Raw genomic sequence first — 53,247 nt, forward strand, 5'->3', positions numbered from 1 at the left:
GACGACGGCAGAGCCTTTAGGACGCTCAACATCTTGGATGAACACAGCCGGGAATGCCTGGCTGTCCGGGTGAAGCGGAAGTTAAATACGACCGAAGCAATCGACGCTCTGACGGATCAATTCATCCTGCGAGGCGTGCCTGACTACATCAGGTCGGAGTTGCCCATTGAAGGCGCCATTGGTTCGAGCCCAATGGGCGACGGCCCAGAGTTCATCGCTGAGGCCGTCAGGGACTCAAGGACTGCCTGCATCGAGCCCGGGTCACCCAGGGAGAACTGATAATGTGAGAGCTTTAACGGGCGGATGCGCGACGAGTTGCTGAACGTTGAAATCTTCTACTCGCTACGTGAAGCCCAAATCATCATTGAAAGATGGAGGAACCATTACAACACCAAACGACCACATAGTGCTTTGGGCTAACGTACACCTGCGCAAGAGGTCATCGTTCCGATGGACCAAAGGTCAATCATGCACTAACTTTTAATTTGAACCACTCAAGTGGGGCTGCTCAAAGGCGGGCGTTCTCTATTCCCACATTCTTAAGCGGGCCGGACGTCAGGTCATCATTCTGATGGTGTTGAGCCCACTTGTTCAGTGTCGAAACACCAACCCCCAAATCGGAATCGATCTGAGGTCGCGTCAGCCCACGGCTTATTGCAATGCGAACCGCGTCACATCTGAACTCGTCGTTGTATCTTAGTACTAATTGTCGTCTCTTTCATTGGGAATATCGTTCGACGAGACTGGAACTCAGTCGGGACATGTACAAATTTTGGGAAGGCGATTCTTTGGTTCCCTAAACTCTGCCGACGGACACTCGACTTTTCCAAGTTGATGTGGCAAAAGCGCCCTAAAACAACAAATCCACTTCTCTCTAAATTATTGTAGAAAAGAAGAGTGGTAGTCACAGGATACTTGAAATGACCCTTCCAGACATTGCGTCACTATGGATTGGCGGCAATCTGAGCTGGCTGGAGCAAGTGTGCCTTAAATCCTTCGCCGATCACGGGCATCGCACCATTCTTTATACCTACGAGGGGGTGAGCAACGCGCCTGAGGGCGTCGAAGTAATGGATGCCAATTCTATTTTTCCCAATACCAATTTCATTCGACACAAGGAAAGTGGATCTCCGGCTGTGCATGCTGATGCGTTCCGCTACCGGATGATCCAATTGCAAAACGTTGTCTGGGTGGATGCCGACATTTTGTGCGTTCAGCCGTGGGACACTCAAAACGAATTTATCTTCGGCTGGGAAAAGAAAAACAGAGTCGTTTGCAATGCGGTGCTGGGCTTGCCCCGGTTTTCCCGTACACTTGAGCGGCTCAACGCCCTTTGTGCCGATGAATACCCTATCCCTCCATGGCTGACGGGACAGAGCAAGGAAGACCTTGAGAAAGCCGCGCGCGATGGCAAGCCGGTGCATGTTTCAGAACTGAAGTGGGGTGTTTGGGGGCCTTCGGCAGTCACTCATTTCCTCAATGAGACAGGCGAAATGGAACATGCGATGCCGCAGGAGGCATTCTATCCCGTCTCATTCAAAGACCGCCGCGATTTGGTGAAGCCGGGAGACGTGGTTGATAACATTATGACCGATGGTGTTTATGGCGTTCACCTTTGGAACCGCCGTCTGAGTCGCCGGATCGTGACCAACCATAATGGCATCGCTCCAGAAGACAGTTTTCTGGGACGGGCGCTGGTGCGCCACAACGTCGACCCTCTCCTTGCGCCAATCCCCGACAAACCTCCCCCGGGACACCCGACGCAGGAAGAATTGCGTCGGCAAAAGGCACAGACGACAGCGAAAGAACCCACTGTGAAACCGGCTGCTGCACCGGCAGTGGCCCCAGTGACGCAGGAGCCTGCCGTAGGCATCAAACGACAGCGACTTCTGCAATCGGAGCCCTACCAGAACGCGATTGATAATATGGAAGGCCGGACGGAGCAGATGTTTGGTCAGCTACCGCCTGTCGCCCCCCCAATATCACATGACAGGATTTTGGTGCTCACTTCCATGAAGAACGAAGCGCCATTCATTTTGGAGTGGGTCGCCTACAACAAGGCAATTGGTGTCACCCATTTCCTCGTTTACACGAACGATTGCAGCGACAACACGAACGAAATCCTTGATCGCCTGTCAGATCTTGGCCTTGTCACCCGGGTCGATAACCCTTGGAACCCCTACAAGACGAAAAAGAAGCCTCAGCACGTCGCGCTAGAAGACGCGATGGAACAGCCTGCCTACGAGGACGCCGACTGGGTCCTGACGATCGATGTAGACGAATTCGTCAATATCCATGTGGGCGATGGAACGTTTTTTGATCTCTTTAAGGCCTGCAATGATCCCAACGTTATTTCCTTCACATGGAAGTTCTTTGGGAACAGTCATGTGAATGAATATGAAGACCGCCCAATCATGGAGACTTTCACGGCCTGTGCGCCAGAATTTATTCCCAAACCGCGTTTGGGGTGGGGCTTCAAATCGATGGTGCATAAGTCTGCCCCCTACACCAAAATTGGCGTGCATCGTCCACTGAAGATTTCTGATGAAAGTAAGCTGGATCAGGTGCGTTGGGTCAATGGATCGGGCCGGATGATGCCCGAGATGCTTCTTACCAATAACGGTTGGCGCTCCACTAAGCGCTCGCTCGGTTACCGAATGGCGACGCTTAACCATTACATTTTGCGATCTGCCGAAAGCTTCCTCGTGAAGCGCGACCGAGGGCGGATCAACCATACCGAACAGGACCAGGGCATCGATTATTGGATGCGCCGAAACTACACCTCAGAAACCGACGACCGGATGCTTTCTCGGTTGCCGATGATGCAAAAAGAGCTGGACGGCCTCAAAGCCGACAAAAAACTTGCCGCGTTGCATGAAGAGGCCGTGCTTTGGCACAAAGATAAAATCGCCAAGCTCAAGGTGAACCCAGGTTACAACGAACTCTATCGCGACCTCACCGAGGTGCGACGGCCTGACGCGATCTACCTCACCAAGCCCGAAGCAGAGTCAAGCGACGCACAACCGGTCGAAGATCTCGGCCTGCTCATTCCGGAGCCCGAGCGCGAGGTGATGTCGGATCAAGCGGCCGCGAAGAAGCTCGCGTTGCTCACTCGCATGCTCAAGGGTGAAGTGAGCTCCAACGAAACAATAGCCGACCAGATGGCAGCGCCCGAGGTCAAACGCCATGATGCCTGGCTTCCAGAACCGCCGAACTCACCGATGGGGGGCGACCAGGAACCGCGGTTCGAGGAAATGCGCAGACAAGCGGCACAGTCCGGTGGTTTTTTTTGGGAAGGCCCTGATAACGCGCTCTTTTTTGAACCCGTAGGGCGCCGTCTTGTCGTGACCTTCGACAATGTGCACACCGCGCGCCTACAAGAGCAACGCTGGCCATGGGGCTACCCCCAGATAACCAAGCAGTTAGGCTGTTCGGTCCTCGGCATTATGTCGAAAAATCGGGGCTGGTTCCGCCACGACTTCGTACATGACTGTTTTGACCACCTGAAAGCTACCGGCTGGTTCAAGCAGTTTGATAAGGTCTTGTTCTACGGCGCCTCAATGGGCGGCTTCGGAGCGCTCACCTATGCCCGAGCTTGCCCGGGCGCAAATGTGCTCGCGCTTGAGCCGCAGACAACCCTAAATCCAGAGATCTTGCCGAATGACACCCGCTGGCCTTGGACCAGAAAACTGGATTGGACAGGCCGCTATTGCGATGCCAGAGAAGGCATTGGAGAGGCACGTAAGGTAGTTGTCGTCTCCGACCCTTATTTTGAACTGGACCGCGCACATGTGGCACGGCTGAAAGGCGATAACGTCCAAAAATTGAGGCTCCCGTTCTTTGGCCATAAGGCCGCGCCTGCGCTCCTGCAGATGGGTAATCTCAAGTCACTTCTGACCGATATGGCAGATGGCGAGGTCAACACAAACGAGTACTTCCGCCTACTGCGGAACCGTCGTGATCTTGCTCGCTTCCAACACACAATTATCAACCATGCTAAGGATCGGGGCCATCTCAAGCTCGCCTTGCAAGGTTGTGAATATACATTAAAAAAACGCAAAGCCCGCAACATCAGACTTATTAAGGAAGACATCGAAGAACAGCTCAAGGGTCATAGAAGTGGCTAAAAATCTTATTCTGACCTGCATGAAAAACGAAGGCCCGTTTATTCTTGAATGGGTTGCGCACCATCTGTGTATCGGGTTCGATCATTTTCTTGTTTACACTAATGATTGCGATGACGGCACTGTCGAACTTTTGGATGCTTTGGCCAATGCGGGTATCGTGACTCGGATCGATAACCCCTATCAGCTAATGGGCCAGCCCAAACCACAACGTGGTGCTCTCAAACATGCCGAGGGGCTTGATCTAGTGCGTAATGCAGACTGGGTACTTGTTTCCGACGTAGATGAATTCGTGAATATTCATGTGGGCGATGGCAGTCTCGACGCCTTGGTCAAGGCCGTTGGTTCGGCTGAGATCATTTCTATGCAGTGGCGACTTTTTGGCAGTAGCAATATCGACCACTACGAAGATCTTCCCATAGTGAAGCAGCATAGTTACTGTGCGCCCAAATTTTGCCCAAGGCCAGTGCAGGCCTGGGGCATCAAATCCATGTTCCGTCCTGGTCCGCTCCCGGCAGGTCAGTTTGCAAACATCGGTGTGCACCGCCCTACAGGCAAGAAGACCACAACACCCGTGACTTGGGTCAACGGCTCAGGGAAGCAACTCCCCAGAAAGTTCAATGAAAATGGCTGGCGGTTGGGGATTGGCACCTATGGCTATGATCTTGTGACGCTGAACCACTACTCGGTACGTAATGCTGAGAGCTACCTCGTAAAAAAAGATCGCGGTCGTGTCAATCACGTAAACCGAGATCAGGGCGAGGCCTATTGGTTGCGAATGAACTTCAACATGTCACACGACCTTTCGCTGCAAACGGCTCTCCCTGAGATCGAGAGAAGAATTGCGGAGTTAAAGACGCTACCCAATGTAGCCAGCTGCCATTTACATGCAGTAAAGACGCACAAAGAAAAAATCAAAGCGCTCATGACACGCGATGATATGATAGAGCTTTACCGAGAGATTACCTCGCCCCGATCAAAACTTCTGTCGCGGTTTCTCAACATGCTCACAAAAGAACACTTTGCCGATGGCCCACGCACGGTTCCCGATGATCTGGTTTCGAAACTGGAACAAGTGCCCTACTTTGGATGATGGTAGTGGTGAGGACGGCTGTCCGAAACTGTATTTTATTGGGTAAGACAAAAACAGGAATGTCAATATGAGCGATGAATGGAGACTCGTCAGTTTGTCGAATGACAAAACAATACTTACCGTTAAGCGTAAGGGCGGTTTTTTGGACCGCGAGACAGAAGAGGCCATGGAGAGTTTCTATAGGATATTGTCTCAATTGACTGAACGAATCAGTAAAGTTTCGAGCGAAGAAGATAAAACTGCCCTGCGCAATCATTTTCGAAAAGCAGTTTTCCAATTTGAAAAGTCTTTCTGAGAGAGGGCAGGGACGTTGATCAGAGATGTGGCCCCATAACAGTTTGATACCGCTCCTTTGAGAGTAATTATTCGGCAGCAAAGCGCTTTCTTCACAAGCCTGTCTCTCTTCTACCAGAGTAATTGGAATACTAGGATCGTAGATGCAGTTGAGACTGCGCTCAAAGCTTTTCTATCCGCATCGAAGGTATTTAGCACTGGAGTGGAAATCCCGTCATCTCCGAGCGAAAGGAGGCATAGGCAAGCACCAGGGCGGCATTGAAGCGGATTAGGTCCAAAGTGGACCACTTGGTATGAGGCAATGCGAGAATACGAACTGCCTCAGCAATGGGCTGTGACTGAGGAACCCCAGGAATCCGTCGACAAAAATGAGATCGCCCACGCTTGCGAATCAGGTAACGACATGTCTGCATAACATCTCCAACTGCTGAACGCCGTTTTAAGAATCTCGATGCAGTGTGTGGGCTGTGTGTGCCACATGCACCATGCAGACAGGAAGTGATCGGAGTCAAAACCTACTTCCATTTACTTCCAATCACTTATAGGGCGATTGGCTCCGGCGGTAGGGATCGAACCTACGACCAATTGATTAACAGTCTGGAGGTAGGGTGAATCCATCACTCCCTTAAACCCCCTTAAGCTCACGTAGATCGCCATTATGCCACTGCAAATAAAAGAAAAAACCTGAACACCATTTGACTGTTGCAACGCCAAGGGGCTTGCGTAGGTCTGGGACCCAATGGAATGAGGTCCTGAAGTGGGACCCACCTGGGACCCGACGTGAGAAACCATGAAGCCAAAGTCAAACTTGCCAGAATCCGGCCGTGCCACATTGAAAGACACGGTCGTCCCGGGGCTAGAACTCCGAGGGAACCAAAAGGGCGCGACTTGGACGCTCCGCCATCGAGTAGGAGGAAAGCGGATCAGGGATACAATTGGGCACTGGCCCGGACTTGCCGCTCCTGCTGCGAGGGAGGCGGCACGCGTTAAACTGTCCTCAGTGGCTGTGACCAGAGCCGCTGGAGGAGATGTTCTTGCTCAACGAGCTGAGCGGTACCGTCTCAAGAATGCGCGTTCGTTTGGAGATGCCCTGACTGTTTATGTTGCTCATCGGAGTGAGCTACGAACCATTGGGCATGCCGACAAACTGCTGAGGGACGTGTTTCGGAATTTGTTGACAGAAAAATTGCCCGCAGTTTCAAAACAGGACATTTTAGCCTGTGTTGACGCACGGCGAAAAACCGCACCTGCAGTGGCTGACTTGTCCATTCGCTATGTTCGACCATTTTTTAAGTGGGCCTACGATCGAGGTGAGATCGCTGCCGACCTATTGACCTTGCGTGTTGGGCAAACCGCCAAACGCGATCGTTTCCTGACGCGAGAGGAGCTTGGTAAAGTTTGGCTCGCGCTGGAACACCATGCCGACCATGTAGCGGCCCAAGCAGTCAAGATGATGATTGCAACAGCGCAGCGGCGGGACGAGGTTGCCGGAATGCGCTGGTCGGAGATTGAAGGTGATTTGTGGACTATTCCAGGTGAACGAACAAAAACCGGCAAGGACTACCTCGTTCCACTGAATACTGAAGCACAATTCGTTCTGGATCATGCTCGGAAACGGGATTGTGGTTCGGATCTGGTATTTGTCGGTGCGACAGGGAAAACTCCGTTCAGCGGGTGGTCGAGGTTTAAGACCAAGCTCGACAATGAGGCGGGCGTGAGCGGCTGGACGTTTCATGATTTCCGCAGAACCTTCGCAACACTCTCCGCTGACTCAGGAATTGATCCAATCATTGCAGACCGATGCCTGAACCATGTGGGAGCAAGTACATTGAACGACGTTGCTCTACGCTATCAGCATTCCACGATGCTGGATCAGAAGCGGGATGCCTTTGAACGCTGGGCGACAATTGTCCGGACCTGTGTGGATGCAGTAGAGGGCTCCAACATAGTAAAATTGGCGGGAGTGCAATAACTAGGTAAAAGGCCCTCTTGCACCTCATCTGGCGTGTTGGTAGTGGTCTGGTACTGCATCTGGACAACCGGGTCAGCGCACCGAGTTTATGAACTAAGAGCCTTAGGGCGACCCGGCTGAAATCCCGCCGGGGAGAAATGAACACATTGATTACGCGCGATGCTTCAACTTACACCCGCTTTCAGCGGGTATACTTGGAGTATGCCTGTGCCTTATGCACTAGAACGCCCGCCACTGCGGGCACCCGTTTCAGAACATGCCGAAACTGTCTCTTTGAACGCCTTTCGTGTTTCCCCACGAACAATGGAGCGTTGGGGCGTCGTGATGACTCACGTGCAGGGAAAACGCCAACCGCTTACGTCCGAAGTCTGGGCTGCGGTACTTGCCCGTTTGCCAGCTAGCGACCATGCAAAAATTCTTGGGAGTATGCCCCAAACTCTGTCCGATGAAGTGATGCTTTTCTTGCCCGCCGCTACCGAATTTTTTGGAGGAGCCGTGTAATGCTTGATATGAAGCAACATAAAGACAGCTGGGCCGTCGCGGACGAGTTTCTTGAAGTATTCTACGGGGCCGAGGCGACGGACGTGTGGGTGACGGGATTCAACGACATTACGACGGACGCAAGCTGGTTCGGGATGCAAGGGACAGCGGCCTTGCGTCGGCGCGTGTCCGACCCAGACAACGCGGACCTGTATTTCTGCACCGGGCAGCTACGCCGTGGTGCGAACAATCGGACCCTGGGCGAAGTCGTGGCGCAGCCGATGCTTTATGCGGACGACATTGGCACGAAGGTTGACCGCAAGCTGTGGGACGAAATGTTTGCAGCTGGGTTCCCGCAGCCGACGGCCAAGATTGAAACCTCCCCGGGTAACGAAACTTGGGTGTGGAAGCTCGAAGGCGATGCCACCACGCCGGAGCGTTGGCAGGAGTTGGCGTTGCTGCGTGCCTACATGATCGAACGCAAGCTGACGGACGCGCTGCACGATGCAACCCGCTACCTGCGCCTGCCTTGGGGCCACAACTCCAAGCCAGCCTACAAAGACAGCAAGAACCGTTCGCCCGCCGTGGGCTACATCGAGTGGAACCCCACGAACACTGCGACCGTGGATGCGATTGGTCTTGCCTTGATCGGTAACGCCGACTGGCGCAACGCTGACGTGCCTATGTCGGCTAAGACGTCCAAGGATTTGGCGGCTATGGGTGCTGGTGCGCGGCCACGCGACGCGTCGATGGACGACGCCGTGGTTCGTATGGCTGAGGTTGTTGGACTTGAACCACGAGAGCGGACACAGGGGGTTGTCGATGCTATGTGCCCCAACTGGCACGCGCACGGCGACCGTCCAGAAACTGGGTTCTCCTTTATCGGTTCGGACGGCTCCGCGTTCTGCAACCACGCGTCCTGCGATGCCCTGACCACCCCTGATTTCGTGGCTATGGTGCGGACGCAATACGAGGACCACGTTTCCGGGCTCATTGCTATGGGCCTGAACACCGAGAACCTGCCGGAAAGTTCGAGCATTTTTGAGGCGCGTATTTGGTTCGGAGCGTATCCGTTGACCCCAGCGGAAATGAAAACCAATGCATCCCGTCAAGCCAAGGCAGAGACAATGGCAGCGAAACAACCCAAGCGTGGAGATGCCGCGCATGAACGAGCAGCGGAAACGGTTCTTTCGGGTGACGCGCGGCTTTTTCAGGACGAAAAAGGCACGGTTTGGCTTTCCCGCGAGGGCCGGTTGTTTAATATTTCAGGGAAAGACCGTGGTCTTTTGCGCGTTGCTGCAAAGAATGGGCACAACCTTACGGGAACTGCAGCAAACAATCTGTTTGATCACTTGCTGAACCGTGTAGATGGGGACGCTCCAAAGGAAGTAGTTCATTTTCGCCAGGCTCAGCTAAAGGATGAGGCCGGACAACCCGCAATTTATGTAAACCGTATGGCAAACGGGCGGGTGGTGAAGATTCAGGCTTTCGGGTGGGAAGAGTTGCCTGTGTCGAAGGTGTCAATCCATATGACCGATCGCAAAGGTGGGCTTCCTCTCCCGGAAGCTGACACGTCGGCCGCTCCGGCTGATTTGTTTCCATTGCTTGGCAGGCATCTGCCTATCGTGTCTATGAAAGATCCAAACAGTGCTTCAGACCCGGGTGTGAGGCAACGTGCTGCCCTTCTTAGCTTCCTTGGTTCTGCGTTGTATCGTCCGGGGACGGTCCCGCACATGATGATTGCAGGGCAACAAGGATCAGGAAAAACGACAATGGCGCGTCGGCTGGTTGCCTTGACTGACCCAGATGCTGCCGCTGTTACGTCAACGCTTCCTAGCGAACCTGAAAAGCTATTTCCCGTCGTCAGCAACCGGCTCAACATGGTTGTTGACAACGCAAGCAGGATCACAAAGTCCACCTCCGATGTGCTTTGTGCTCTTGCCTCCGGGACCTCGTACGCTGCGCGAAAGCTCTATACGGACGGTGACCGCAGTATTACTCAAGCGCACGCCAGCGTGGTCTTTACCAGCGTTCTTTCGGGCATTGTCAATTATCCCGACCTTGCGCAGCGGACCTTGCGCATTGAGCCACCAAATATTGCTCGCACCCAACGCCGCAGTGAAAGTGCCTTGGATGAAGCCTGGAAGACGGATTATCCCAAAATTCTTGGCGCGCTTTACAGTGCAATGGCAGGTGGATTGACCAATTGGGATGCGGTCGAGACAGATTGTGAGCGAGGTGTGATGGACCCGCCCCGACTTTCTGATGCAGCAATCACCGCAGAGGCAATGGCGCAGGGATTGGGATGGCCTGCAGGGCTATGTATGACCGCGCTTAGCGACGGCGAGCAAAGCGAAGCTGGGCGCATTCTTGAGAACAACCCGGTGGCGTTGCGTCTCAAGGCCGTTCTGGAAGCACAGCCCGGCGGTATTTGGTGCGGTAGCTTTGCTGAACTGGAAATGGCCGTTGCAAATATTCCACTTCCCAATGGGCCGCCCTGGGATCGAAAGCTCATGCCGTTTAAGGGGCAATATGAGCGCCTGTGGCCGGGGCTTGAGGAGGTATGGGGCATTAAGCGGAAAAGGTTTGTGGCAAATAGGAGCCGTCAGGTCCGATTGATTCAAGTGTCCACGGCGGCAGCTGGAGCTGTCAGCCCACTCTCCAGCTGTCATTCGTAAGGCACTGAAACTACTTAGGAAAGCGAGCGGTGACAGCCGTGACAGCCAAGTGCGGGAAAATTTCTCGCTTTGCAGTCTGCCGCCGCTTTCCGTATGCGTCCGTGCCACTCCCTCTCTTTCTTTCTATTTAAAGAAGTAGAGAAACCGGCTGTCACGGCTGTCATGAGGTGGTTATACGTAGTAAAAACAGCTTGTTACACGTGACAGCTGATGGAGTTGCGGGTGTCACCTGCCGTCACCGGCTGTCACGCCCGGCAACAAACGAGCCTTTCGAAGCAAATGGCATTTGAGCCTATGAGTTGGTGCTACGAGGAAGTTAAGATCACTATAGAAATTGAAGAGCGCCTTCCCGAAGATGCGCGCTTGCCGAACGAGGACTGCCTTCGATCTCTTCCCATGGCTTCCAATGTCTACCGTACCTGAACTGCCTCAACCAATTCCAACCACCGCTTGCATGCCTCTACGTCGGCAGGACGTGCCAGGTAATCTCGCAGGGTACGTAGGACGGCCAACTGTTTGGCTTCACCTCGTGCTGCCGACATTATTTGTTCAAGCACCGCTGTGTTCTGTCGGTAAACCCTCATCAAATCATCAAATTCATTCTCATCGGCGGGTTGCGTCCGTGGGCGCCCGGGCCGCGTGTAGCCCTTTCCACGAACAATTTTGGGTGCGCGAGGGGTGTCTGGCAGTTCACGCCGGGATGAGCTGGTGGTGCCGGTTTCGCTCACGGCCCACGTCCGGGGCGCTGAAGCGAATTTGTGTTCACTGTAGTCAGTTCCAGTAGGGCGCGGCCCAGCGAGCTCTATGCGCCTCTGCAGGTCTTGTGTCAGCGCCTTGTACCAAGAAGCACTGTTCGGCCGATCTATCTGAGTCCGCCGGTAGCGCCAGCGTAACCAATCCACCACAGCAGGGGGCAGTGCATCCAACGCCAACCCACTTACCGCGTCCCTAAAATTCCTTTCCTGTTCGCCGAGATCAATGGTGCTGCCGGGGAGCCAAGGGTTTGTCTTCCATTGGTCTCCCAACCTATTTGCAGCGCGCCGTGCTTCTGCTCGGTTCCATTCTGCCGCACTGATCCGCCCGCCTTCGAAAGCCCGTTTCTTGCGTTCTCGAAAGGCATTTGCAGCCTTTGGTCCGGCGTGGCTCAGACACCGATTACTCCCTTCCTTGATTGGGATGTTTTGACATGCGGCGCCATTTCTGGTTCGTGCTCCACAAATTGCAGCCCCAGAAGCACCGCGTTGCGTTTTCTTGGCTCCTAAACTGAACGAAGCTTCGTGTTGTTTGGATTGGAATTGGAGGTGAATTGACATGAAGAACCTCGATGACGACCCCACTTCACATGGGATATGTTATTCTAATACATCGAGAGTCCTTGGCCTAGTTGGTTCTTGTGTTTGTCTGGGCAGACAAATGACGCCGTCGACAATATAAAAGCTATGGGCGGACGGCTGTCCTTCCGACGTTCAGGTGGCACTCTGGAGTTGGAAAATCCAACAGGGAGCATTTCCTCCAGGTCTCGACGGCAGTTATGCGCAGCTATTGACCTTTGCAAAGTTGGCCCCCAGGACGCGAAGACATGTCGCGAACGGCGCCTTCCGGACATTCATTACATCGTCAAATGCTGCGTTGCGGCTTCGCTAGAGCGGCCATTCGCCACGATTGAAAATTTGAGATCTTGGCGAACCCACACTAGGCGGACGAAGCGCCATTGTCTGCGGTCTGCTCGAGCGTCGCTTCTGGCTACCTAAAACCTTGGAGGCAAGAGAAAGACCGAAATTATATCAATCATTTGCAAGGCTATTGATATGAACAGCCGTCCGCTCAGTATCTAGAACCTATTCTGCCTTTCTGACTGACAGACTTAGCCTGGCGACCTAAACCGACTGAGTATTTGGCGCAGTTTTCTCATTGCCACTTCCTATGTGGGTGCGAAGAAAAAATTGACAGAGCGAATGTGAGCGTTTAAGAGCGTTTAGGAGCGATTGAGAGCGATTGAGATTGCTTTGGGATGAACTGCGATTTGGACAAGAAGCGAAGGCTCAAGCATGAACATGTCAGAAAATTTCGAATTGGCCGCTGTAAGACGTGGGAGAGTCGCTGACTTGGTGGCATCAAGAGGCGCTATGACTCTTCGAGAGCTCTGCGATCATTTTGGTGTGTCAATTGCGACAATGCGTCGAGACCTGCAGGCGCTAGATGAAGAAGGTCGTGTCGAACGCACCCATGGCGGTGCAATGCGAAAGGCCAGCGTTAATGGGGATCTACCCAATGACCAGCGTAAATCGGTCGGTGCTGAAGAAAAACGCAGGATCGGTTTGGCTGCGATTAGCCTCTTGGACGGTGATGAGGTCGTTTTCTTGGATGCTGGCACAACAGCACATGCTGTTGCCGTCGAGGCGATCCGGAAGCCCAAATGCACTTATGTGACGACCTCTTTGGGTATCGCGCGAAAGTTGCAGTCACACGGTCTGACGGACTTTTATCTTGTCGGCGGGAGTTACGAGCCGATCAACGACTCGTTCGCGGGCACCTTGGCGATCGAGGCGTTACGCGCCTTGTCCTTTGATGTCGCTTTTATCTGTTGCAGCGCGATCGATTTGAAAGCCCGCTCTATCAGCGTCGCAAGCGAAGCCTACAGTCAGGTCCAGAAAGAAGTCTTAGCAACGTCGCGGACGAAATTCGTCATCGCAGATAGCAGTAAGTTCAAACCGAGCGCTTTTATGCGAACAGCGACATTTTCCCAGATATCAGGTGTCATTACCAACAGCGAAGCAAGCAAGGACGACCTTGATGTGTTGCGTAAATCTAAGCTTGAACTGGTGCTGGCATGAGCGCGCCGGGCATTTCACTTGAGGTTCGCGGCTTACGCAAAAGTTGGGGTCCAATAAACGTGCTGAAGGGGGTCGATTTTGACATCCACGCCGGTGGATTCTTGACACTTCTTGGTCCGTCGGGATGCGGTAAGAGCACCGCGTTGAAATTGATTTCCGGCCTTGAGAGCGTCACGGCGGGTCAGATTTTGCTCAATGGTCAAGACGTGACTAGCAAGGCTGCCTCGGATCGAAATATTGGGATGGTGTTTCAGAACTATGCACTTTTCCCGCATATGAGCGTGGCCGAAAATATCACCTACGGTCTGAAGGTGCGTAAGGTTGCAAAGTCAACGCAGCAGGCTTCACTCAAACGCGTGGCCGAATTGATGGCCTTGAGCCCGCTGCTTGACCGCAAGCCCGCGCAATTGTCGGGTGGACAGCAGCAAAGAGTGGCATTGGCGCGCGTTCTGGTTTCTGAACGCCCGATTGTCCTGATGGATGAGCCTCTGTCCAATCTGGATGCAAAGCTGCGGGTCGAAATACGCAGTGAAATCCGAGCACTTAACAAACAGCTCGGCATCACTGTGCTCTACGTCACTCATGATCAAAGCGAGGCGCTATCGATGTCCGACACGGTAGTGCTGATGAACAAAGGACAGGTCGCACAGATTGGGGCGCCAAAGGATCTATATGATCGCCCCGCCAATACGTTCGCCGCAAGTTTCATCGGGACGCCACCAATGAATCTGCTGGCTGCCAAGGATGTGGTGCTGCCCGATTGGGTCGCGTCACGTGTCACTGGAGAGCAGGCCGATCTGTTAATCGGCGTGCGCCCCGAAAAAATGCACATCCTTGGCGACAACGACGACTTTTCGGCCACGTGCACGATCGCCAGCGTCGAATATGAAGGAAGTGTTTTCCTGGTGCATCTAAGGACGCATTCTGGTGCTGCCTTCATTCTTGCCCATCATGGGCCAGACGCACCAATTCCAGGCGATGAAATCGTAGTGGGTTGGAAGAACGAAGAAGCACATCTGTTTTCCAGTGGAACTGGTCTGCGCATTTCAAGCAATTCAAAATAAAGGCAAAAAAAGCCGTTCATCTTTACAATCTGGGAGGAGACCCAAAATGAAGACTTCGACATGCTTTCTAAACTCTTGCTGTGCTGCGGCCGTGATGGGGTTAAGTGCAACTAACCTTTCTGCAGCGGACCTGGAGTTCTACTTTCCTGTCGGTGTGAATGCGCCAGCGGTGGATACAATTCAGGCGCTCACGGATACATGGGCGGCGCAAAACCCTCAGCACACTGTGAAGGCCGTCTATGCCGGAAACTACGAAGAGACGACCACGAAGGCATTGACGGCCGCGAACGCTGGGCAGCCGCCACAGGTCGCCGTTTTGCTGTCTATCGACCTGTTTACCTTGATCGAAGAAGACGTCGTCGTGCCGATCTCGGATATTGCGAACACGCCGGAAGATAAGGAATGGATCGACGGCTTTTACGATGGATTCATGAAAGACGCCGAGTTCGAGGGAAAGACCTACGCCATCCCGTTCCAGCGTTCCACACCGGTTTACTACTACAACAAGGACGCGTTTCGCGCGGCCGGACTTGACCCCGAAGCACCTCCCACAACTTGGGATGAGATGATCGAAATGGGCAAGGCGCTGACAGTCAAGGATGGTAATGGCAATGTCAGTCAATGGGGCACGCGCATCCCGACCCTGGGGTTAGGTGGTGCTTGGCTCTTTGGTGGCCTGGTTGTGTCAAAAGGCGATGTCCTGACCACAGAGACAGGGATCGAGGCACGCATGGATACCCCAGCGACCGTAGCGTCTCTAGAGTTTCTTTTGGAGTTGTCAGAGCAAGGAGTGATGGCACCCGGCGGTATCTCATGGGGGGACACTCCCAAGGCTTTTCTTGAAGGGCAGACAGCCTCTATGTGGACATCAACTGGCAATCTTGCCTTTGTTGAAGAGAATGCGACTTTTGATTGGGGGGTTGGCTTTCTCCCGGGCGGCGATGGACCCGGCGCGCCGATCGGTGGCGGCAACTTTTACATCTTCTCGGATACAACCGACGAGGAGCGTGAAGCGGCGCTGGATTTCATCAAATTCATGACTTCACCCGAGAATGCAGCAACATGGAGCATCGCGACAGGCTATGTCGCACCGCGTGCCGATGCATGGGAAACACCTGAGATGAAGGCTTATTCAGAACGCCTTCCGCAAGCCTTGGTTGCCTTGGATCAGTTACAGTACGCTGAGCGCGAGTTTGCGACCTTCCAGCGGGCAAAGGTGACTCAGCATCTTGTGGATGCAATTGAGAGTGTTGTGACTGGAAATGCAGAACCAGCCGAAGCTCTGAGAGCCGCGCAAGAAGGTGCTGACGCCGTTTTGGACGATTACAAATAGAGCGTTAGTTACCTAAGGCCCTGCGCGTTTCCCTCCCTCGCGCGGGGCATATTATTAATACATATAGAGGCAGTAGGACATGAATAAGCGGTTACCTTTTGGATTGGCGATGGTCTTGCTGTTCATACCATGCCTGCTTCTGGGCGCTTTTACGCACTATCCCGCATTTCGGGCCTTGCAGAATTCCTTCTGGAACAATTCCAGCTCGCGACGCCCATCGAAGTTCGTCGGTGTCGAGAACTATCAGACCCTGCTGCAGGATGACCGCCTTGCACAGATCATGCTCAACAGCACCCTATATGCCTTAGGAACGATTCCGTTGGCCATAGGATTGGCGATCGGCATGGCCCTCTTGGTTAATGCCAGGTTGCCAGGGACCTCACTGATGCGTCTTTCTTTCTTCATGCCAACGATGTTGCCGATGATCGCGGTCGCCAATATCTGGTTGTTCTTCTATGCGCCGGGCATTGGTCTTGCTTCGCAGATCCTCGGCGTGTTTGGATTGCCGCCGATTAACTTTTTAGGAAGTACAGAAACATCGCTTATTTCCATGATGTTCGTCGCCGTCTGGAAAGAGGCCGGTCTGTTCATGATTTTCTATCTGGCCGCCCTGCAAGCTGTGCCAGAGAACCTTAAAGATGCTGCAAGGCTCGAAGGGGCAAGTGCCACGCGCATTTTCTTCAATATCGTGCTGCCACTCTTGCGCCCGACCACCATCTTTGTTGCTGTAAACGCACTAATCAATGCCTTTCGGTTGGTGGATCACGTCATCGTCATGACCCGGGGCGGACCGAACAATTCAAGCGCCCTGCTGCTGTACTACATCTACGAGGTCACCTTCTCCCAACGTGACTTTGCCTATGGCGCGACGTTGACCGTCTTGATGGTCTGCCTTTTGGGGGTTCTTGCTGCCGTCCAGTACTGGGTGCTTAACCGAAAGGCGCATTACCAATGAAAAATGATCTGAACAAAATTATGTGGTCAACCATTGGCCTGCTTCTTGCTGCAGTCTGGGGACTACCCTTCCTCTATTCGGTCTGGACAGCATTCCATGATGAAATCTACTCAGCCAATTTTGTCTTGAATGCACCGCTAACACTGGAGAACTTTTTTGAAGCATGGCAGGCCGCGCCCTTTGCGTTGTATTTCCTGAACACCTTGATCTTGATCACCATCGTCTTGGTCGCAAATCTCGTGCTGTGCACCCTCGTGGCTTATGCTTTTGTGCGCTATCGCTTCCGATGGTCGGGTTTTCTCTTCGCGCTGATCATGGTCCAGCTTCTGGTGTCGCCCGAAATTCTGATCGTCGAGAATTACCTTACGTTGTCCAGAATCGGCATGATCGATACGATCCTTGGGATTGCACTGCCTTATCTGACCTCTGCTTTTGGCATATTTCTATTGCGGCAAACCTTCATGACCGTCCCTGTTTCCTTGGACGAAGCGGCTCAAATCGAAGGGGCCGGAGCATGGCGCGTCCTTTGGAACATCTACGTGCCGTTGGCAAAGCCCATCTATCTGGCCTACGCGCTGGTCTCGATTAGCTTTCATTGGAACAACTTTCTGTGGCCATTGATTGTGACTAACTCTCCCGAAGTGCGCCCCGTCACAGTCGGCCTGAGTGTGTTTGCAACGGTCGAAAGCGGTGTGGAATGGTCACTCGTCAATGCTGCGACCTTGATGACTACAGCACCACTGATCATCGCCTTTATCATCTTCCAACGCCAATTCGTTGCCAACTTCATGCGGGCAGGCATCAAATAATCGCTTCGGAGCACTAAATGCTAATCGCACATATCTCAGATTTCCACGTTTTCGCCCATGCGCCCGAGACATCGCTGGTGCGCAAAGATGCGGCAGATGCGGCCCGCAAGGTCGTCGCTGATATCGCGGCGCATACGCCGCTGTTTGACGCTGTTATATTCACAGGCGATCTGGCAGATGGCGGTTCCGCTGCGGATTATGAGCTGTTGAAAGAGATCCTTGCACCGCTAAATATGCCGGTGTTTGTGGTCCCAGGTAATCACGATAAGCGTGATGGATTGCGGGCCGCGTTTCAGGCAATTGTCCCTTTCGGCCCAGGCCCGTATCTGCATTATGAGGCGTGCGTCGGCGATCTGCGGATCCTTGCCCTCGACACCCTTGTTAACGATAAGGTTTACGGCGCACTCGATCCCAGCCAGCTTGACTGGTTAGAGAGCAGACTCGCAGAACACCATTCTGGCCCCACAATCATTGCCATGCACCACCCGCCGTTCCCATCAGGTGTTACTGCACTTGATGACATGAGCTTGAGAGACGGGAAAGAGCCGCTTGCGCGCATTGTTGCAGATTGCGACACGCCATTGATTATCTTGGCTGGGCATATCCACAGGCCGTTTCAAGCCATTTGGTTTGGTGCGTTTTGTCAGGTCGGGGGCGGGCCATCCTTTCAGCACGCGCTAGACCTTGGGCTAGAGGCACCGGAGCCGGGAAGCATCTCCGAACCGTATGCCTATCTCATCTTACGCCTTGATGGGCCCGATACACTGACCAATCATAAAAGGTATGTCTCACTGTGACTTTAGTCGTAACACCACACTGCGCAAAAATCGTTGAAACCATCGCTTGCAACGCAGGCCATCTGGCCTTGTCACATTTTAATAAGCTCAGCACTTTGCCAGTTGAAACCAAGGGGCATCTTGATCTTGTTACTGTGGCAGACCAGGAGGTCGAGGCCTTTATCACCCGCGCTCTGATTGATGCCTTTCCGGATGACGGTGTATTCGGAGAGGAAGGCGCATCTCGACATAGCCGTTCTGGCCGGACTTGGGTCGTCGACCCCATCGACGGGACCTTCAATTTCGTTCGCGGTAGTGATCAATGGGCTGTGTCGATCGGACTATATCATGGGGGACGCCCAGTTTTCGGTGTCATTCACGTCCCGGTTCGCGCGCAAACGCTGGTCGGCGGAGAAGGCTACGCAAGCACCATGAATGGTGCTGTTATGGAGACGCGTATGGGTATGAAAGCAGATCAGGCCGCCTGTGGTGTCGGCTTTCATCCGGTCATTCCGATTGATTTGCGGCTCAATACACTACGTTTTGTTTTGGAAGAAGCGCAGATGACGTTTCGCTCCTGCGGCTCTGCCACTTTGTCTCTGATCGAAGTCGCACTAGGTCAGGTTGATGGTTACCTTGGAACAGGCGAGTCCACATGGGACCTGATGGCCGCCATTCCGATATTGGAACAAATTGGAATTGGGTGCACGGTGAATTGGACGCAGACCGATCTGAACGACAAACTGCGCTTTGCCTGCGGGACGCAGGAATTTCTGGATGCTGTCGCCCCGATGTTTCCTGTCGGCACGACTTTGGCGCTGAATTGAAGACAAAAGCACCTTTTTCCTCATCAGCCGAATTGGCTAGGAGAGAACCATTCTTACGTTTGTGTTACATGTTGCAGGTGCTGAGGCTTTGTTAATCTGGGCTGTGCGATTAGTGCGGACCGGAGTCGAGCGAGGATTTGCAGCACCTATGGGCATCTGGCTACGGCATTCGGGCAAGAACCGATTGCTTGCGGCGGGAACCGGTGTACCTGGCCGTTTCTATCTCTCCTGTCTCGTGTGACTTAGCGCGCGGCTATGTCTTCTTCGGACTGTGAGCGCCCAATGGATGTTATCGCCATGAAACGGAACTGTTGGCTGCCTTTGTCTGTCGATTGGTGAAGTACTAAGTTCCACTTTCTGTGGCGGCGAAAAGTTGGTTCGAGCCTATGGAAGGCACGCAGGGGCTGATACAGTGGTTGTTGGCAGCGCGAAGGACCTCTGACTGAATGGTCAAAAAGTGCAGAAATGCCGTGTTTTGTAAGCTGGCCCTATAAAGCTATACTTCCGGCTTTTGGGGGAGGTGCCGGGGTGGGGGCAGGTATCGGACGATGGGTGATCGATACGCTGACAAAGTAGGAACATCGCAGAGTTCAATAATACTGATTTCGGGACCCACGCCGGGACCCAAAATACACAGTGCATAGAAAGTGGGTCCCAAAAAAGCCTCCAACCAGTTGAGGTTAGAGGCTTTTTATGGCTCCGGCGGTAGGGATCGAACCTACGACCAATTGATTAACAGTCAACTGCTCTACCGCTGAGCTACGCCGGAACGGTTTGTGTGATATAGCGTCGGGTTTCTTGACCGTCTAGAGAAGAATTGAGAAAATCCCAAAATATTTTCTCCACCTATTTAGCCAATTGAAATGTGGTGTCAAAGGTCAGCTCCCCTGTTGGTTCGACAATAGACTTTTCCATTAAATCAATGATATGTGCGAGAATGTTGCGCTCAGCCGCTGCCAACAGTGGCGCTGGTGTCGTAGTGTAAATGACCTGTGCAAGTTCTTTGGCAGTCGCAGGGCTTCTCTGCAGTTCGTCAAGAACGGCCTGTTCACGGGTTTTCCGATGGGCAATTAGCCAGTCAATCCGTGATAAGGGATCACTGACGGGCGCGCCGTGGCCGGGATGGAATACGCGCCAGTGCCTTGCTCGCAGGCGGGAACAAGAGGCCATGAAGTCGCTTAGATCACCATCAGGTGGTGACACCAGAGAACTGGCCCAACCCATGACATGGTCCGCCGTGAAACACGCGTCATTCCAACCGAGCGCAATGTGATTGCCTAAATGTCCAGGGGTGTGGATAACCTCTAGGTTCCAACCTTCGCCAGTGATTATTGATCCATCTTTGACAAGTATGTCTGGGCGAAATTCCGCATCTATACCCTCACCACCACCCACTAACCCTGCTGCAGCAAGATCAGCCATAATTTTGCTACGTCCAGCCGTGGCGTCACCGAAGGCATAGACCGGGGCACCAGTTCTTTGGCTGAGGGGGGCTGCAAGAGGGGAGTGATCGAGATGACTGTGAGTGACTATAATATGAGATATGTGCTGGCCTGGACCAATAGCCGCTAAAATTGCATCCAGGTGATTAGGTAGAGTAGGACCCGGATCAATTACCGCAATTGATGTTTCACCCAGCAAATAAGTATTGGTGCCGCGATATGTCATAGGCGATGGGTTGCCCGCCACTATTCGTCGCAACCCAGATTCCAACTCATACGCTGTCCCGGTGATTGGGTTGAATTCATCAGGAGCCTGCATCATTGTGCCTCGAGTGTTTGCATTCGACTAAATGTCTGTTGGTGACTGTGTTTTGCAGTCCTTTCAGTGCTGAATAGGCTTAACTATGTTCTTTCCATGGCTCAAACGTTATATGCCGCGCAGCCTGTATGGGCGTGCCGCTTTGATCATGATGTTGCCTATCGTGGTGCTTCAGTTCGTCGTGTTTAATGCGTTTATTCAGCGCCATCTGCAGGAAGTAACCGAGCAGATGACTGTGACGATCTTGCGTGAGTTGGAAGTGATTGCAAACGTTACGTCGTCAAGTTCAACCCAAGAAGACTTGATTGAGCAAGCATCACCTTTGCTGGCGCCGTTGGGAATGAAGTTACGCTTTCTTGATGAATCAGAGCTGCCTGCTTGGGACGAATTGGCCTGGAATGAGTTTTCTGGACGGATAGTCCGGGATACGCTTCGTGAGAAATTTGCACCAATCCTGGCGGTGAAGTTTCTGAAAAATAAACAGGTCAAATTGATTTTCTCAAATGAACTCGGACCGTTGGAAGTTAGTTTCAGTCGAAGGCGACTGACGGTGTCATCACCGCACCAGCTTATTGTCACTATGTTGTTCTTCAGCATTTGCATGACGGTTATTAGCTTTCTTTACATGCGTAACCAATTGCGACCAATCAAACGATTAGCTGATGCTGCGCAAGCATTTGGTAGAGGCAGAACGGTAGAATACAAGCCAACGGGTGCCACAGAAGTGCGAATAGCCGGGAGTGCGTTTCTGGACATGAGAGCCCGTATCGACCGCCAGATCGAACAGCGCACACTCATGTTGTCAGGAGTTAGCCATGATCTCCGTACACCTTTGACCCGGATGAAGCTTGGGTTGGCGTTACTGGATGACGAAGATGCCAGACCTTTGTTGCAAGATGTCGACGAAATGCAACAGCTGCTGGATGCATTCCTCGATTTCTCACGTGGTGTGTCACTCCGCGATCCAGAGGACACAGACCCACGGGCTTTGGTTGCTTCAATTGTTGAAGATTGGCGTCGAGAGGGCAAAGACGTGATGCTAGGTGAACTCTGCAGCGATGGCACTGTGATGTTGCGTCCAGGGGCGATACGTCGTGCGATTAACAATCTTGTATCGAATGCTGTGCGCTACGGAACCAGGGCGCGTGTTTCGGTTACTCTTACTGAAAAATCTTTGCGCATTCGCGTTGAAGATGACGGTTCAGGCATTCCACATACCCAAACTCGAGAGGCTATTAGACCCTTTACCAGGCTTGACCCAGCGCGCAATCAGGACTTGGGGTCTGGTGTGGGCTTGGGGTTGGCAATCGTTGCGGATGTTGCCCGTGCGCATGGTGGTGCTCTGCGGCTGGGTACAAGTCAGGATTTGGGAGGCCTACAGGCTGATATCGTTATCGGCAGGTAGTTGGTCTCTGACGGCGAGTGCGCGAATTGATGCTGAAAAAAACAATTTGTCTTGTGGTTGTTCACGTCGAAAGTACCATTACCCAATGGTACTTTAACGAATTCTGGGAAAGAGGATTTTCCATGGTTGATTTCTGTAGGCGAGATTTAGTGTTGTTTTGCGTGGCGGCATTTTCCGGATTTGGAACGGCTTCTATAGGGAGCGCCCAAACTGACAACATGCAACCATCGGAAATGGCCCGGGATCCACAAGCTATGGAGATCCTGGCGTCGGCTTCTGAATACCTGTCGGGGCAGGATACCCTTTCTATGGATTGGTTTGTGTCATTTGACGTGGTTGTAGATGGTCGCGAGAAGATCACCTACATGCGCAGTGGAGCCAATCTATTGCAACGTGAGGTAGGGTTCTACGGTTACTCAGAGTTTGGAGATGAAACGCGCGAGTATTTCTTTGATGGTTCTCAGTTTCAGATATTTGACGTCGAAGAAAATGCTTATGTGTCTGCAGAAATCAACGGTGACTTTGATAATTTGGCTGACCGGTTAAGCGAGACTTACGATATTCGCTTGCCTATCTGGCAAGTGATGAGCTCTGAGCCTCGTGGAGAGCTGCTTGATCGAGCAACCTCAGCGGCTTACGTCGGAACAACCAGACTTGCCGGGCGCGAAGCACATCATCTGGCGTTTTCCAACTATGACTCAGATTGGCAAATCTGGATCTCGACTGACGTTGATAGACCCGAGTTGATGATGATCGTCGGGACTGATCCCTATACCCAAGGGTGGCCACAGTATCGTGCCTATTTCACCAATTGGGATTTCGATCCAGAAATCCCTGAGGGCGTTTTCACCTATGTTCCAGATGAGCACGCCGACTTGATGGCCTGGCCAGTGCCTGAAGACGTTACAATTCTGGGGGAGCGGAACTGATGCGACAGTTTTTTATTGGTGTACTCATCTTCGCTTTGTCGGTTGGCACCTCACCAGAGAGCGTTATGCGATTGTCACCGCGCGCAGATTCAGCAGATGCTAGAGGCCACGGAGGTGGTGGTGGCCGGGCCCGAGGCGGTGGTGGCAATCGAGGTGGATTTTCCAGTGCGCCAAGATCGCGGCCTTCTGGCGCCAGAACTCGACCATCCGCAGGGACACGCCCCTCAACTAGACCGTCCACGCGCCCGGCGACTAAGCCTGCAACTCGGCCGGCGACGAAACCTGCAACCCGTCCCGCGACTAGGCCCGCAGCGAAACCTGTAACACGACCTGCTAGGCCACCCGCGACGAACCCTAGCCGGCCTGCAGCTGGCCAGCGCCCCGCGACACGCCCTTCAACAGGTGTTCGTCCGCCGGGTTCCCGCCCAGTGGGATCACGCCCGCCCGGTACTCGGCCTCCTGGGCATCGACCACCCGGAACGCGTCCACCTGGAACGCGCCCGCCAATTGGTGGTCGGCCACCAGGATATCGCCCTCCGGGTTATCGTCCGCCTGCTTATCGCCCACCATACCACCGGCCGCCTTACTACCGGCCGCCACATTACCATTATGGCCCATATTATTATAATTCGGGTTGGGGCTGGTTCTTTACGGCGGCAATTATTGGCTCGACATTGGTCTACACGACCTCATTGCCATCGGATAAAGAGTGCCAGAAGATAACTGACAACGGCGAGACTTTGTATCTGTGCGACGGAGTTTTGTACCGCTCGACTTTTTATGAAGATGAAAAAGTCTACGAGATTGTCTCGGACCCTCCGGCTGAAGAAGGTCAGCCGCAATCCGTAGTGGGCATGGGGCTGACAGATCCCTTTACCCGTGGGGAAACAGTGAGAGAGTTGCAAAACCGTCTTGTCGGTGCTGGCTATGATGTCGGCAGCGTGGATGGTGTGTTTGGCAGCGGCACGGAATCTGCTGTGATGTGGTTGCAGTATGACAATGGGCTGGAGTCCACAGGGTTAGTTGACCCTGCGACCGCCAATCTGTTGGGTTATGACGTGCCAGGTGCCGCAGAGCCGACGACGCCGCCTGCTCAGGAAGCGCCACCAACTGACCCGGCTGCCAATTCGGAAGCCGCTGAATCTACAGATCCAGCATCACCTTCAGATGTTGAGGTAGATGGATCAGCGCCCGAGCAACCCGAGGCCACTGCACCCGCTGATGCGGAGGCTACAAATGAAGCCGGGGCTGCTGACGTAACGGCTGCGCCGGATAACTAAACGACTTCAGATGCCGATCTTTGAGATCGGCATCTGATACTTATTTGAGCAGGCACCGCTATTCGATACAGCCACGGCGATATAGCAATATCACTGCTGGGTTTCAGGCCCGAAGACGTTCATTCTTTGGGTCCCAAATGGGTTGGTCTACTTGCACCACGGCACGGTGCTTTACCCCGTATATTTCGACCTCCACTTCAGTCCCCGGTACTGCAAGATCCACCCGAACCATGCCCAGCGCAATTGATGCATTGACGCGGTAACCCCAGTCGCCGCTGGTGGTTTCGCCTACAATCTCGCCGTCTTTCCAGATGCAAGACATATAGGGTGCATCCGCATCACCAGCGTCCACGATCAGGGTCACAAACCGCTTCTGAACGCCTTGCTGTTTTTCGGCCAGTATTGCTGCCTTGCCGGGGAAATCCTGCGGCTTGTCCAGTTTGACAAACCGGTCCAGCCCTCCTTCGAGCAGGGAATAATCGGTGCTGAGATCGCCCTTCCAAGCCCGGTACCCTTTTTCGATGCGAAGCGAGTTTAGCGCATACATGCCAAAGGGCTTGGCTCCGGCGGCTAGAACCGCCTCATAGATGGCGGGTTGATGCTGGTTTGCGCAATGCACCTCCCAACCCAGTTCACCCGCAAAAGACACGCGCGCCATGAACGCAGGTTTGCCCGCAATAGTGGCCTTCTGATGCGTCAGCCAGCCCAGAGTCAGATCCGCATCAGATAGCGAGGCAAACAGCTCACGGGCTTTGGGGCCTGTGACGATCATGGTGCCGAACTCTGCTGTATGATCCGTCAGGCTGATTCCGTCGGGCAGGGCGTTCTTCAGGATCTCAAAATCATGCCACTGCGCGGCACCTGCGGTGATCATGGTGAAATGATCTTCGGTGTGGCGGATACAGGACATCTCGGTCAGGATGCGCCCACGTGTGTCTGAGAGATAGACCAAGTTCATTCGGCCCACCTTGGGTAACCCGCCGGTTACCAGTCCGCGTAGAAACTCGGCAGCGCCGTCGCCTGTTAGATTAAAGCGCGAGAACCCGGGCAGGTCCAGCACTCCAACACCGTCGCGTACGGCTTCACATTCCTCTTTGATCCGCTGCTGCCAGAGACCAGAACGTCCCCAAGTGTGCGTCGCTTCTTCGGAGATGTCATCACCGGGCTGTGCAAACCAATTGGCCCGTTCCCATCCGTTATAGGCGCCCATAACACCGCCCAGTTCTTTGACCTTGTCATGCACCGGGCTCAGCTTCTTATCACGTGCAGCGGGCCACTCGTGGTGGGGGAAGTGCATGGCGTATTCGTTGCCATAAACTTCCATGCCTTTTTTTACGCAATAATCGTGATCGGTGTAGTCGGTATAGCGGCGCGGATCACAGGCCCACATGTCCCACTCGGTCTGTCCATCGACTATCCACTCAGCCAGACACTTTCCAGCACCACCGCCTTGGGCGATGCCAAAGGTGAACACGCAGGCCTCAAACGCATTCTTGACGCCGGGCATCGGGCCAAGCAGCGGTAACCCGTCTGGTGCATAGGGAATGGGGCCGTTGATGACGCGGCTGATACCGGATGTGGCCAAAGAAGGCACGCGCTCCATCGCATCCATCATGATGTCTTCGATCCGGTCCAGATCGTTTTGCCACAGCTGGAAACTGAAATCCTCGGGCATCGGGTCGTCCTCGGTTTCCCAATGCGCGCGGCAGTTGGGCTCATAAGGGCCGAGGTTGAATCCGTGTTTCTCTTGTCTCAGGTAGTAGGACACATCCACATCGCGCAGCAGCGGTAGCTTTTTCCCAGTTTCCTTGGTGTAGGCCTCGATCTCGGGGATCTCTTCGGACAGGAGGTACTGATGGCTCATCACCATCATCGGCACGGTGCGCCCGCCATAAGGTTTGAACCATTCGCCAACACGCTGCGCGTAATAACCAGCAGCGTTGACCACATAGTCGCAATCTATGTCGCCCTTGTCGGTGTGTACGGTCCAGGTGCCATCGTCATGCTGAGTTACACCCGTGGCGGGGCAGAACCGAATGATTTTGGCGCCCATGTCGCGGGCGCCCTTCGCCAACGCTTGTGTCAACTGAGCAGGGTCGATGTCCCCATCGTGCGGATCATATAGTGCACCCGCCATGTCATGGGTTTCAAGGAAGGGATAGCGTTCTTTGGTCTGATCTGGAGACAGGATTTCGATATCCATTCCCTGATACCGCCCCATGGAGGCCGCGCGTTCAAACTCCTGCATCCTCTCGGCGCTGTGTGCCAGACGGATCGACCCGGTGACGTGATAGTTCATCGGATAGTCGACTTCCTCACCCAGTCGCGCGTACAGCTCGGTTGAATAACGCTGCATGTTCATGATCGACCACGAGGTTGAAAAAGTTGGCACGTTGCCAGCCGCATGCCAGGTGGAGCCGGCCGTTAGCTCGTTCTTTTCTAACAGAACACAATCGCTCCAACCTTTCTTGGCCAGATGATACAGCGACGAAGCACCGACAACACCGCCGCCTATAATGACAACACGTGCTTTGGTTGGGAAATCGACCATAACTTATTCCTCTTCTTGCGGCACTCCATCCGCGATGTCGTAATAGTCACCCTTGGAGGCAACGAAGATGTGCTTGGCCACCTTGATGCCGGTGTCGCCGTCAACAGCGCCCAGGGCAAAACTGATGGTGTCCTCGTCGTTACCCTTCCAGAACAGATATGACCCACAGCGCGCGCAACTGCCGCGTTTGGCTAGGGGACTGGCGGCGTACCAAGTGACCGGGCCGCTGATGGTCAGATCATTGTCGTCAACATGGGCCGAGGCCCAGATGCCGCCTGCTTGTTTACGGCATTGGCTGCAGTGGCACATTGACGGGCCCTGTGGTTCAGCCGCGGTTTCAAACTGGATGTCGCCACATAGGCAGGATCCTTTGAGCATTTCTTATCCTTTTAGAGTGGGAGTGCTGCTGCTGCCCAGCAGAACACCGTAGAAAATGAAACAGATCGCCATGGTGCGACGGACCCAAATGTTGAACACCGCAGCCATAGCCGCACGACCCAAGCCAGCTCCGATGACTGTAAAACCGGTGTAGCTTAGGGCTGTGATTGTCAGCGCCGTGGGTATGATCACGCCCATTTGCTGCCAGACCGGCACATCCGGCTGCACAAATTGGGAAAATGCGGCCAAGTATCCTGCCACGCTTTTGGGGTTGATCGTAGCAACGGCCAGCGCGTGCAGATAAACATGTCGGGCAGGGCGTTCCACAGCGGGGGCTGGGTTAGAGGCATTCATCCAACCCCGAACCCCCAGAAAAATCAGAAACGCAGCGCCTATCAGTTTGGCGATGAAAAACCCGGTAGGGGAGGCCGCGATCAACGCAGTCACACCAAAAGCCGAGAGAACAAGAAATAGGCTGGCTTGGGTCAAGATAGCCAACACCCCGATCATCGCCTTCGGAAATGGCAAGGCCATTCCGTTACTGATGCAGTTCACTGCGTTCGGGCCGGGCGTGGTGACAAAGACCACCCAGAACAGTGCAAAAATGGTCCAGCTTTCAAAACTCATGGCCTTAATACACCGGCGGGGCGATTGCCCAGATAGCAACTGCCGGTTCATCATAGGGATTGGCCCATCGGTACGGTTCATGACGGATGCGGAAACTATCGCCCGCACTCACTGTGAACTCCCGGTTTCCGATCATCAGGTCCAGTTTTCCGGAAATAATATACCCGACCTCCTGTGTAGGTCGGTCCGCAGGCGTTTGCATCTTTGAGTGGGCCTGAAACGTCGAGTGTACCATTTCAAAGTCATCTGTTAGATCTGGTGACAATAGCTCTTCAACTAGGCCTTCATCGCCCGAGCCCATTGGACGTCGTGCCCCTGAACGCACCACATATCCTTGTTCCTGAGCAGGCGCCTTCGAAGGCCCGAACAACATTGACATAGGCACCTCTAGACAACCTGCAATCTGCCGCAAATCTGAAATCGACGGTTCGGATAAATCCCGCTCGACTTGGCTGAGCCACCCTACGGATCGGCCCAAACGAGCAGCCATGTTGTTTAGGGTCAGATTGCGCGCCTTGCGCAACGCTCTAATGTCGGCGCCAAGTGAGGCGGTGAGAGGAGCTTGGTTGTTCATGAAAGGTGCCCGCAAAAAAGGGAGTTGTGCCTCCCTAAATTCAACGATGGTTCAGGTCCGTGAAATTATCAAGTAAAATTTCACGGACGGAATAATTTAGGGAATAGAAGCGGGTTGCCAGTTTTGGTCCGATGAAGTGAAACCGCAAAGAATATTTGGGATTTGAATAGGAGGAGCATTGAATTTGCGCTCAACCTGAAAGTCTATCGGCGAAATTAACTAGCCATTTGCATAGACAGATCCACAAATGAAACAGTCGTGCATCGGCTCCTCGGCTACCTAACCGTCTGTCCGAAGAAACTTTCACTCTTGAGGGCCATCCAGACCCCATGAGTGTTTGGTAGCAATTGGACACATCCAAAAGTAAACTGCCCGCCTGCTATCATGGTAAGTAGCAAGCGGGCAGGTGGGTTAAAAGTCTTCCCACATCTCCCCACCGTTAGCTACATTTACGGGTTGAGAAGGGGGGGCCTCATTTGGCCAATCACTATTAAGGTCACTTGTCGGCAGCGAAGAACTGGAAAAGTCATTGAACGCATTGAAACTCGTTTCGGAACTGGCCTCTTCAATTCTGAAATGTGATACAAGCGTAGACAGTTTGGCAGCGTCAGAATGGAGAATGTGGCTAGCCGCAGTTGCCTCTTCGACCATTGCAGCGTTTTGTTGAGTCACTTGATCAAGCTGCGACATCCCAATGTTGATCTCGGCCAAACCTGTGGACTGATCGGCAGAGCCGACGGCCATTTCAGAAACCAGCTGGGAGATATTTCCCACACGCTCCACAATCGTGGAAAGTGCTTCGCCGGCTTTTCCTACTAGGACAACACCACGATCAACTTGCTTTGTACTGTCGTCGATCAAATTTTTGATCTCGGTAGCAGCGTCAGACGAACGCTGGGCTAGAATACGAACTTCTGAGGCAACAACTGCAAAACCACGGCCTGCGTCACCTGCACGCGCAGCCTCGACACCAGCATTCAACGCTAAAAGGTTCGTCTGGAAGGCGATGTCGTCAATTACGGAAATAATCTGCGAAATATGTCGCGCAGATCCTTCAATCTCAGTCATCGCAGACACGGCGCTTTGTACGACTTCTCCGCTTTCCTCTGCTTGCTGCTTGGCTTCGTTGACAATTTCTTCGACACTTCTCGCCCCTTCGGCCGCAGACGTAACGCTTGCAGTCATTTCTTCCAGGGCTGCAGCCGTTTGTTCTAGGGTCGCCGCTTGGCTTTCTGTACGGCGAGACAAATCATCCGATGCCTGGCTGATTTCTGTTGAACCGTTGCGAATGCTCTCAGAAGATCCAACTACCTCAAAGACGGTTGTTTTCAAGCTTTCCAATGTTTGATTGAAGTCATCACGCAGTTTGGCATAACCCTCGCTCATGTCCTCGTCGATCCGTACTGTCAGGTCCCCTTTGGAGAGGCGCTCTAAACCATCGCCGATGGCAGAGACGGCTGCAGTCTGTTCGTCCTGGCGCGCTTGCCGTTCTGCTTCGACAGATTTGGACATTTCCTCTTTTTCCACCAATCCATTCCGAAAAATGGATAGGGCACGGGCAATCCGATAGATCTCATCGCTGGCTCGATCGAAGCCGGAAACGGGGCTTAGATCACCCTCTGCCAAATGCTCGGTGGTTTCACTTATCTTGGCTAGGGGTCTGGTAATCAGAAGCTTTGTTAGCAAGAGGGAAAACACCAGCACTGCGCCTGATACGCCGAGAAGCATATACATCTGGCGCTCAGCGACACTGACATCCTTTGTCACCGCTTGGGCCATATCAGAAATTGCTGCCTGACTTTCCCCGCTTAGTTTGGCCGAGCGGTCAGAGATCTCTGAAACGGCTAGGGCTGCCGCATTTGAAACCTCGATTGTTTTGGCTTGGGCTTGAATCGTCGCAATCCGAGAGGCGGCTAGGCCGGTTTCGTTGTTGGCTTGAGCCACAATGCCGTTGATATCCTCAGTTAAGGCGCCTTCCTTAAAGTTGATAAATGTTTCAAGAGCAGCGGCGGCTTTTGTCAGCGGTTCAGCAGCGATCTGGACTTGCACAACCTCGTCTGCTGAGACGACCCGAAGTGCCGCAACTTGCAGGCTGTTGATTTGTGTATTTATCTCCAGCAATTGGTTGAGAAGACCGACTTCATTGTCCAACAGGCTTTGCACAGTTTCACGGTTGGAACGGCTGCTTTCCTGAGCTGCTACGGATAATTTTTGAACTGTCTCATTAATAACGAGGGTTAGTGCTTCGGCACTCGCTTCACGCGCAGTTAACACATCGCCGCGCATTTCCTTTTGTTCAGACCGGCGCGCAGCCAACATTTTTTTGAAGGTTGCAAACGCGTCATTGATCGTCTTTCTCGTCTCGGAACTGACTTCTAACTCTTTGAGGTATTCCAGGAATAACGAGAGCCGTTCAATAGTACCTTTCGCTGCCTTTTTCATTATTTTCTTTGTAGGTACGTCTCGCACCTGGCCAAGCCCCAATGACATGCCCGCCAATAGATTGATATCAGCTTGTGCTTCTAGCAGGCCTTGTAGGACGCTGAATTCTTCGTCAACGAGGGTACTTAACGTCTTTTCAATTGATGCAATTGTGTCTTCGCCGCCTACCGTCAAGTTTTTGTAAGCCTCATCGGCGGCACGCAATAGTTGGAGCTGAAGGTTTTGACTGTGGGTTTTCATTGCGTTGATCTGTGCATTGATCTGCGCATCGTTTCGAAAGGAATCTTCACGGGTTTCTAGCAACTCAACAAGAGAAGCAGATGCGTTGTTTGCCATCACTTCGAATTCTGGCTGCAAAGCATCTGGAAGTGTAGCGATACCATCTTGCAGGCGGTTTGCTGCCTTTGCTGTTTCAAGGCGTCCCTGTTCCAACCCTGCAGTGTCGCTCGCCAAAAGAATGTCCGTCATCGAGTCGCGGGTCAGGCTAGCGGCACTGGTTAGTATGGAACTGTTTTCCAGCTGTGGTAGCATATCGCGGGTTAGTGTCGACATATCTGCAGAGATGCGGGAAAACACCATTGAGACTAAGACTGCAACGATGGCTGATGCAGCCCCCATACTGAGTAGGATTAGGGTGATCTTTGCCCCGATGCTTGAAAACGGCCTGAAACCCCGTTTCCCTGACGTGAAATCTTGTTTTGTCATGATGCCACCTGCGTACTATTTAATTTGAAAGTTGGCCCACTATGTAGGAGTGGACTGAATGCTTTAGACCGATGGGGCTGGCTGAACGTCACCAAGGTCGATTGGAAGTGAAGCTCACCTACTTATCCAGTGAGAGGCAGGAGCCTAGTCTGGGTGTACGGACTATATCGAGCGTTCACTTCTGCCTGGTTCTCTACCGGGGCTGCTCCTATCGAGTAACCAGTGCTAGGACCGCCGCCAAGAACAGTGTTGCTGTAGGAAATAAGGAGTGTGTATCTCTCACCCTGAGTTCGCTCTTTGGGGTTGCAGGTAATAGGCACTGTACGCCTATTCTGGCTCGAACCACGAGTACCATTGCTATGACCATCTTTAGCAAGAGGCGGCAGAAAGCCCAGTGGGGCCGTTGTGAGTACATTTTCGCCACTACACATTAAAACCTCCAAGCTTCCTGTGTTTTTGCGAGAATGGGCAAGATGAGTTAAGAAATTTGGAACTCCAAAAGGTTGTTGTCGACACTTTTAACTTTTCCGTTAAAGGGGGGTGTAAGTATTTGATATATTGTCAATATTGTTTTTCTATGATGCAGGAAATCATAGCGAAGAATGCTGGTATGATACGAATCCGCCCTATTCAGCTATAAAAAAGCTGCGTTGGGAGCCATATTTCTAATAATGTCCCAACGATGGCATAGCGCTAAATTTGCGGTAGATTTCCCCTAGTGCCTGTCTCAACAGTGCGCGCTTGGCATTCATGTACATCTCTGGGCTAGGGCGGAACGTAAAAGGAGGGGCAGTCACTACATTGGTTTCATTGTCGTCTTGACTAGTTGATTCGAGCAAAAAATGACCTTTAAAGGGTGCTAAGGGGCTACAATCCACAAGGATGGCATCGATTGGTTCTGTTTTAGGGCGCAATCTTCGCTCTTCTGGATCATGGTAAATTTTCATTAATCTAAATCCGAACACTGGATTTATTGTTGTTCAAACAGAAACAGTTTGGGATTCTGTCTGTCTGCAATAGGTTGGTGTTGTATATTTATAAATTTAATACAGGGTGTTGAGTTTTTGGGGTGGCGGTGTTTGGAAACAATCTGTCAAGTTTCTCTTCACGTTCTATGGGTATGGTTGAAATCTTACTCGATCCGAGCAGCCACATCAGTAAATTTTTTGATTGTTGGGTCGGGAGGATAGGGTATTGATCACTTAGCCCATCTTGGGGGAAGTCTGCTGGTCGTGGGGGCGACTGCACTTTTTGCATCAGGACGATGCCGGGGAACTGTATGATTACAGGGCAGCTGCCGCTGCACGTATAACCAAAACCGGCTGCAAACAGGCTTTTGCTTGTGTGCAGCGGCTCTCGTTTGTTTTGGTGTTCTCTCAGGTGTCCTTGAAGCAAGTGCGCGTCGGCGATCATGTCACGGTTTGGTCTGCAAGATCCAGAATTGAATATCCGCTGGTTTTTGCGGTTTGGCGCGTGCCCGTGCCGTAATGGAGAATAATATGACGTATAACGTTAATACGCTGAGTTTGATTTATCTTGGAAACTACGGCTCGTCGGCCTCTAACCCCTTGATTGTTGACCCAATTGAAAACAATTGGAAAGCGGAAGACGCGTCTCTCCTAAATGGACTGTCAGTTGATCACGAAACCCTGCAAATCGTTCAGGCAAGCACGCATGACTATTTCATTAGCGATGATGATTTTGATGACGACGACGACGATGATGCTAGCGATACTGAGGATACAATCACCTACAACGTCGGGAATGGTTCAGTAACTCAAGAAACGGATGCGACTTTGGAAGGCGAGGTTCTTGTGACCTTGCAGGACGGGTCACAGGTTATTGTTAAAGCAGTGATAATTCAGACTGCAAATGGTGACCTGTTCATTACTGATCTTTACAATAATGGCACCCTTGACAACCTTGCGATTTCATCAGTCGAGATCGTCGAAATTACTGAAGACTGCTTGACGGGCTGGGGAACTCATCAAAGTGTGGATGGATCGTCAATTGTAGCACCAGATGTTGGTGATGGCATCGTCGAAGGCAGCAGCGGTGACGACTTGATCGATATCGCCTACACAGGTGATCCTGAAGGCGACATGATCGACAACGTAGATGCGATCAACCCATCCGATGGCCCTAATGATGATCTGGTTCACGCAGGCGCAGGCAACGATACCGTCCTGGCCGGAGCGGGTGATGACACCATTCATGGCGGCTCAGGTGACGACTCCCTGAGTGGTGGCGCAGGCAACGATGTTATTGAGGGTGATACTAATGCACCCGGTGGCAGCACCACTGAACGCCAAGTGTTTGAGTGGGACAAAGCGCCGAACTCAAACGGCTGGGATCCGATCGACAATGGTGACAGCCTAAGCAGCGGCTTTAGTCAGGACACAGGCGAAGTTACCGTCGACTTCTCGGTTCTGCACGAGGATCCCGGTGTAAGCACTACGTTTTCTGAGACCACTCAATATGTCGGTGGCATCGAAGGTGACGGAAACCCTGTCCAAGACAACAGCGGTTTGAAGTCGCTGACCAATGGGAATGGCAACGATGCGGCCTATCAGCTAGAGTTTTCTGATCCCGTTGAGAATGTTTCGTTCCGGATTAACGACCTGGACGGAGACGGTGTTGTTAAGGTTACCGCATTTGATGCCAACGGAGATCCGGTTGTTGTTGAGCTGGATGGTGGCTCGTCTTTGACCCTCACGGACGAAGATGCGGTTGCGGGCGATGAAACCGCGACAGCGGATGGCAACTACTCAAATGCAGATCAACCGAATATCTCTCTGTTGCTGAATATCGAAGGCCCGATTTCCCGTTTGATAATCGAACATGATCAGGAAGGAAGTGGGAACACTGGTATTTATGTCTCTGACGTATACTTTGACGTTCCAGATGGGGCAGCGGATATCGTGCCTGGAAATGACACCATTGATGGTGGCGAAGGCGATGATCTTATCCTCGCGGGCGGTGGTGATGATGATGTAGCCGGTGGAGATGGGGCAGATACCGTAGAAGGTGGCGAGGGTAATGACCTTATCGATACGTCCAGTGACGGAATTGCTCTGCCAGACCGCGGTTTCCCTGGGTACTCCAGCTCTTCGGTAACAATCCCGCCGATTCCAGCAGACAGCGACACCACAGATGACATGGATGTCGTCGATGGCGGTGCTGGCAATGATACCATTACAACTGGGGATGATGCCGATGTCATTACCGGTGGTGCTGGTGAAGATAGCATAGATGGCGGCATTGACGACGACACGATTTCCGGTGGAGCCGACAATGACTACATCGTTGGCGGCGAAGGCTCTGACAGCATTCAAGGCGATGGTGGCAATGACACCATTTACGGCGGCCTTGGTGGTGATGCATCCTTGGATGTTCTGAATATCATCGACGATGGTTCAGGCGGTGATCCCGTCGATCCTGACCCAACCAACGGTCGTGATGTAATCGATGGCGGTGCAGGGAATGACCTGATCTACGGTCAGGACGATGATGACACTCTGAGCGGTGGATCAGGTGATGATACCCTGTTTGGCGGCATCGACGAAGATAGCCTGTCAGGTGGAACTGGCGACGATATCTTGTTGGGAGGCCAGGGGGCTGACTACGTATCGGGTGGCGATGATGCGGACATCATTGGCGCTGGCGTCGGTGACACGATTGTCGGCGGCGAAGGTGGCGACGACGATGACGCCGTCATTGTGTCTGGCTTGGCAACCGTGACTTATGATGGAAATGACCCATCGTTAGAAGCTGGGACCATTACCTATTACGACGACGACCTGAATGAGACCGGCACTGCAGAGTTCTCGGAGATCGAGAACGTGTATGTTGTCGGTACATCGAGTACCAGTGCAGTCTTGGAAGATCCGTCTTCGGTTCCTGGCGCGGAAAGTGTTGATGGTATCGTTGAAGGAACAAGTGGCGATGATCTGATCGATTTGGATTATACCGGCGATCCGGACGGTGACCGGGTCGACTATGACGATGCCGTTCCACCATTGGTCGGTTCGCAAGATATTATTGTCGCAGGTGCTGGTGATGACACTGTCGAAGGTCATTACGGCACAGATGTAATCTTTGGTGGTGCCGGCGAAGATGAGCTGTACGGAAACCACGGAAATGATGCCATCGACGGCGGTACAGGCGACGATTACCTGGACGGCGGCGAAGGTCGGGACATTCTGGCAGGCGGGGATGGCAATGATACTATCTCAGGCAGCAATGATAACCCCGATGATGGTGGTGACTTGTTGTTCGGGCAAGACGGCGATGACACCTTTGTCAATATTGGCGAGGGCGAAGTTATCGTCGGCGGTGAAGACGACGATGGGCTAGACGAAGACGTTCTCGATCTAAGGGGAGCCGCTGAGGCTTCAAATCCCGGCGGTTCCTTGTCTGTTGCCTATACCGGAGGAGATCCAACGTCGGAATCCGGTGTTGTGACTTTCTATGATGAAAATGGTGAAATTACTGGGACAACTGAGTTCTCTGAAATTGAGAACGTCATTCCATGTTTCACACCAGGTACTTTGATTGCGACCCCAAAAGGCGAGCGCAAGGTCGAGGATCTGAAGGCTGGTGATCGCGTAATCACTCGTGACAATGGTATTCAGGAAATCCGTTGGTTGGGAAGTCGTGACATGACGTCGAAAGAGCTGACGGATGCACCGCATCTGCAGCCGGTTCTGATCTGTCAAGGCGCATTGGGCAATGGTTTGCCTGAACGTGATATCATGGTTAGCCCCAACCACCGTGTTCTGGTCGCCAATGACAAAACGGCATTGTACTTTGAAGACCGCGAAGTTCTGGTGGCAGCGAAGCACCTGACAGGTCTCGAAGGCATCGATGTCGTTGAGATTTCATCGGTAACTTACATTCACTTCATGTTCGATCAGCACGAAGTTGTACTGTCGGATGGTGCATGGACCGAGAGCTTCCAGCCGGGTGATCAAACTCTGCTCGGTTTGGACAGTGCGCAACGCAATGAACTGTTAGAGCTGTTCCCCGAGTTGAAAACGGAAAAAGGCCAAGCTGCATATCCATCCGCACGCCGCTCGCTGAAAAAGCATGAGGCGCGTTTGCTGATTCACTGATCCAAAGTGGTTTTGAAAATAGAAAGGCAGGGCTGTATGGCTCTGCCTTTTTTCATAATGCAGGTACGAAACTCAATTGTGATCAGCGCGCCATTTCACCCAGGCCTCAAGGGTGTCTAGATCCGTTGTGGCGTGAAGACCAGGCAGGGCTATCAATTGAACCGGTTCGTTGACCAATATGGAACGGGCGCCACTATCACCCTTCAGGGCAAGTAACGCTTCGAAGTAGCGCCTTGGGAACAAAACTGGATGACCGGGCATACCATCTGCAGTGCTAGCCCGTAGGATTGGTCCGTCGCTGTTTTGGTATTGAGCCGCCATATGCATCAGATCCTGGCAGTCGATCTCGGGCATATCAGTCGGCAGTATCATCACTGCCTCAATATGGTCTGGAAGGGCTGAAACTCCGGCACGGATGGATGCAGCCATGCCTTCGGAGGCATCGGGAACCTGAATTGGGATTGCCTCTCCAATCCATTTGGCACGTGGATGTGATTGATGGGGGAGCGTAACATAGCATGGTAATCCAGTTAAGTTCGCCCGTCTTGTGAGTAGCGCAATCAGGGGTTCGCCATTCACGTGTTCTAGCAACTTGTCGCGCGGAGCCATTCGGCTGGAAGATCCGGCAGCCAGCAACAAAATGGCGAGAGGGGGCATAATGTGTCTCCGGACATGGGGCGGCCGCAGAGACTAGGAGCCTCCGGCGGGGGTATCTTTGAAAAGATGAGGAGGAAAGGCCAGCGCTTTTTGGAGGCGGCCCAATAGGCTCGCCCCCAACCAGATTGTTGAACTTGTCTCGGGATGACTTCAGCCGCGCATGCGGGCTCCGTCGGCATCAAACAGTGGCGTGGTGATCAGCTGTGCTTGGTGCATTTTTCCAAGAATTTCAATTTCCACCTTCAAACCATTCACGGCTCGGTCTGCTGGCACGAACCCGATAGCAATGGATTTCGCAGCATGGTGTGAATAGCCACCTGACGTGCAGAACCCAACAACTTCTTCGTCCAGCCATATTGGTTCGTCTGCGACTACGTCTGCGTCGTCGGCATCGACCATAAACGCGCAGAGTTTACGGGTCGCTCCCGTGTCACGTTCGGCTTCAGCGGCATCGCGGCCAATGAATTGAACGTCCTTTTTGAAGGAGATGAAACGATCGAGACCCGTTTCTGCAGCCGTGTAATCCGGTGAGAACTCTCTCAACCAGGAACCAAAGAACTTGTCCAGGCGTAGGCTCATCATTGCTCGCATCCCAAAGGGCTTCATGCCGTGCGGTTTGCCTGCCTGCCACAGGGTGGTCCACAGGGCGCGAAGGCTAGGTAAATCACAGTAAATCTCATACCCTAAATCCCCAGTATAGCTGACCCGCTGCACGATACAGTCGGTCATGCCCACGCACGTATGGCGCACGTCCATGAACTTCATCTCTGAGATATCGCTACGGGTGCAGGCTTGCAGGACAGTGCGGGCCATTGGGCCTGCTATTTGAAAACCACTGCGCGTGTCCGAGATGTTTTCAATGTCCACACCGTCATCCAGGTTTTGCAGGAACCAGCGCCAATGGTAGGCCTGTGATCCATAAGAGGCAGTAAGTTGATATTCTTCCTGGCCAAGGCAGGAAATGGTAAAGTCACCAATCAAGCGCCCTTCGGGCGAGAGCATCGGGGTGAGTGACAGGCGGCCAGTTTTTGGAACCCGGCCTGCCATAATGCGATCCAGCCAGTCACGAGCGCCTGCGCCAGTTACCCGGTATTTTCCAAAATTGTGCAACTCGTTGATACCGACGGCATTGCGCACTGCGGCGACTTCCCGTGCCGTGGCCTCAAATGCGTTTGACCTCCGGAAGCTGGGAGTCTCATAGCGAGGTTCATCTTTGGTGGCAAAGTAGTTGACGACTTCTAGGCCATATTGCGCGCCCCAAACGGCACCCATGCTGTCAAAGATGTCATACATCGGGGTGGTCCGGAGAGGTCTGCCTGCTGGTAGTTCCTCATTCGGGTAGGAGATCGAAAACCTCTTCTGATAGTTTTCAATAACCTTGGGGCGGGTATAGCCTGGAGTGATCCAGTCCCCAAAGCGGCCGCAGTCCATTGCGAAGGTATTACGTTCGGTTTCTCCATTGATCATCCATTGTGCCAACATCAGGCCAACGCCGCCGCCCTGACTGAAACCGGCCATAACCGCACAAGCCGACCAATAGTTACGCATTCCTGGAACAGGTCCAACCAGCGGGTTTCCGTCAGGTGCGAAAGTAAAGGGACCGTGGATGACTGATTTTACCCCAGCGGTTTCTAAGACAGGGAACCGTTTGTAGGCAAAGGCAATCGAATCTTCGATCTTGTCGAAGTCATCTTGCAAAAGCTCATGTCCGAACTCCCATGGCGTGCCGTCCACTGCCCAAGGTTTGCAAGGTTGTTCGTAGAATCCGATACAAAGGCCGCGACCTTCTTGGCGCAGATAGCTTTCACCTGCTGGGTCCATGACATGCGGATGTTCACCGCCACCTTCAATGATGTCGGCAATCAGGGGAATTTCATCGGTGACAATGTACTGATGTTCCATTGGGTGGAGAGGGAAGTAAACGCCTGCCATTGCTCCCACTTCACGTGCCCATAGCCCACCCGCATTGACCACATGCTCTGCGTGGATAGTGCCCTTGTTGGTGACCACGTCCCAGGTACCGTCGGTGCGCTGATTGGTTTCCAGAACTTTGCAGTGGGTTTCAATTGTGGCACCGCCAATGCGTGCAGCTTTGGCATAGGCATGGGTAGTGCCCGACGGATCCAAATGACCATCAAGTGGATCATAAAGCCCACCAAGGATACCGTCGATGTTGGTGGCGGGGGCAATTTTTTTGATTTCTTCGGGTGAAATGATTTCGGTTTCCAGCCCCATGAACCGATGCTTGGCGCGCTCAGCTTTGAGCATGTCAAAGCGATCCTTGTCATCTGCAAGGGTGATGCCACCAACATGATGCAGGCCGCAGGACATGCCTGTTATCTCTTCAAGCTCTCGGTACAGTTTGATGGTGTACCCCTGTAGAGCAGCCATGTTTGTATCGCCGTTCAGGGTGTGAAAACCGCCAGCTGCGTGCCAAGTCGACCCCGAAGTCAGCTCTGACCGCTCTAGAAGCATGACATCCGACCACCCAAGTTTGGTCAGGTGGTACAGAACTGAGCAACCGACAACCCCGCCACCAATGACGGCCACACGCGTAGTGGTTTTCATTTCATCTCTCCCCAAAGTTATTGCTAGACAGTCTGTACATATGTGAACAGTAGTCCAGTCAAAAAGCGACCAGAGGTGTCGTGTTTGAAAAAGAAGAGGGCTACATCTTAGTCGCTGGTGCGGAACCTGCTGTTTTGAACCAATACTATTGTTGCCAACGGCGCGACCAGTAAAACGACTGCAACGCTAATTAGCAGATTGCCGAGTTGGGAATAGTCGGCGGCGGTCAGTTGTGTGCCGTCTGCCGAGGTGACTTCGCGGGTAACTACAAATATTTCATTCAGATACCGCGTCCCTAGATTTGAGGCGGAAAGGGCCAAATTCACAAACGATGCCATCACGGCAAAGAAGGTGGCCTTTAGATTGCTTGGTGCATTGCGAGCAATCCAGGCGAGCAGGGGGATCATCGACACCTGTCCCAGCGGCGATTCCGCCGCGGTATCCACAAGCGCGATAAAGCGAGCGTCAACGATGCCGTTGGTGGCGGCGGCCGTCCACTCATGCAGGCCGTAATACAATGCGATATTGGGTAGGCTCAAAATGGCCTCGGCGAGGGCCAGAAAGGTGACAATCCATGCAATGGAGCGACTGGCCATCATAGGACGAAGGACGATCATACCCGCCAATGTTAGAACCGAGGCGATCAGCGACAATACAGACAGAAACTGCTGGTCAAATCCCAGAACGTCAATTTCGAACCATGTGGCTGCAGCACCTTGCAGCGGAGTTGCCCGGTACACAAAGATAATGATTGCTGTGCCAATCAGTGCGCGTGCTTTCTCGGCAGGCAGGACATTCAGAAGTTGACGCATCAGCGCCAGAACGATTGCCATTGAGCCCGCAAAAACGATCTCTTGCGAGAACGGCAAACCGCTAAGACCCACACCTAGGGACAATGTCACGAACATTGCGCCGCCGATAAAGTACCAATGATTGACGCTTACCGGTTCTCGGGGCATTTCCATGCGTTTGCGAATTTCGGAAATGCCTAATCCTGCACGGTGAAGCTGCGCTTTCCCGTGATGGCCTTGCAAAAATGCAATGAATATCCCGCCTAGTGATAGACAAGGAAGGATAAGCGCTAGCGTAAATATGTCACCGTATATGGCCGCCTTGTCGACTTGGGATAGAAATTCGACGCCCTCGAATAACGCAACATTAAGCGCCGCAGCGGCGCTTGACCCTGCTATCAATGCAATACGGCCAAGGGTCTGCATCGTGGTGTGCACGCTGCGTGCGATGGGTGCAGGCAAAGTATGTCCGTCGCCGTCGGTGTGCGGGACTGCCTCGACGGACATGGCATCGGCGACCACATCTTGCAAAACAAAGCCAGTCGGGGCCAGTAAAACGGCAATGACGTACCAGATATTGGTCGACAACACGCTATTCATCTCGTCGGGTCTGGTAACAAGGCCAATCATGATTGCGTAACTGAATGCCATCAAGCAAGCACCCAGCAGAATGAGCCAAGCCTTCCACCGCCAGATCAAATCTACCAGATGGCCCAGAGGCATTTTAAGCGCCCAAGGGAGACCTGCCCAGAACCCCAAACCGGCAAGAAATGCGGCAGACAGATCTAGGTATTCTTTGACAAAAAACGACGCGGCAACCGACGTGAGCCCCTGTGCGCCGGCTGCAAAGTAAATCATCAACGGTGGTAAAAATGACCATCGCATTTGCCGCATCAGATCTACAATTACGCGATCGATCCATGCGGCCAGTGCGGTCATTTCAGTGGGCGAATTTTCAAACCGGTGAGGCGATTCCCAGACTTCTCGGTCACTTCAAAACGAAAGCCATGGAACGAGAATACTTGGCCTTTGGTTGGGATGATCTGGGCCTCGTGTATCACTAGTCCCGCCACTGTGTTTGCTTCGTCGTCTGGTAGGTTCCATTCCGTCGCGCGGTTCAAATCTCGGATAGTCATGGCGCCGTCGATAAGGTAATTTCCGTCCGGCGCCTTTTTGACCGGGGTTTCGTCATCCGGATCAAACTCATCGGTGATCTCGCCGACAATTTCCTCCAGAATGTCTTCTAGTGTGATCAAGCCTTGCAATGAACCATATTCATCAACGACTAGGGCAAAGTGAGCGCGTTGCCGCAAAAACTGCCGCATCTGATCGTCTAAAGGCGTAGTTTCGGGAATGAAGTATGGGGGCTTGGCCACCTCCGAGATCTGGAAATCCCGTAGCGGCGTTGCGTTGCCTTCAGAGCCACCAATCTGCGCATACATCTCGCGCAGCAAATCCTTGGCATGAATTACGCCAATGATGTTCTCGGGCTCATCCCGATATAGGGGCAGGCGGGTATAGGGTGAGTTTAGACATTGCTCCAAGATCACCTGTGGGTCGTCGGCAAGGTCTATCATTTCGATGTTCGATCGGTGGAGCATGATTTCTTCCACAGTCCGTTCTGAGAGATCCAGCGCGCCCAGAATTCGGTCGCGGTCTTCCTTCTCCACCATTCCCTCGGAATGGCCTAGTTGTAGGGCACCAGCGATTTCTTCACGAAAGGCAAGAATGTTGCTGTTGGGATCGATCCTAACACCGAAAACACCTAGGACGCCACGCACCAGAAAGCTGACTGCGCTAACAAACGGGGCAAGTAAGGTGACCAACAGACCAATGATAGGGGCGACTGTGGCCGCTGCTTTTTCTGCGTTTGAGATCGCATATGTTTTGGGCAGGACTTCAGCAAAGACCAAGACCAACAGGGTCATAACCAACGTTGACAAGGCAACGCCGCTTTCACCAAACATACGGGTGAACATAGCTGTTGCCAGTGATGCAGCCAAGATATTGACCAGATTGTTGCCCAGCAGAACTGAACCAATCAGCCGCTCACTGTCCTCGGTGACGGATAGCGCGCGCTTTGCCCCGCGCGAGCCCTTGTCCGCCTGTGTGCGCAACTTACCGCGAGACGCAGCTGTCAGGGCCGTTTCAGACCCCGAGAAAAAGGCGGAAAGAACCAATAACAGAAGAATGGTGCTGGCAGAGATCCAAAAGGCGCTGTCAAGAATGGTTGAAGTGGTTTCCATGAATAGTCCAAGAATTACGATACAAGGTAAGTTTATGGGGTGCGTTAGGGCCCTGTACAAGCCCTACGGTTCGGGTTCGCTTTCATCCTGGGCTAAGGGGTGATGCTGAAGAACCAACTCACTGAGCCGAGCATCTAGAACATGAGTATAGATTTCAGTGGTAGAGATATCCGAATGGCCCAACAAAGTCTGAATTGCACGCAAGTCTGCACCGTTGGCTAGCAAGTGTGTTGCAAACGCATGCCGCAGAGTGTGGGGAGTAACTTTCGCAGGGTTAAGGCCGCCAGTGACAGCTAGATCCTTTATCAACTGGTAGAACCAGTGACGCGTAAGGTGGCCGGTTTTCCCACGGGATGGGAACAGAAATGATGACGCGGTTTGCCCTGCTGGGGTCCGCTCTTCTTCTAGCCTATCACGCTCTTCTAACCAGGCCGCCAATGCCTGCCTAGCCGGAGGTGACAGTGGAACCATTCGCTCTTTGTTGCCCTTACCACGGATCAGCAACATACGAGGATCCCCTCGCGCTGCCGAGGCTGGAAGAGAGACCAGCTCAGTCACACGCATGCCGGTGGCATATAGCAGCTCCATCAAGCAGGTATTGCGAAGTTTTTCGGATGGGTTGCGTCCAGTTTGACGCGCCGCGTCTAGCAGGCGATCGACCTCGATCACCTCCAACGTTTTGGGTAGCGCCTTGGTTCTTCCTGGGCCGCGGATCTGGATGGCCGGATTATCTGTTCGCCAGTTCTCTTCGAATGCAAACCGGTAAATCTGCTTTACCGCAGACAGACGGCGCGCTCGGGTAGACTTGGCTAATCCCTGTGCGTCACAGTAGATCAGGTAGTCTTCAATGTCTTCGCGCGTGGCCGATGCAATGTTGACCTCTTCGCGTTCCATCCAACTAACAAAGTCCTTGAGGTCACGGCCGTATGCCAACAGCGTATTGCGAGATGCCCCCAATTCAGCCGCTTGCGCGTCAAGGAATGTAGAAACCCACTGTAGGGCGTCCCGAGGAGCCATCTTACGTCCTTTCCAGCAATATCAACTGCAAAGCCGCACGGCGGGCGGTATCCTCTAGTCCAACCGCGCGGAACGTAATCAGGGCAGCACTCAGGTCAGATAGGTTTCCAGTGGCACCTTGTTCAAACATCTGCATGCTGCGCAGAATTGCCTCGCCTAACTGACCACTATCCAAAAGGATCTGCATGTCTTTTGGCAGCTGAGCCTCAGTATCGAATCCCTCTCCAATCGCTTGCTCCAAGTCAGTTGTAGCCGAGACACTGTTGGGTTTTCCTTGGGCCAAAGCGGACAAAAAACGGTTCTTTCGACTGTCTTTTGGAATCGAAACTGCAGTTGAAGCATATGACGGTGACAACAAACGAATATACCATGCCAGCTCAGCGGTGTCGCCGGTTAGGGGAACAGCGGCGATCTGTTCAGAGAATAAGTCGGCAAAGGCAACCTCGATCCGGGCTTCGCCCATCGCTTGCCACACCAAGGGCAGTGTTTTTGCTACGGCATCAACACTCTCGGTGTTCAACGCTGTTTCAAACTGCTGAAGCGCGGCAACCCGATCCCAGATGCCGCCTGACGCAGCAGGGAGCCGGTCTGTATAAAGCCCCAATAGTTGGTTTGGATTTAGGGCGCCAATACGGGTTAACCGTTCGGCTGCTTCCAATTGAGCCTTCCAGCCCGCGATATCGCGTAGATCTGCAGAGGCAAAGGCCCGTGGCAGAGGGGCAGTGGACATGCGCTCGCCTATTGTCTCAAACAACCGGAAGGTCAAAGGCTCAGGATCCTGAGGCCTGGGAAGTGGCGGCGCCAGTTCAAAGACATCCGGGCTTAAAAATCGATCTAGCAGATCAAGTTCCTGTTTAGGCAACAACTCCAACGCATGTGTCGCTTCCAGCGTTAGCGCGGCGGTTTGCCAGTCCCCCCGACGGGCGGCACAGAAAATACGAGCTGAGTATTCTGGTGATAAGTAGGGCTTAGCGGTCAGGGCCGCACAAGACCGGTCCTCGTCCCCGGTAAGCAGTGTCGCGTCAAACCAACGTTGAAAACGCTCAAGGTTCTTGGCTGGTCCTGCCTGCTCGGCTAGGGCTTGGGCTGGGTCAGTAGCGCCTAGTTCCATCAGGCGGTCTAGGCGTGCTAGAAGGAATTCATCACTCGACCCACTCGGGGGGCGGGTTTCGGATAGAAGCAATGTGAACAACAAGGATTGCATTGCTGGACTGTCCAAAACTACGACTTGGCCAATTAAACGCGACAAGGTTTCTGAGCTACTGCCCTTCCATAAGTCGACCGGCAAACCGGTGGCCGAGGGGGGGACTAAACCAACCGGCACCAACAGTTTTTCCAAAGGTGTAACCACAATTTTGGGCTGCAGTGTTGTCCCCGCGACTGGTGGCTCCAGCAACACAATTCCCGGCAACGTGGAATCTGGTACCGGCTGTTGCAGCCAGCTAATGGCGGACAAGGGGTCAGTTGCATGGACGACACCGGAAAGGCATAGCCATGCGACTGAAGACAGGAAGGCCTGCTTAATTGGCATCTAATACCACCGGTTTTCTAACTTCTGTGGTTGGGGCGCTAAAATCTGCTCCAAACCACGGGCCAACATATGCATATGCGATTAGTCCTATAACGCTCAGAATTAAAACAATAATCAAGTATTTGATAATGCGCCCCATGGAGTATCCTCTGCCCTTCGTCTTGGTGTTTTGCTCAAGTTATATATAGCCTTTTCGACAAGATCACGTCATTCACACAAGAATGAGCGAAAATGAGCAAAAACAAGATGTCGAAGCCGCCACTCCTAAGCCTGGGATTCTGAAAAAGACCATTGTGATGGTTGGGATGATGGGGGCAGGCAAGACCGCAGTAGGCCGCGCACTGGCCGCGCGTCTTGATGTCCCATTTCTTGACAGCGACCACGAGATCGAGGCCGCTGCCAACATGACAATACCAGAGATATTTGAACGTGACGGTGTCGAGTATTTTCGAAAGAAAGAAAGCCAAGTGATCTCTCGGTTGCTGGCCGAGGAACGGGGCGTTCTGTCAACCGGCGGCGGCGCGTTCTTATCCGAAGAGAACCGGGAAATCATAAAAGAAAATGGCGTTTCGGTTTGGCTGCAAGCTGACCTGGAAGTGACATGGAACCGGGTCAAACATCGCAATACCCGGCCGTTATTGCGGACCGACAACCCCCGTAAAACGTTGAGCGAGTTGTATGACGCGCGCGTGCCCATGTATGCCAAAGCTGATTTGCATGTGCCCTCGGATGGGCAAGTTACAATTGAGGAAATGGTAGATCGGGCGCTTCAGGCGCTGAAAAATCGGCCCGATGTATTGGAATGGACATAATGGAAAATACTGTACACGTAGATCTTGGTGATCGTTCGTATGATGTGGTGATCGGCCCGGGTCTGTTGGCGCAGGCGGGTGAGCGGATTGTTCCACTACTGAAGCGGCGTCGTGTGGTGGTGGTAAGCGATGAAACCGTTGCGGAACTGCACTTGGAAACACTGCGTGCGGGTTTAGCCGCTGCGGAAATTGAAATGACGGCTTTGTCCCTGCCCCCAGGCGAGGCCACCAAGGGCTGGCCTCAATTCAGCCGGACGGTTGAATGGTTGCTGGATCAAAAAGTCGAACGCGGCGATGTTGTTGTTGCTTTTGGCGGTGGGGTCATTGGCGATTTGGTTGGATTTGCAGCCGCTGTTTTGCGTCGTGGCGTGCGATTTGTTCAAATCCCGACCTCACTATTGGCGCAGGTTGACAGTTCCGTTGGCGGTAAGACGGGTATTAATGCGCCTCAGGGGAAAAACCTGATTGGGGCGTTTCACCAGCCATCCTTGGTTCTGGCTGACACTTTTGTCCTAGGCACGCTAACGGCCCGCGATTTCCTTGCCGGTTACGGCGAGGTCGTGAAATACGGCATGTTGGGTGATTCCGAGTTTTTCACTTGGCTTGAGAAAAACGGACCACTTTTGGCTGACGGCGATATGGCAGCACGGGTCGAAGCCGTAACTCGGTCGGTCCAGATGAAGGCTGACATTGTTGCACGCGACGAGACCGAGCAGGGCGATCGGGCGTTGCTGAACCTTGGCCATACCTTCTGTCACGCCCTTGAGGCGGCAACTGGATATTCAGATCGACTACTTCATGGTGAAGGTGTCGCCATCGGCTGCGCTCTTGCCTTTGAACTATCAGCTCGGTTGGGACTTTGCAGTCAGGAGGACCCGAGCCGAGTGAGGGCACACCTGAAAGAAATGGGGATGAAAACTGATCTCTCGGACATTTCCGGTGAACTTCCCTCTGCTGAAGAGCTGGTTGACTTGATGGGGCAGGACAAAAAGGTCGTCGATGGTCAGCTAACGTTTATCCTAGCTCGAAATATTGGCGATGCCTTTGTGACTGGCGATGTTCCTTCGGACACAGTTCTCAGCGTCTTGAAAGATGCGCTGGCCAAATGAGTTGAAGGTGAAACCAAAAGTTTCACACTCCGTTCTCATCAAGGGCTTAGCTTTAAAGGTAGCAGGCAAGACAATGACTTAGTTTCTGCTACCCCAGTGCCTAGCTGGGCAGGTGTATGTTGAATTTGGTTCTCAAGATCTTGTCAGTTTCAGCATCAAATCGAGCGGCAGAGCGCGTGCTTAGAATTTTTTCTTTGCGGGCTGTCGCTCTTTGCACCAGATCCGGCTTTTCCTTTTCTTCCCATTCCTTAGGCGAGCTTCGGTCACCAAGACTAGGATAGACATAGTCGACCTGCATGCGGCTTAGTGTTTGGCTGGTGCCAAGATAGTGACCGGGTCCGCCAATACATGTTTCGCGGATCTGATCTACAGCCATTGTTTCGTCACTCACTTCTATGCCACGAACACACCGAAGCGCTTGCCCAATTAAATCGTCGCTAAGGATCAAAGATTCATGGCAGAATCCCAGTAAGGACGCGTGCATTCCCGCCGCTTCATATACCATGTTAAGCCCGGACAGGCCTGCCATCACGGCCGAGCACATCTGTTCCCAGCCAGCCTGCATGTCCGGTAGCTTGGAGTCGGACGCACCAGCCGCAGCGCCTCCGGGTATGCCATAAAATTTGTGCATCTGGGCACAGCCAGCCGACAGCAGGGCTTGCTCGCCCGAGCCTACAGACATTGATCCTGTTCTTAAATCTAGACCAAATGGCCACGTGCCAAAAATTGCCGGCGCACCGGGTTTGACTGCATTGACATAAACTAGACCGGCCAGACATTCGGCACAGGCTTGAACAATTGCGCCTGCAATGGTTGATGGCGCCGTTGCCCCCGCCATACCTGCCGACAGCAACAGAACGGGCATTCCTCCGATGATGCATTTTTCCATGACCTCACAGCTCTCGGTCGCGAACTTCATAGGCGGCACGACAAAGCAGTTGGTGTTCGACACAAACGGACGGTCTCGCCATTTGTCTTCGCCGCCAGCTATTATGTGAAGCATTTCAATTGCGTCATCGACAAATCCCGGCTCGGTGAATGACACACCCACATGTTTGGTTGTGCCGGATGTGGTGGCATAGATAGAGTTCAGGTCCATCTCACGGTTGTCAGGTATGTCGCGACAGATCATTGGTCGCTGGAGGAAATGAATATTGTTTAGGCTATCTGCTATCCGGGCGGCATCGTGAAGGTCCTGAACTGTAGAGTCACGGTATTCACGCCCGTGTACGTCGACCATGCTGACTGCTGCACCGGCAGTGCCGTAGTGGACCCGGTTGCCTGATAGTTCGAGATCGGTTTTTCCATCGCGACTAAACAAAGTGACAGAACGATTGGCCTTGGCAATTGTGTCTTCAACCAATGCTCTTGGGAACCGGATACGGCCGTCACTCCCTAAAATGCATCCAGCATTGGTCAGGTAGTCAATGCCACTTTGTGGAGCATCAGCAAGTCCGATGGTTTCTAGGGCGGTCAACGCAGATTGATGGATACGTTCCATATCATCTTGGGTAAGCGGTTTGAGTGTGCCCCCCTCCATACCCGGGTAAACCGAACGAAGATGGTCAGCGACAGGGGCCGCACGGGCGGCACGCCGCGCCGCGCGGCCTCCGCTGCGGGCGGCGCGGGTGGCGGGTTTTGGTTGGGTGTTCATAGCAAAGCCTGTTTTTTGAATGGATCTGAAGGGTTTCAGATCCGAACAGGCCGACCTCTGGCTGCGCGACCACGGGCCGCGCCAATCGTGCGGTAGATCAGGCTGATATAGCACTGTTCTTTCTGCATGGTTGCTCCAATCTCATTGAGATCAGAATGCCAAAGGCAAAATCGCAAACTGTTCTATTTGCGACGAAGATGAAAAATGCGACAAGAATTTCAGCCATGGACTCTATCCCAGTTGCGAACAACAAAGGGCTGGCAAATGCCAGCCCTTTGTTTTGATTGGTGAAACAGAACAGAGTTTACCTATGCTATTTGGTCAATCTCAGAACGGTAATGGTAACAAAAACGTCGGAGAGGCTGTGTGAGTGAGTGCCTTAAGGTCTTTATTTAACTGTGTTAAGTTTTGATCCCGCACTTCGAAAATCTACAAATTTTGCAGATTTGGTCGGTTTATGGCCTGAGAATACGTCTGTCATGGTCAAGCTTACAAAAATCAACACTTTCGAATTCAGGCTGCGTGATCTTCAATGCTCACCTTCGGAGTTACGCATCGAACTTAATTGAAAACGCTAAGCTAACTTTGAGGGATTCAGATTACACTCCAAAATCAAAAAGTCTGGATGAGTACCTCTCGATCAGGCATTTCACATGTTGTCCGCATGCGTCCCTTCTCTTGAGCCAACCTCTTTGCGAAGAAAGAAATTCGGTTGACCTTTGGGCATCGGAATTCCGGCGAAAGTAGAAATATAAGTTTGCCATTGCCCTATCCATTGCCCACAAATCCTTGGAAGAACAAATCGCATATTCGGTGAGAGTTGTTGACTTTGCGCAGTCATAGCTTGGACCTGTTAGGCCAGTAGAAAGGCCATCAGCTCGAAGGTTAGCCTCTCCCATAAGGCACCAGCGAACAAAACCATCTCGTTCCAGCTCTGCTTTCACTCTTGATGTGTATTCACCTAATAGAGGGGCGAAGGCCTCTCCGCCAAACACGTTATGGCCATCCTTTAATGTGTATTCTGCCTGTGATCTCCAAAACCGTTCATCAACACGGAACAAGTTCCCGCAGTTATTTGCCAAACCAAAGTATTCGACAACCTGGCGTGTGATACGTCGCGGTGTCGGCCTCTCTGCCGCTGTGGTGACGTCAAATCCATCCTGTATGTGCACATCGATATCGAGAGCTTGTGCAATTTCGGGGGTGATCGGTAAGAGCGGTTCGTTTGGCCTGGCAGCAGTAAAATACTCTATGGCTTGTCGGCTCAGTCCAACCTCGTTGAGGAAGGCACCGATCATGGCGTTTGCCATTCCGGATTCGGGCACCTCCAAACTGCCGTCTAAGTTGTTCACCAATCGGTATGCAGCATGAACACTTATATCTGCGTTAGGGGACATGTATCTGCGAACGCCGGAAACCCAAATTACAGCACATATTGAGTGGCAGCCTTCGCCATCCAGCACTAGCGTTGTAAATCCACGTATGGCAATCTCAGCCCCTATAGAGATCTCAGTGTCGACATCTCCGCCAGAAGATTCCAACGCTACGGAGGCCCGCTCTGCTTGTTGGGCAAGTTTGTAAAAAACGGCGTCGTCGCCAGTTTGGATCTGACCGCGGATAACGATCAACTTCTGCCCTGGCACAAGGCCATCAGCTATATCGAATTCAGCCGCAGCACTGCCCTGAGCAATCAGGTAAATGCCCATCAAGAAACACCAAGTGTGCGCCAATATTCTCAAAGCCATCAAGGCCATCCTAGATCTCATCCGGAAATTCAGCAGCCGCTGCTTCATCTATGCGCTCTGCCTCCTCTTTTCTTTTAGAGATAGTCTCGTAAAATTCTTGAGTCTCAAAATCACTGAAGAACTCAGCATCTGGCGCCAAGCGAGTAACGGCCTCTTCAACTTCATCGACAGTTACCCGGAAGAACTCCTTGCGGATATTGGCGGCGCTAATTCGACGATCTTCGTACTCGGCATGCAGGGTGTTCTCCAGTGCAGGGGCATCTTCGCTGTAGATCATTGCGTGCGTATCAAACAGGAATGGCACGCTCGCATCTCCCAGCTCACGCACCCTATCATATGGCTCAAGGCGACGGGTCATGCCAATTTTGATGACATCCTCGCCGAAGGATCCAATGTTTGAGATAATATGTGCCATTTCTAATAATTTATTGCAGACAAAAGGTCGGCGGTCCATTTTGCCGTTGTTTAGTTCCGGACAGGACATGTAGCTAGTAGCTATTAGTGGTTGTATTTGCCAAGATGCGGCCGACCTGCTGTGATCTAAATGGAGTCGACCATGACTGACCTTGTACTACTGACGTTCGGCGATGATGAAATCGTCCGTTGCACCAGCCTCAATGATGCCAAGGCCAAGGTGGTCGCCCGCGCCAAAATCTCAGATAAGGTTTCAGTCAAAATAACTCCAGCCGGCGGCGGACCTGTTACTTCTCTGAAATTTGACAGCTCCTCCGGCGATTGGTTGCCTGATTTTTGAAGTTGGCCTTGCAATTATCTTGCTGAGCCCGTTCTGGCAGTTCAAAAATTACATTAACTTGTGACCAAGGATGAAGCGAGACTATGCCATCAAGTGGACAGGACAACTACTCATTTTCTCGGCTATTGGGTGACCTTCAGCCGGGTGCTACGCATATAGTAACTGGGAAAAACGGTGCTGGAAAATCTAGGTTTTTCAACCACTCCACTACACAAATTTCAGAAGAGTTGCTTAACGGTCGATCTAAGTTTTCCCGCCTACTTTGCATGGCTGGCACCATGCACGACAAGTACCCTAGACAGATTTACATGAGTAAATCATTGGATGACGAGAGTATCGTGTACCTGGGAAACAAAGTTAACAACAACATGATATCGGACATCGCGCCTTTTCGAGTACTACTGCGCTCCATGCTTAATCCTTCCAATCCAGCATATCGGAAATCGGATTTTTTGTCGCACCTTCTCTCGCGGATAAATCTAGGGACAAATGTGAAGTTGAAGTTCAGGTATGGAAAAGGTCGAAAAGGAGCCGTCATTGACACAGTTGAGACCGAGTATTCCATCGACCTTTCGGACCCTTACCAACTAGAAGTTGAGGCATCGAATTTATTGCATCACGTAGAGAAAGGAGACCTATTGCTGTCCGACATGAGTTTTGAGAAATCAGGCCAGTATCTTGGCCTGCCTGACTTGAGTTCCGGAGAAAAACAGTACATTTTATCGTTGCTTGGAATTGTTTTTTGCGGCGCAGCAAAGTCTGTCGCATTTTTTGATGAACCAGAAAATTCGCTCCACCCTTCTTGGCAGCTTCGGATTGCGAGGGATTTATCTCAAGCGATGCAGGAAATCCATAGCGGCTCAACATTGGTTATTGCTACTCATTCCCCTCTAGTAGCGAGTAGCCTTTCTAATGGTAACGTTTACCTTTGCGACCTTCCAAATGATCAAACTTGGACTAAAGTCAATATTTACGGTCGGTCTAGCGACACCGTCTTAAGGGACCAGTTCCATCTATTTTCTGCTAGGTCGCCAGAAGTCACAAAAGTCATAAATTCTTGCTTGTCTCACATAGCAAAAGGTGAAGAGGCCAGCGCAGAATTTGTCTCAAAAAAAGAACATTTGAGAGCATTGAGAATCGACTTGAAACAGGACGATCCGCTCGCAGATGTTGTCTCCACGATACTCGGATTGTGACACTCAATGGCTATCCTAAACCCCGTTTCCAGATCCGTACTAAATACGAGGTCAGCCAAGAAACTAGCTGTGCGTCGGCAGAGTTTTTGGGTCCAAAGGCGGCCTAAACTAAGTGAGAGTTTGGCTCATCTGGTTGGTTTGATTATGCGGCGCGTTGCCTGT

The 53,247-nt window shown here is 52.6% G+C and carries 38 protein-coding genes, 1 tRNA gene and 1 pseudogene; 21 read left to right on the forward strand and 19 right to left on the reverse strand.

Going from position 1 to position 53,247, the window contains the following annotated elements; translation table 11 throughout:
- The 6 genes and pseudogenes from DL239_RS18560 to DL239_RS18585 form a co-directional block, all read left to right on the forward strand.
- Positions 1-420: pseudogene (locus DL239_RS18560) on the forward strand (integrase core domain-containing protein); the annotation flags it as partial.
- A gap of 500 nt (positions 421-920) precedes the next feature.
- Positions 921-4,127, forward strand: a complete 3,207-nt coding sequence (locus DL239_RS18565; protein WP_167685600.1) for a glycosyltransferase family 92 protein — start codon at positions 921-923, stop codon at positions 4,125-4,127.
- Positions 4,120-5,217: a glycosyltransferase family 2 protein gene (locus tag DL239_RS18570; protein WP_369410591.1), complete on the forward strand. Its 1,098-nt coding sequence runs from the start codon at positions 4,120-4,122 to the stop codon at positions 5,215-5,217. Before DL239_RS18565 ends, DL239_RS18570 begins: the two co-directional genes overlap by 8 nt.
- A 67-nt stretch (positions 5,218-5,284) precedes the next feature.
- Positions 5,285-5,512 carry a hypothetical protein gene (locus DL239_RS18575; protein WP_167685601.1) on the forward strand — a complete coding sequence of 76 codons (228 nt, stop codon included), beginning with the start codon at positions 5,285-5,287 and terminating at the stop codon, positions 5,510-5,512.
- A 1,251-nt stretch (positions 5,513-6,763) separates the two neighbouring features.
- A complete protein-coding gene (locus tag DL239_RS18580; protein ID WP_167685602.1) occupies positions 6,764-7,483 on the forward strand; it encodes a site-specific integrase in 720 nt (239 codons plus the stop codon).
- A 500-nt stretch (positions 7,484-7,983) separates the two neighbouring features.
- A complete protein-coding gene (locus tag DL239_RS18585; protein ID WP_167685603.1) occupies positions 7,984-10,641 on the forward strand; it encodes an AICE element replication initiation protein in 2,658 nt (885 codons plus the stop codon).
- A gap of 410 nt (positions 10,642-11,051) precedes the next feature.
- Here DL239_RS18585 and DL239_RS21825 read toward each other — a convergent pair whose 3' ends face one another.
- Complete coding sequence (locus DL239_RS21825; protein ID WP_255456309.1) at positions 11,052-11,183, reverse strand: hypothetical protein; 132 nt, start codon at positions 11,181-11,183, stop codon at positions 11,052-11,054.
- A 1,512-nt stretch (positions 11,184-12,695) separates the two neighbouring features.
- Here DL239_RS21825 and DL239_RS18590 point away from each other — a divergent pair.
- From DL239_RS18590 to DL239_RS18620, 7 genes are all read left to right on the forward strand, one after another.
- Positions 12,696-13,475, forward strand: coding sequence for a DeoR/GlpR family DNA-binding transcription regulator (locus tag DL239_RS18590; RefSeq protein WP_167685634.1), 780 nt, complete (start codon positions 12,696-12,698; stop codon positions 13,473-13,475).
- Positions 13,472-14,539 (forward strand): ABC transporter ATP-binding protein, encoded by a 1,068-nt coding sequence (locus DL239_RS18595; RefSeq protein ID WP_167685604.1) that lies wholly within the window; start codon positions 13,472-13,474, stop codon positions 14,537-14,539. The genes DL239_RS18590 and DL239_RS18595 overlap by 4 nt, the downstream gene beginning before the upstream one ends.
- 46 nt (positions 14,540-14,585) lie before the next feature.
- The gene (locus DL239_RS18600; protein WP_167685605.1) at positions 14,586-15,872 is read left to right on the forward strand and encodes an ABC transporter substrate-binding protein; all 1,287 of its coding nucleotides are present in this window, start codon (positions 14,586-14,588) and stop codon (positions 15,870-15,872) included.
- Positions 15,873-15,951: 79 nt separating this feature from the next.
- On the forward strand, positions 15,952-16,827 hold the full coding sequence (locus DL239_RS18605) for a carbohydrate ABC transporter permease (protein ID WP_167685606.1): 876 nt from the start codon (positions 15,952-15,954) through the stop codon (positions 16,825-16,827).
- A complete protein-coding gene (locus DL239_RS18610; RefSeq protein WP_167685607.1) occupies positions 16,824-17,636 on the forward strand; it encodes a carbohydrate ABC transporter permease in 813 nt (270 codons plus the stop codon). Before DL239_RS18605 ends, DL239_RS18610 begins: the two co-directional genes overlap by 4 nt.
- 17 nt (positions 17,637-17,653) lie before the next feature.
- Positions 17,654-18,433: a metallophosphoesterase gene (locus tag DL239_RS18615; RefSeq protein ID WP_167685608.1), complete on the forward strand. Its 780-nt coding sequence runs from the start codon at positions 17,654-17,656 to the stop codon at positions 18,431-18,433.
- Positions 18,430-19,239, forward strand: coding sequence for an inositol monophosphatase family protein (locus DL239_RS18620; protein WP_167685609.1), 810 nt, complete (start codon positions 18,430-18,432; stop codon positions 19,237-19,239). Before DL239_RS18615 ends, DL239_RS18620 begins: the two co-directional genes overlap by 4 nt.
- Before the next feature lie 694 nt (positions 19,240-19,933).
- Here DL239_RS18620 and DL239_RS18625 read toward each other — a convergent pair.
- Both DL239_RS18625 and DL239_RS18630 read right to left on the reverse strand, forming a co-directional pair.
- A tRNA-Asn gene (locus DL239_RS18625) sits at positions 19,934-20,008 on the reverse strand.
- 77 nt (positions 20,009-20,085) lie between these two features.
- On the reverse strand, positions 20,086-21,000 hold the full coding sequence (locus DL239_RS18630) for an MBL fold metallo-hydrolase (protein WP_167685635.1): 915 nt from the start codon (positions 20,998-21,000) through the stop codon (positions 20,086-20,088).
- Between the two features lie 85 nt (positions 21,001-21,085).
- On the opposite strand from DL239_RS18630, the gene DL239_RS18635 reads away from it, so the two are divergent.
- Both DL239_RS18635 and DL239_RS18640 read left to right on the forward strand, forming a co-directional pair.
- On the forward strand, positions 21,086-22,405 hold the full coding sequence (locus DL239_RS18635; protein ID WP_167685610.1) for an ATP-binding protein: 1,320 nt from the start codon (positions 21,086-21,088) through the stop codon (positions 22,403-22,405).
- A 233-nt stretch (positions 22,406-22,638) separates the two neighbouring features.
- Positions 22,639-23,334, forward strand: a complete 696-nt coding sequence (locus DL239_RS18640) for a DUF2092 domain-containing protein (protein WP_206188527.1) — start codon at positions 22,639-22,641, stop codon at positions 23,332-23,334.
- Between the two features lie 354 nt (positions 23,335-23,688).
- Here the strand turns inward: DL239_RS18640 and DL239_RS18645 are convergent, their stop codons facing one another.
- Complete coding sequence (locus DL239_RS18645) at positions 23,689-23,952, reverse strand: hypothetical protein (RefSeq protein ID WP_167685612.1); 264 nt, start codon at positions 23,950-23,952, stop codon at positions 23,689-23,691.
- A gap of 74 nt (positions 23,953-24,026) precedes the next feature.
- On the opposite strand from DL239_RS18645, the gene DL239_RS18650 reads away from it, so the two are divergent.
- A complete protein-coding gene (locus DL239_RS18650) occupies positions 24,027-24,614 on the forward strand; it encodes a peptidoglycan-binding domain-containing protein (RefSeq protein ID WP_167685613.1) in 588 nt (195 codons plus the stop codon).
- Between the two features lie 103 nt (positions 24,615-24,717).
- Here the strand turns inward: DL239_RS18650 and DL239_RS18655 are convergent, their stop codons facing one another.
- The 6 genes from DL239_RS18655 to DL239_RS18680 all read right to left on the reverse strand — a co-directional run bounded on the left by DL239_RS18655 (position 24,718) and on the right by DL239_RS18680 (position 33,304).
- The gene (locus DL239_RS18655) at positions 24,718-27,165 is read right to left on the reverse strand and encodes a GcvT family protein (RefSeq protein WP_167685614.1); all 2,448 of its coding nucleotides are present in this window, start codon (positions 27,163-27,165) and stop codon (positions 24,718-24,720) included.
- 3 nt (positions 27,166-27,168) lie between these two features.
- Complete coding sequence (locus DL239_RS18660; protein ID WP_167685615.1) at positions 27,169-27,543, reverse strand: GFA family protein; 375 nt, start codon at positions 27,541-27,543, stop codon at positions 27,169-27,171.
- A 3-nt stretch (positions 27,544-27,546) separates the two neighbouring features.
- Complete coding sequence (locus tag DL239_RS18665) at positions 27,547-28,170, reverse strand: LysE family translocator (protein WP_167685616.1); 624 nt, start codon at positions 28,168-28,170, stop codon at positions 27,547-27,549.
- A gap of 4 nt (positions 28,171-28,174) precedes the next feature.
- Positions 28,175-28,744 (reverse strand): helix-turn-helix domain-containing protein, encoded by a 570-nt coding sequence (locus DL239_RS18670; protein ID WP_167685617.1) that lies wholly within the window; start codon positions 28,742-28,744, stop codon positions 28,175-28,177.
- Positions 28,745-29,155: 411 nt separating this feature from the next.
- Positions 29,156-31,891 (reverse strand): methyl-accepting chemotaxis protein, encoded by a 2,736-nt coding sequence (locus DL239_RS18675; RefSeq protein ID WP_240931999.1) that lies wholly within the window; start codon positions 31,889-31,891, stop codon positions 29,156-29,158.
- A 1,035-nt stretch (positions 31,892-32,926) separates the two neighbouring features.
- The gene (locus DL239_RS18680; RefSeq protein ID WP_167685618.1) at positions 32,927-33,304 is read right to left on the reverse strand and encodes a hypothetical protein; all 378 of its coding nucleotides are present in this window, start codon (positions 33,302-33,304) and stop codon (positions 32,927-32,929) included.
- Between the two features lie 86 nt (positions 33,305-33,390).
- Between DL239_RS18680 and DL239_RS18685 the strand changes: the two genes are divergently transcribed.
- On the forward strand, positions 33,391-37,005 hold the full coding sequence (locus DL239_RS18685; RefSeq protein ID WP_240932001.1) for a Hint domain-containing protein: 3,615 nt from the start codon (positions 33,391-33,393) through the stop codon (positions 37,003-37,005).
- A 72-nt stretch (positions 37,006-37,077) separates the two neighbouring features.
- Here the strand turns inward: DL239_RS18685 and DL239_RS18690 are convergent, their stop codons facing one another.
- From DL239_RS18690 to DL239_RS18715, 6 genes are all read right to left on the reverse strand, one after another.
- Positions 37,078-37,662 carry a nucleotidyltransferase family protein gene (locus DL239_RS18690; RefSeq protein WP_167685620.1) on the reverse strand — a complete coding sequence of 195 codons (585 nt, stop codon included), beginning with the start codon at positions 37,660-37,662 and terminating at the stop codon, positions 37,078-37,080.
- 150 nt (positions 37,663-37,812) lie between these two features.
- Complete coding sequence (locus tag DL239_RS18695) at positions 37,813-40,230, reverse strand: GcvT family protein (protein ID WP_167685621.1); 2,418 nt, start codon at positions 40,228-40,230, stop codon at positions 37,813-37,815.
- Positions 40,231-40,337: 107 nt separating this feature from the next.
- A complete protein-coding gene (locus DL239_RS18700) occupies positions 40,338-41,960 on the reverse strand; it encodes an MFS transporter (RefSeq protein WP_167685622.1) in 1,623 nt (540 codons plus the stop codon).
- The gene (locus tag DL239_RS18705; protein WP_167685623.1) at positions 41,957-43,267 is read right to left on the reverse strand and encodes an HlyC/CorC family transporter; all 1,311 of its coding nucleotides are present in this window, start codon (positions 43,265-43,267) and stop codon (positions 41,957-41,959) included. Before DL239_RS18705 ends, DL239_RS18700 begins: the two co-directional genes overlap by 4 nt.
- A 63-nt stretch (positions 43,268-43,330) precedes the next feature.
- Entirely contained in the window at positions 43,331-44,284 is a 954-nt protein-coding gene (locus DL239_RS18710; protein ID WP_167685624.1) for a site-specific tyrosine recombinase XerD, read from the reverse strand.
- 1 nt (position 44,285) lies between these two features.
- Positions 44,286-45,815 (reverse strand): hypothetical protein, encoded by a 1,530-nt coding sequence (locus DL239_RS18715; protein ID WP_167685625.1) that lies wholly within the window; start codon positions 45,813-45,815, stop codon positions 44,286-44,288.
- A 221-nt stretch (positions 45,816-46,036) separates the two neighbouring features.
- Here DL239_RS18715 and DL239_RS18720 point away from each other — a divergent pair, with 221 nt between their 5' ends.
- The gene (locus DL239_RS18720; RefSeq protein ID WP_167685626.1) at positions 46,037-46,627 is read left to right on the forward strand and encodes a shikimate kinase; all 591 of its coding nucleotides are present in this window, start codon (positions 46,037-46,039) and stop codon (positions 46,625-46,627) included.
- Positions 46,627-47,736, forward strand: coding sequence for a 3-dehydroquinate synthase (gene aroB, locus DL239_RS18725; RefSeq protein WP_167685627.1), 1,110 nt, complete (start codon positions 46,627-46,629; stop codon positions 47,734-47,736). The genes DL239_RS18720 and aroB overlap by 1 nt, the downstream gene beginning before the upstream one ends.
- A gap of 100 nt (positions 47,737-47,836) precedes the next feature.
- On the opposite strand, the gene DL239_RS18730 is transcribed toward aroB, so the two are convergent.
- The 3 genes from DL239_RS18730 to DL239_RS18740 form a co-directional block, all read right to left on the reverse strand.
- Positions 47,837-49,390 (reverse strand): trimethylamine methyltransferase family protein, encoded by a 1,554-nt coding sequence (locus DL239_RS18730; RefSeq protein WP_167685628.1) that lies wholly within the window; start codon positions 49,388-49,390, stop codon positions 47,837-47,839.
- Between the two features lie 599 nt (positions 49,391-49,989).
- Entirely contained in the window at positions 49,990-51,135 is a 1,146-nt protein-coding gene (locus tag DL239_RS18735; RefSeq protein WP_167685629.1) for a lysozyme inhibitor LprI family protein, read from the reverse strand.
- Positions 51,136-51,145: 10 nt separating this feature from the next.
- A complete protein-coding gene (locus DL239_RS18740) occupies positions 51,146-51,589 on the reverse strand; it encodes a GIY-YIG nuclease family protein (RefSeq protein ID WP_240932003.1) in 444 nt (147 codons plus the stop codon).
- Positions 51,590-51,691: 102 nt separating this feature from the next.
- Between DL239_RS18740 and DL239_RS18745 the strand changes: the two genes are divergently transcribed.
- Together DL239_RS18745 and DL239_RS18750 are read left to right on the forward strand one after the other, a co-directional pair.
- Complete coding sequence (locus DL239_RS18745) at positions 51,692-51,889, forward strand: hypothetical protein (protein ID WP_167685631.1); 198 nt, start codon at positions 51,692-51,694, stop codon at positions 51,887-51,889.
- Between the two features lie 83 nt (positions 51,890-51,972).
- A complete protein-coding gene (locus tag DL239_RS18750; RefSeq protein WP_206188528.1) occupies positions 51,973-53,085 on the forward strand; it encodes an AAA family ATPase in 1,113 nt (370 codons plus the stop codon).
- Positions 53,086-53,247: the final 162 nt, after the last annotated feature.

This window comes from Parasedimentitalea denitrificans (assembly GCF_011813015.1).
Classification (GTDB): Bacteria; Pseudomonadota; Alphaproteobacteria; order Rhodobacterales; family Rhodobacteraceae; genus Parasedimentitalea; species Parasedimentitalea denitrificans.

Coding starts and splice junctions, on each gene's coding strand:
- DL239_RS18565 (WP_167685600.1), top strand. CDS start 921: ATGACCCTTCCAGACATTGCGTCACTATGGATTGGCGGCAATCTGAGC.
- DL239_RS18575 (WP_167685601.1), top strand. CDS start 5,285: ATGAGCGATGAATGGAGACTCGTCAGTTTGTCGAATGACAAAACAATA.
- DL239_RS18585 (WP_167685603.1), top strand. CDS start 7,984: ATGCTTGATATGAAGCAACATAAAGACAGCTGGGCCGTCGCGGACGAG.
- DL239_RS21825 (WP_255456309.1), bottom strand. CDS start 11,183: ATGTCGGCAGCACGAGGTGAAGCCAAACAGTTGGCCGTCCTACGTACC.
- DL239_RS18590 (WP_167685634.1), top strand. CDS start 12,696: ATGTCAGAAAATTTCGAATTGGCCGCTGTAAGACGTGGGAGAGTCGCT.
- DL239_RS18595 (WP_167685604.1), top strand. CDS start 13,472: ATGAGCGCGCCGGGCATTTCACTTGAGGTTCGCGGCTTACGCAAAAGT.
- DL239_RS18600 (WP_167685605.1), top strand. CDS start 14,586: ATGAAGACTTCGACATGCTTTCTAAACTCTTGCTGTGCTGCGGCCGTG.
- DL239_RS18605 (WP_167685606.1), top strand. CDS start 15,952: ATGAATAAGCGGTTACCTTTTGGATTGGCGATGGTCTTGCTGTTCATA.
- DL239_RS18610 (WP_167685607.1), top strand. CDS start 16,824: ATGAAAAATGATCTGAACAAAATTATGTGGTCAACCATTGGCCTGCTT.
- DL239_RS18615 (WP_167685608.1), top strand. CDS start 17,654: ATGCTAATCGCACATATCTCAGATTTCCACGTTTTCGCCCATGCGCCC.
- DL239_RS18630 (WP_167685635.1), bottom strand. CDS start 21,000: ATGCAGGCTCCTGATGAATTCAACCCAATCACCGGGACAGCGTATGAG.
- DL239_RS18635 (WP_167685610.1), top strand. CDS start 21,086: ATGTTCTTTCCATGGCTCAAACGTTATATGCCGCGCAGCCTGTATGGG.
- DL239_RS18640 (WP_206188527.1), top strand. CDS start 22,639: ATGGCCCGGGATCCACAAGCTATGGAGATCCTGGCGTCGGCTTCTGAA.
- DL239_RS18645 (WP_167685612.1), bottom strand. CDS start 23,952: ATGGGCCATAATGGTAATGTGGCGGCCGGTAGTAAGGCGGCCGGTGGT.
- DL239_RS18655 (WP_167685614.1), bottom strand. CDS start 27,165: ATGGTCGATTTCCCAACCAAAGCACGTGTTGTCATTATAGGCGGCGGT.
- DL239_RS18660 (WP_167685615.1), bottom strand. CDS start 27,543: ATGCTCAAAGGATCCTGCCTATGTGGCGACATCCAGTTTGAAACCGCG.
- DL239_RS18665 (WP_167685616.1), bottom strand. CDS start 28,170: ATGAGTTTTGAAAGCTGGACCATTTTTGCACTGTTCTGGGTGGTCTTT.
- DL239_RS18670 (WP_167685617.1), bottom strand. CDS start 28,744: ATGAACAACCAAGCTCCTCTCACCGCCTCACTTGGCGCCGACATTAGA.
- DL239_RS18675 (WP_240931999.1), bottom strand. CDS start 31,891: ATGACAAAACAAGATTTCACGTCAGGGAAACGGGGTTTCAGGCCGTTT.
- DL239_RS18680 (WP_167685618.1), bottom strand. CDS start 33,304: ATGATCGCCGACGCGCACTTGCTTCAAGGACACCTGAGAGAACACCAA.
- DL239_RS18685 (WP_240932001.1), top strand. CDS start 33,391: ATGACGTATAACGTTAATACGCTGAGTTTGATTTATCTTGGAAACTAC.
- DL239_RS18690 (WP_167685620.1), bottom strand. CDS start 37,662: ATGCCCCCTCTCGCCATTTTGTTGCTGGCTGCCGGATCTTCCAGCCGA.
- DL239_RS18695 (WP_167685621.1), bottom strand. CDS start 40,230: ATGAAAACCACTACGCGTGTGGCCGTCATTGGTGGCGGGGTTGTCGGT.
- DL239_RS18700 (WP_167685622.1), bottom strand. CDS start 41,960: ATGACCGCACTGGCCGCATGGATCGATCGCGTAATTGTAGATCTGATG.
- DL239_RS18705 (WP_167685623.1), bottom strand. CDS start 43,267: ATGGAAACCACTTCAACCATTCTTGACAGCGCCTTTTGGATCTCTGCC.
- DL239_RS18710 (WP_167685624.1), bottom strand. CDS start 44,284: ATGGCTCCTCGGGACGCCCTACAGTGGGTTTCTACATTCCTTGACGCG.
- DL239_RS18715 (WP_167685625.1), bottom strand. CDS start 45,815: ATGCCAATTAAGCAGGCCTTCCTGTCTTCAGTCGCATGGCTATGCCTT.
- DL239_RS18720 (WP_167685626.1), top strand. CDS start 46,037: ATGAGCGAAAATGAGCAAAAACAAGATGTCGAAGCCGCCACTCCTAAG.
- aroB (WP_167685627.1), top strand. CDS start 46,627: ATGGAAAATACTGTACACGTAGATCTTGGTGATCGTTCGTATGATGTG.
- DL239_RS18730 (WP_167685628.1), bottom strand. CDS start 49,390: ATGAACACCCAACCAAAACCCGCCACCCGCGCCGCCCGCAGCGGAGGC.
- DL239_RS18735 (WP_167685629.1), bottom strand. CDS start 51,135: ATGGCTTTGAGAATATTGGCGCACACTTGGTGTTTCTTGATGGGCATT.
- DL239_RS18740 (WP_240932003.1), bottom strand. CDS start 51,589: ATGGACCGCCGACCTTTTGTCTGCAATAAATTATTAGAAATGGCACAT.
- DL239_RS18745 (WP_167685631.1), top strand. CDS start 51,692: ATGACTGACCTTGTACTACTGACGTTCGGCGATGATGAAATCGTCCGT.
- DL239_RS18750 (WP_206188528.1), top strand. CDS start 51,973: ATGCCATCAAGTGGACAGGACAACTACTCATTTTCTCGGCTATTGGGT.